Origin of the sequence: Pseudoalteromonas lipolytica (genome assembly GCF_003515105.1) — a bacterium.
Classification (GTDB): Bacteria; Pseudomonadota; Gammaproteobacteria; order Enterobacterales; family Alteromonadaceae; genus Pseudoalteromonas; species Pseudoalteromonas lipolytica.
The window spans coordinates 90,172-147,842 of sequence record NZ_CP032090.1; the positions used below are offsets into that span (position 1 = coordinate 90,172).

The 57,671-nt window shown below is 42.5% G+C and carries 56 protein-coding genes, 4 tRNA genes and 3 rRNA genes (2 of these 63 only partly in view); 29 read left to right on the top strand and 34 right to left on the bottom strand.

Going from position 1 to position 57,671, the window contains the following annotated elements; genetic code table 11:
* Both D0907_RS00370 and D0907_RS00375 read right to left on the bottom strand, forming a co-directional pair.
* Window positions 1-285: the 5' portion of a methyl-accepting chemotaxis protein gene (locus D0907_RS00370; protein ID WP_074989752.1), read on the bottom strand. It extends 1,311 nt beyond the left edge of the window; 285 of the gene's 1,596 nt are visible here — the first part of the coding sequence; its start codon is at window positions 283-285; its stop codon lies beyond the left edge, outside the window.
* A gap of 84 nt (window positions 286-369) precedes the next feature.
* On the bottom strand, window positions 370-801 hold the full coding sequence (locus D0907_RS00375; RefSeq protein ID WP_036973648.1) for a group II truncated hemoglobin: 432 nt from the start codon (window positions 799-801) through the stop codon (window positions 370-372).
* A 41-nt stretch (window positions 802-842) separates the two neighbouring features.
* On the opposite strand from D0907_RS00375, the gene aroE reads away from it, so the two are divergent.
* Both aroE and D0907_RS00385 read left to right on the top strand, forming a co-directional pair.
* On the top strand, window positions 843-1,667 hold the full coding sequence (aroE, locus tag D0907_RS00380; RefSeq protein WP_118843870.1) for a shikimate dehydrogenase: 825 nt from the start codon (window positions 843-845) through the stop codon (window positions 1,665-1,667).
* Window positions 1,664-1,918, top strand: a complete 255-nt coding sequence (locus tag D0907_RS00385) for a DUF1488 family protein (protein WP_036973646.1) — start codon at window positions 1,664-1,666, stop codon at window positions 1,916-1,918. The genes aroE and D0907_RS00385 overlap by 4 nt, the downstream gene beginning before the upstream one ends.
* On the opposite strand, the gene D0907_RS00390 is transcribed toward D0907_RS00385, so the two are convergent.
* A complete protein-coding gene (locus tag D0907_RS00390) occupies window positions 1,915-2,448 on the bottom strand; it encodes a gamma carbonic anhydrase family protein (RefSeq protein ID WP_036973645.1) in 534 nt (177 codons plus the stop codon). The genes D0907_RS00385 and D0907_RS00390 overlap by 4 nt on opposite strands.
* 590 nt (window positions 2,449-3,038) lie before the next feature.
* On the opposite strand from D0907_RS00390, the gene D0907_RS00400 reads away from it, so the two are divergent.
* From D0907_RS00400 to D0907_RS00460, 13 genes are all read left to right on the top strand, one after another.
* Window positions 3,039-4,579, top strand: a 16S ribosomal RNA gene (locus tag D0907_RS00400).
* 73 nt (window positions 4,580-4,652) lie between these two features.
* Window positions 4,653-4,729 (top strand) — tRNA-Ile (locus tag D0907_RS00405).
* Window positions 4,730-4,766: 37 nt separating this feature from the next.
* Window positions 4,767-4,842 (top strand) — tRNA-Ala (locus D0907_RS00410).
* Between the two features lie 287 nt (window positions 4,843-5,129).
* Window positions 5,130-8,015: ribosomal RNA gene (locus tag D0907_RS00415) — 23S ribosomal RNA — on the top strand.
* Window positions 8,016-8,136: 121 nt separating this feature from the next.
* Window positions 8,137-8,251: ribosomal RNA gene (rrf, locus tag D0907_RS00420) — 5S ribosomal RNA — on the top strand.
* The 16S, 23S and 5S rRNA genes sit together here with 2 tRNA genes alongside, the layout of an rRNA operon.
* 607 nt (window positions 8,252-8,858) lie before the next feature.
* Complete coding sequence (locus tag D0907_RS00425; RefSeq protein WP_036974313.1) at window positions 8,859-9,791, top strand: hypothetical protein; 933 nt, start codon at window positions 8,859-8,861, stop codon at window positions 9,789-9,791.
* Between the two features lie 30 nt (window positions 9,792-9,821).
* Window positions 9,822-10,721, top strand: coding sequence for a DUF350 domain-containing protein (locus D0907_RS00430; protein WP_118843872.1), 900 nt, complete (start codon window positions 9,822-9,824; stop codon window positions 10,719-10,721).
* 4 nt (window positions 10,722-10,725) lie between these two features.
* Complete coding sequence (locus D0907_RS00435; RefSeq protein WP_118843873.1) at window positions 10,726-12,447, top strand: polyamine aminopropyltransferase; 1,722 nt, start codon at window positions 10,726-10,728, stop codon at window positions 12,445-12,447.
* Between the two features lie 79 nt (window positions 12,448-12,526).
* Entirely contained in the window at window positions 12,527-12,940 is a 414-nt protein-coding gene (locus tag D0907_RS00440; protein ID WP_036974320.1) for a YjfI family protein, read from the top strand.
* 24 nt (window positions 12,941-12,964) lie between these two features.
* Entirely contained in the window at window positions 12,965-13,657 is a 693-nt protein-coding gene (locus tag D0907_RS00445) for a PspA/IM30 family protein (RefSeq protein WP_074989603.1), read from the top strand.
* 72 nt (window positions 13,658-13,729) lie between these two features.
* A complete protein-coding gene (locus D0907_RS00450) occupies window positions 13,730-14,368 on the top strand; it encodes a hypothetical protein (protein ID WP_036974324.1) in 639 nt (212 codons plus the stop codon).
* A complete protein-coding gene (locus D0907_RS00455) occupies window positions 14,365-14,682 on the top strand; it encodes a hypothetical protein (protein WP_036974326.1) in 318 nt (105 codons plus the stop codon). Before D0907_RS00450 ends, D0907_RS00455 begins: the two co-directional genes overlap by 4 nt.
* A gap of 72 nt (window positions 14,683-14,754) precedes the next feature.
* On the top strand, window positions 14,755-14,940 hold the full coding sequence (locus tag D0907_RS00460; protein ID WP_036974327.1) for a hypothetical protein: 186 nt from the start codon (window positions 14,755-14,757) through the stop codon (window positions 14,938-14,940).
* Here D0907_RS00460 and D0907_RS00465 read toward each other — a convergent pair.
* From D0907_RS00465 to D0907_RS00485, 4 genes are all read right to left on the bottom strand, one after another.
* Window positions 14,933-15,334, bottom strand: coding sequence for a hypothetical protein (locus tag D0907_RS00465; protein ID WP_036974328.1), 402 nt, complete (start codon window positions 15,332-15,334; stop codon window positions 14,933-14,935). The genes D0907_RS00460 and D0907_RS00465 overlap by 8 nt on opposite strands.
* Before the next feature lie 13 nt (window positions 15,335-15,347).
* Window positions 15,348-15,815, bottom strand: coding sequence for a hypothetical protein (locus D0907_RS00470; RefSeq protein WP_036974330.1), 468 nt, complete (start codon window positions 15,813-15,815; stop codon window positions 15,348-15,350).
* A 128-nt stretch (window positions 15,816-15,943) separates the two neighbouring features.
* Window positions 15,944-17,320, bottom strand: coding sequence for a class II fumarate hydratase (locus tag D0907_RS00475; RefSeq protein ID WP_074989604.1), 1,377 nt, complete (start codon window positions 17,318-17,320; stop codon window positions 15,944-15,946).
* 480 nt (window positions 17,321-17,800) lie between these two features.
* A complete protein-coding gene (locus D0907_RS00485; RefSeq protein WP_036974335.1) occupies window positions 17,801-17,995 on the bottom strand; it encodes a hypothetical protein in 195 nt (64 codons plus the stop codon).
* 183 nt (window positions 17,996-18,178) lie between these two features.
* Here D0907_RS00485 and D0907_RS00490 point away from each other — a divergent pair, with 183 nt between their 5' ends.
* Window positions 18,179-18,769 (top strand): DUF938 domain-containing protein, encoded by a 591-nt coding sequence (locus tag D0907_RS00490; RefSeq protein WP_074989605.1) that lies wholly within the window; start codon window positions 18,179-18,181, stop codon window positions 18,767-18,769.
* Here D0907_RS00490 and D0907_RS00495 read toward each other — a convergent pair.
* From D0907_RS00495 to D0907_RS00505, 3 genes are all read right to left on the bottom strand, one after another.
* Window positions 18,746-19,885 (bottom strand): GNAT family N-acetyltransferase, encoded by a 1,140-nt coding sequence (locus D0907_RS00495; protein WP_118843874.1) that lies wholly within the window; start codon window positions 19,883-19,885, stop codon window positions 18,746-18,748. The genes D0907_RS00490 and D0907_RS00495 overlap by 24 nt on opposite strands.
* Entirely contained in the window at window positions 19,882-21,252 is a 1,371-nt protein-coding gene (locus D0907_RS00500) for an alpha/beta hydrolase (RefSeq protein WP_118843875.1), read from the bottom strand. The genes D0907_RS00495 and D0907_RS00500 overlap by 4 nt, the downstream gene beginning before the upstream one ends.
* 63 nt (window positions 21,253-21,315) lie before the next feature.
* Window positions 21,316-21,777 (bottom strand): Lrp/AsnC family transcriptional regulator, encoded by a 462-nt coding sequence (locus D0907_RS00505; protein WP_036974343.1) that lies wholly within the window; start codon window positions 21,775-21,777, stop codon window positions 21,316-21,318.
* A 113-nt stretch (window positions 21,778-21,890) separates the two neighbouring features.
* Here D0907_RS00505 and D0907_RS00510 point away from each other — a divergent pair, with 113 nt between their 5' ends.
* Complete coding sequence (locus D0907_RS00510) at window positions 21,891-23,060, top strand: PrnB family protein (protein WP_036974345.1); 1,170 nt, start codon at window positions 21,891-21,893, stop codon at window positions 23,058-23,060.
* A complete protein-coding gene (locus D0907_RS00515; RefSeq protein WP_075594405.1) occupies window positions 23,060-24,178 on the top strand; it encodes an aminotransferase class V-fold PLP-dependent enzyme in 1,119 nt (372 codons plus the stop codon). The genes D0907_RS00510 and D0907_RS00515 overlap by 1 nt, the downstream gene beginning before the upstream one ends.
* Here the strand turns inward: D0907_RS00515 and D0907_RS00520 are convergent.
* The 5 genes from D0907_RS00520 to D0907_RS20980 all read right to left on the bottom strand — a co-directional run bounded on the left by D0907_RS00520 (window position 24,150) and on the right by D0907_RS20980 (window position 26,164).
* Window positions 24,150-24,914: an MBL fold metallo-hydrolase gene (locus D0907_RS00520; protein WP_075594404.1), complete on the bottom strand. Its 765-nt coding sequence runs from the start codon at window positions 24,912-24,914 to the stop codon at window positions 24,150-24,152. The two genes, D0907_RS00515 and D0907_RS00520, sit on opposite strands and share 29 nt — an antisense overlap.
* Before the next feature lie 63 nt (window positions 24,915-24,977).
* The gene (locus D0907_RS00525; RefSeq protein ID WP_075594403.1) at window positions 24,978-25,454 is read right to left on the bottom strand and encodes a DUF4124 domain-containing protein; all 477 of its coding nucleotides are present in this window, start codon (window positions 25,452-25,454) and stop codon (window positions 24,978-24,980) included.
* Window positions 25,455-25,562: 108 nt separating this feature from the next.
* Window positions 25,563-25,655 (bottom strand) — tRNA-Ser (locus tag D0907_RS00530).
* 53 nt (window positions 25,656-25,708) lie between these two features.
* A tRNA-Ser gene (locus D0907_RS00535) sits at window positions 25,709-25,799 on the bottom strand.
* A gap of 224 nt (window positions 25,800-26,023) precedes the next feature.
* Window positions 26,024-26,164 (bottom strand): hypothetical protein, encoded by a 141-nt coding sequence (locus tag D0907_RS20980; RefSeq protein WP_162898013.1) that lies wholly within the window; start codon window positions 26,162-26,164, stop codon window positions 26,024-26,026.
* A gap of 322 nt (window positions 26,165-26,486) precedes the next feature.
* Between D0907_RS20980 and D0907_RS00545 the strand changes: the two genes are divergently transcribed.
* Entirely contained in the window at window positions 26,487-27,335 is an 849-nt protein-coding gene (locus D0907_RS00545) for a diacylglycerol/lipid kinase family protein (RefSeq protein ID WP_118843876.1), read from the top strand.
* Window positions 27,336-27,390: 55 nt separating this feature from the next.
* On the opposite strand, the gene D0907_RS00550 is transcribed toward D0907_RS00545, so the two are convergent.
* On the bottom strand, window positions 27,391-28,320 hold the full coding sequence (locus tag D0907_RS00550; protein ID WP_036974353.1) for a DMT family transporter: 930 nt from the start codon (window positions 28,318-28,320) through the stop codon (window positions 27,391-27,393).
* Between the two features lie 110 nt (window positions 28,321-28,430).
* On the opposite strand from D0907_RS00550, the gene D0907_RS00555 reads away from it, so the two are divergent.
* Window positions 28,431-29,864 carry an aminotransferase-like domain-containing protein gene (locus tag D0907_RS00555; protein ID WP_075594417.1) on the top strand — a complete coding sequence of 478 codons (1,434 nt, stop codon included), beginning with the start codon at window positions 28,431-28,433 and terminating at the stop codon, window positions 29,862-29,864.
* A 63-nt stretch (window positions 29,865-29,927) separates the two neighbouring features.
* Here D0907_RS00555 and D0907_RS00560 read toward each other — a convergent pair whose 3' ends face one another.
* Window positions 29,928-30,728, bottom strand: a complete 801-nt coding sequence (locus tag D0907_RS00560) for a YggN family protein (RefSeq protein WP_065978869.1) — start codon at window positions 30,726-30,728, stop codon at window positions 29,928-29,930.
* Window positions 30,729-31,119: 391 nt separating this feature from the next.
* Between D0907_RS00560 and D0907_RS00565 the strand changes: the two genes are divergently transcribed.
* Window positions 31,120-31,308, top strand: a complete 189-nt coding sequence (locus D0907_RS00565; protein ID WP_036974357.1) for a PA3496 family putative envelope integrity protein — start codon at window positions 31,120-31,122, stop codon at window positions 31,306-31,308.
* 54 nt (window positions 31,309-31,362) lie between these two features.
* On the opposite strand, the gene D0907_RS00570 is transcribed toward D0907_RS00565, so the two are convergent.
* Together D0907_RS00570 and D0907_RS00575 are read right to left on the bottom strand one after the other, a co-directional pair.
* Window positions 31,363-31,845, bottom strand: coding sequence for a glutathione peroxidase (locus tag D0907_RS00570; RefSeq protein WP_075594400.1), 483 nt, complete (start codon window positions 31,843-31,845; stop codon window positions 31,363-31,365).
* Between the two features lie 67 nt (window positions 31,846-31,912).
* The gene (locus tag D0907_RS00575) at window positions 31,913-32,779 is read right to left on the bottom strand and encodes a LysR family transcriptional regulator (RefSeq protein WP_051501983.1); all 867 of its coding nucleotides are present in this window, start codon (window positions 32,777-32,779) and stop codon (window positions 31,913-31,915) included.
* 157 nt (window positions 32,780-32,936) lie between these two features.
* On the opposite strand from D0907_RS00575, the gene D0907_RS00580 reads away from it, so the two are divergent.
* Entirely contained in the window at window positions 32,937-34,091 is a 1,155-nt protein-coding gene (locus tag D0907_RS00580; RefSeq protein WP_036974363.1) for an iron-containing alcohol dehydrogenase, read from the top strand.
* A 6-nt stretch (window positions 34,092-34,097) separates the two neighbouring features.
* Here the strand turns inward: D0907_RS00580 and D0907_RS00585 are convergent, their stop codons facing one another.
* A complete protein-coding gene (locus D0907_RS00585; RefSeq protein WP_036974365.1) occupies window positions 34,098-34,397 on the bottom strand; it encodes an AzlD domain-containing protein in 300 nt (99 codons plus the stop codon).
* Window positions 34,394-35,101 (bottom strand): AzlC family ABC transporter permease, encoded by a 708-nt coding sequence (locus D0907_RS00590; protein ID WP_036974367.1) that lies wholly within the window; start codon window positions 35,099-35,101, stop codon window positions 34,394-34,396. The genes D0907_RS00585 and D0907_RS00590 overlap by 4 nt, the downstream gene beginning before the upstream one ends.
* 153 nt (window positions 35,102-35,254) lie before the next feature.
* On the opposite strand from D0907_RS00590, the gene D0907_RS00595 reads away from it, so the two are divergent.
* On the top strand, window positions 35,255-35,905 hold the full coding sequence (locus tag D0907_RS00595) for a cytochrome b/b6 domain-containing protein (protein ID WP_036974369.1): 651 nt from the start codon (window positions 35,255-35,257) through the stop codon (window positions 35,903-35,905).
* 61 nt (window positions 35,906-35,966) lie between these two features.
* Here the strand turns inward: D0907_RS00595 and D0907_RS00600 are convergent, their stop codons facing one another.
* Both D0907_RS00600 and D0907_RS00605 read right to left on the bottom strand, forming a co-directional pair.
* The gene (locus D0907_RS00600; RefSeq protein ID WP_036974371.1) at window positions 35,967-36,419 is read right to left on the bottom strand and encodes a c-type cytochrome; all 453 of its coding nucleotides are present in this window, start codon (window positions 36,417-36,419) and stop codon (window positions 35,967-35,969) included.
* 103 nt (window positions 36,420-36,522) lie between these two features.
* The gene (locus D0907_RS00605; protein WP_036974373.1) at window positions 36,523-36,993 is read right to left on the bottom strand and encodes a DUF2721 domain-containing protein; all 471 of its coding nucleotides are present in this window, start codon (window positions 36,991-36,993) and stop codon (window positions 36,523-36,525) included.
* A 238-nt stretch (window positions 36,994-37,231) separates the two neighbouring features.
* Here D0907_RS00605 and D0907_RS00610 point away from each other — a divergent pair, with 238 nt between their 5' ends.
* Both D0907_RS00610 and D0907_RS00615 read left to right on the top strand, forming a co-directional pair.
* On the top strand, window positions 37,232-41,212 hold the full coding sequence (locus D0907_RS00610) for a S8 family serine peptidase (RefSeq protein ID WP_075594399.1): 3,981 nt from the start codon (window positions 37,232-37,234) through the stop codon (window positions 41,210-41,212).
* Window positions 41,213-41,341: 129 nt separating this feature from the next.
* Window positions 41,342-43,516, top strand: a complete 2,175-nt coding sequence (locus D0907_RS00615; RefSeq protein ID WP_118843877.1) for a S9 family peptidase — start codon at window positions 41,342-41,344, stop codon at window positions 43,514-43,516.
* A 32-nt stretch (window positions 43,517-43,548) separates the two neighbouring features.
* Here D0907_RS00615 and D0907_RS00620 read toward each other — a convergent pair whose 3' ends face one another.
* The 5 genes from D0907_RS00620 to D0907_RS00640 form a co-directional block, all read right to left on the bottom strand.
* Entirely contained in the window at window positions 43,549-45,000 is a 1,452-nt protein-coding gene (locus D0907_RS00620; protein ID WP_244223136.1) for a sensor histidine kinase, read from the bottom strand.
* An 8-nt stretch (window positions 45,001-45,008) separates the two neighbouring features.
* A complete protein-coding gene (locus D0907_RS00625) occupies window positions 45,009-45,737 on the bottom strand; it encodes a response regulator transcription factor (RefSeq protein ID WP_074989615.1) in 729 nt (242 codons plus the stop codon).
* A gap of 59 nt (window positions 45,738-45,796) precedes the next feature.
* Window positions 45,797-46,504 (bottom strand): spondin domain-containing protein, encoded by a 708-nt coding sequence (locus tag D0907_RS00630; RefSeq protein ID WP_075594396.1) that lies wholly within the window; start codon window positions 46,502-46,504, stop codon window positions 45,797-45,799.
* Between the two features lie 9 nt (window positions 46,505-46,513).
* On the bottom strand, window positions 46,514-47,215 hold the full coding sequence (locus tag D0907_RS00635; protein ID WP_075594395.1) for a spondin domain-containing protein: 702 nt from the start codon (window positions 47,213-47,215) through the stop codon (window positions 46,514-46,516).
* 81 nt (window positions 47,216-47,296) lie between these two features.
* Complete coding sequence (locus D0907_RS00640) at window positions 47,297-47,812, bottom strand: TlpA family protein disulfide reductase (protein WP_075594415.1); 516 nt, start codon at window positions 47,810-47,812, stop codon at window positions 47,297-47,299.
* An 82-nt stretch (window positions 47,813-47,894) separates the two neighbouring features.
* Between D0907_RS00640 and D0907_RS00645 the strand changes: the two genes are divergently transcribed.
* Both D0907_RS00645 and D0907_RS00650 read left to right on the top strand, forming a co-directional pair.
* Window positions 47,895-48,266: a DUF4870 domain-containing protein gene (locus D0907_RS00645; protein WP_036974384.1), complete on the top strand. Its 372-nt coding sequence runs from the start codon at window positions 47,895-47,897 to the stop codon at window positions 48,264-48,266.
* 62 nt (window positions 48,267-48,328) lie between these two features.
* On the top strand, window positions 48,329-48,763 hold the full coding sequence (locus D0907_RS00650; RefSeq protein WP_036974386.1) for a YqaA family protein: 435 nt from the start codon (window positions 48,329-48,331) through the stop codon (window positions 48,761-48,763).
* Here the strand turns inward: D0907_RS00650 and folX are convergent.
* From folX to folM, 3 genes are read right to left on the bottom strand one after another with little or no spacing between them, the layout of a single operon-like run.
* The gene (folX, locus tag D0907_RS00655; RefSeq protein ID WP_036974387.1) at window positions 48,760-49,119 is read right to left on the bottom strand and encodes a dihydroneopterin triphosphate 2'-epimerase; all 360 of its coding nucleotides are present in this window, start codon (window positions 49,117-49,119) and stop codon (window positions 48,760-48,762) included. The two genes, D0907_RS00650 and folX, sit on opposite strands and share 4 nt — an antisense overlap.
* 2 nt (window positions 49,120-49,121) lie before the next feature.
* Window positions 49,122-49,676 (bottom strand): GTP cyclohydrolase I FolE, encoded by a 555-nt coding sequence (gene folE / locus D0907_RS00660; protein ID WP_036974389.1) that lies wholly within the window; start codon window positions 49,674-49,676, stop codon window positions 49,122-49,124.
* Between the two features lie 18 nt (window positions 49,677-49,694).
* Window positions 49,695-50,414, bottom strand: a complete 720-nt coding sequence (gene folM / locus D0907_RS00665) for a dihydromonapterin reductase (protein ID WP_036974391.1) — start codon at window positions 50,412-50,414, stop codon at window positions 49,695-49,697.
* A 315-nt stretch (window positions 50,415-50,729) separates the two neighbouring features.
* On the opposite strand from folM, the gene D0907_RS00670 reads away from it, so the two are divergent.
* A complete protein-coding gene (locus D0907_RS00670) occupies window positions 50,730-51,524 on the top strand; it encodes a sulfite exporter TauE/SafE family protein (protein ID WP_244223137.1) in 795 nt (264 codons plus the stop codon).
* Here D0907_RS00670 and nadE read toward each other — a convergent pair.
* The 3 genes from nadE to D0907_RS00685 form a co-directional block, all read right to left on the bottom strand.
* Window positions 51,521-52,357 carry an ammonia-dependent NAD(+) synthetase gene (gene nadE, locus D0907_RS00675; RefSeq protein ID WP_118843880.1) on the bottom strand — a complete coding sequence of 279 codons (837 nt, stop codon included), beginning with the start codon at window positions 52,355-52,357 and terminating at the stop codon, window positions 51,521-51,523. The genes D0907_RS00670 and nadE overlap by 4 nt on opposite strands.
* 69 nt (window positions 52,358-52,426) lie before the next feature.
* Window positions 52,427-53,053, bottom strand: a complete 627-nt coding sequence (locus tag D0907_RS00680) for a YceH family protein (RefSeq protein WP_118843881.1) — start codon at window positions 53,051-53,053, stop codon at window positions 52,427-52,429.
* Window positions 53,054-53,057: 4 nt separating this feature from the next.
* Complete coding sequence (locus tag D0907_RS00685) at window positions 53,058-56,432, bottom strand: response regulator (protein WP_118843882.1); 3,375 nt, start codon at window positions 56,430-56,432, stop codon at window positions 53,058-53,060.
* Between the two features lie 175 nt (window positions 56,433-56,607).
* Here D0907_RS00685 and D0907_RS00690 point away from each other — a divergent pair, with 175 nt between their 5' ends.
* On the top strand, window positions 56,608-57,671 hold the 5' end (the start) of the coding sequence (locus D0907_RS00690; protein WP_118843883.1) for a penicillin acylase family protein. The gene runs 1,219 nt beyond the window's last position; 1,064 of the gene's 2,283 nt are visible here — the first part of the coding sequence; its start codon is at window positions 56,608-56,610; its stop codon lies beyond the right edge, outside the window.

The following is a 57,671-nucleotide window of genomic DNA, read 5'->3' on the forward strand; positions in this document are numbered from 1 at the left end:
GCCGTAGAGCTTATTAACAATAGCGCTGCGGATAATGTGCGCGTCTTCAATGTTTTCATGGCTTCTTAATTTATTACTCAGAATTTCTCTGTTTGCCATTGTGCCTGTTAACATCATGGTATTGATAGAGTCAAAGTAGTTATCGGCTAGTAACTTAATATTACTTTCAACGGTATCTTGCGCGAGGGCTTGTTGCTGCTGAGCACTGCTAAATATGCTGGCAAATAAGACCAGCACACCAGTAATTGCAAGCAATGTATAAATTTTAAATTGGATAGACTTCACTTGACGACGCTTCCACTAAACTAAGGAAAGAGTATTATCTTTATTTAGAAAAAGCGTATATTGATATAGCTCAAGCTTAGCTAATTAATGTTGATTGATCATGTGGCTGGCAAGTTGTGAAAGAGACTGTCTTAACCCTTCACGCAATAAAGGATTATCGATTTCGATATCCAGCGTTTTATTCATACAATACATCCATTGATCACGTAGGTCTTGATCAATTGGGAATGGCATGTGACGCTTTCTGAGCATCGGATGACCGTATTTCTCTACGAAGAGATCGGGGCCGCCTAACCAACCGGAAAGAAATTCAAAAAACACTTGGCGAATTCTATCAAGTGGTTGTGGATGCATATCATATAATGGTTTGGCGTATTCATCACAGGCCATTATGTCGTAGAATCGGTTTGCAATGGCACGAGCACCGGCTTCACCACCAATAATTTCGTAAGGTGTTTTTTCTGGCGTGGGTGTTTCAGGCTCTGCTTTCGATTTAGAAAAAAGTCGTTTAATCATAATATTAATAAAGCTCTACAAGGCAAAGAGGTTGCTTCACTATGGATAAATACGCGGTTTTTGGAAATCCAATAAAACACTCGAAATCACCCGCAATACATAAACAGTTTGCGACCTCATTAGGTGAGCAAATTGATTACAGCGCCATTTTAGCACCAACCGATGCATTTGAAAAAACCGTATCACGCTTTTTCGCTGCGGGTGGCAAAGGTGCTAATGTTACTTTGCCTTTTAAAGAGCAAGCGTATGCAATGGTTGATGAGCTAAGTGAACAAGCGAAAGTCGCCGGTGCGGTAAATACGATTAAACGCCTTGACGATGGTCGTTTATTTGGCGACAACACTGACGGTATAGGTTTAGTGAAAGACTTACTGGCCAATAATGTCACGTTAAAAGCAAAACGGATTTTGTTGATTGGTGCCGGCGGTGCAGCACGTGGCGTAATTCAACCTCTCTTAAATGAGCGTATCGCGACGTTGAACATCGCGAATCGCACTGCCGAAAAAGCACATATGTTAGCTTCTATTTTTGCAGAGCAAGGAGATGTTAAAGGGTGCGCTTTAGATGAAATACCGAATGAACACTATGATATCGTGATTAATTCTACTTCGAGCAGTGTTACAGGTGACTTACCCGGTATTGCTCAAGAGCATGTCGCTCACTGCTCATGTGCCTACGATATGTTTTACGCCAATCACGCCACCGCATTTATAAGCTGGGTTAAAGCCGTTAATCCTAGCTGTATTACACTGGATGGCAGTGGCATGTTGGTTGGACAAGCCGCACAAGCTTATTATATATGGCGTAATAAAATGCCAGAAATACTGCCCGTGGTTGCTGCATTAAAAAGTGGAGAACTCGCATGAACCAAGCGATTCAATTTATAGATAGAGTTGAATACAAGGCACAAGACAAACTGCTTGTGTTTTATGCACAAGTCAGTGGAATGATGGTCGAGTGTGTTATCGACACGGATAAATATGATTTTGCTGATCAAAGCGGCGCGATCAATTACTTTGAAACACACCGCTTTGACTATGAAGAACTGGCCGAGCAATTAATAGAAGACGAGCAGTACAACTCGGCAGGACAAATAGTATTAACAGAGGTCTTTTAACTCTCTGCAATATATTCATCTTTAAGTTGCACATAATTGTCAGCAGATAACGTTAAAAAGGCACGCTCTTGCTCAGTGAGAGGGCGAGCCTGTTTGACAGGGCTTCCGACATATAAGTAACCAGACTCTAACCGCTTATTTGGGGGGACTAATGAGCCTCCACCAATAATTACATCGTCTTCAACGATAGCGTTATCCATAACAATGGCACCCATGCCAACAAGGATACGGTTGCCTAGTTGGCAGCCATGTAACATCACTTTATGTCCAACAGTGACATCATCACCAATAATAAGTGGATAACCGTCAGGGTTTGACTTACTTGCTCGGGTAAGATGAAGAACACTGCCATCTTGAATATTAGTACGCTCACCGATGCGTATATAGTTAACATCACCACGTGCTGCAACTAAAGGCCACACACTGCTGTCTTTGCCAAGCGTGATATCACCGACTAAAACGGATGATTCATCAATATAAACACTGTTATCAAATGTAGGAGTGATCCCTTTATAAGAACGGATAGTCATAAATTCACCTTAAATCGTCAAAATGCGCTAGCTCTAGTGTAACAGTGAAGTAAGAAAATTCACTAAAAGGCGCTAAAGTTGATTGTTAAACACTCAGTTTTAGGGCGTTTAGCTCAAAAGCTGAGCGAACAGTGCGTTTTTTTAAATTTTATTGAAAAAAGTGCTTGCGTAAAAAATCCATCTCCCTATAATGCGACCCCACTGAGACGGGAGACAGCAACGAAAGACGCTGAGCAACGTAGCAGAGAGTTAAGTAAAACTTCGGTTTTAAATCTTCGAAAAAAAGTTTAAAATTAAGTGTTGACTCTAAAAAATAAGGATGTATTATACGCATCCCTAGCGACGCAGTCGCACTGTTCTTTAACAATATAAAGCAATCATCTGTGTGGGCACTCGTACAGATTGAGTTCTAACAGTCGAGCTACTTAGGTAGTAAGACAAACAAATTTAGAGTCTCAATTTAAACTGAGTGACCAACGGAAATAAGTTTACTTATTTCAGCACAGTCAATTCAACATCGAAAGATGTTAAATAAATTCAGAATTCATTGAGCATGTCCGCTCCCTTATGGGAAGGACAGAAAAAACTTTTAATTGAAGAGTTTGATCATGGCTCAGATTGAACGCTGGCGGCAGGCCTAACACATGCAAGTCGAGCGGTAACAGAGAGTAGCTTGCTACTCTGCTGACGAGCGGCGGACGGGTGAGTAATGCTTGGGAATGTACCTTATGGTGGGGGACAACAGTTGGAAACGACTGCTAATACCGCATAATGTCTTCGGACCAAAGCGGGGGACCCTCGGGCCTCGCGCCATAAGATCAGCCCAAGTGGGATTAGCTAGTTGGTGAGGTAATGGCTCACCAAGGCGACGATCCCTAGCTGGTTTGAGAGGATGATCAGCCACACTGGGACTGAGACACGGCCCAGACTCCTACGGGAGGCAGCAGTGGGGAATATTGCACAATGGGCGCAAGCCTGATGCAGCCATGCCGCGTGTGTGAAGAAGGCCTTCGGGTTGTAAAGCACTTTCAGTAAGGAGGAAAGGTTGGATGTTAATAGCATTCAGCTGTGACGTTACTTACAGAAGAAGCACCGGCTAACTCCGTGCCAGCAGCCGCGGTAATACGGAGGGTGCGAGCGTTAATCGGAATTACTGGGCGTAAAGCGTACGCAGGCGGTTTGTTAAGCGAGATGTGAAAGCCCCGGGCTCAACCTGGGAACTGCATTTCGAACTGGCAAACTAGAGTGTGATAGAGGGTGGTAGAATTTCAGGTGTAGCGGTGAAATGCGTAGAGATCTGAAGGAATACCGATGGCGAAGGCAGCCACCTGGGTCAACACTGACGCTCATGTACGAAAGCGTGGGGAGCAAACAGGATTAGATACCCTGGTAGTCCACGCCGTAAACTATGTCTACTAGAAGCTCGGTTCCTCGGAACTGTTTTTCAAAGCTAACGCATTAAGTAGACCGCCTGGGGAGTACGGCCGCAAGGTTAAAACTCAAATGAATTGACGGGGGCCCGCACAAGCGGTGGAGCATGTGGTTTAATTCGATGCAACGCGAAGAACCTTACCTACACTTGACATACAGAGAACTTACCAGAGATGGTTTGGTGCCTTCGGGAACTCTGATACAGGTGCTGCATGGCTGTCGTCAGCTCGTGTTGTGAGATGTTGGGTTAAGTCCCGCAACGAGCGCAACCCCTATCCTTAGTTGCCAGCGATTCGGTCGGGAACTCTAAGGAGACTGCCGGTGATAAACCGGAGGAAGGTGGGGACGACGTCAAGTCATCATGGCCCTTACGTGTAGGGCTACACACGTGCTACAATGGCGCATACAGAGTGCTGCGAACTCGCGAGAGTAAGCGAATCACTTAAAGTGCGTCGTAGTCCGGATTGGAGTCTGCAACTCGACTCCATGAAGTCGGAATCGCTAGTAATCGCGTATCAGAATGACGCGGTGAATACGTTCCCGGGCCTTGTACACACCGCCCGTCACACCATGGGAGTGGGTTGCTCCAGAAGTGGATAGTCTAACCTTCGGGAGGACGTTCACCACGGAGTGATTCATGACTGGGGTGAAGTCGTAACAAGGTAGCCCTAGGGGAACCTGGGGCTGGATCACCTCCTTATACGATTTAGAACTTATTTGTTCGTAGTGTCCACACAGATGATTGTTAGTTAGAGAAACAATGCTTATTGTTTGGGTCTGTAGCTCAGTTGGTTAGAGCGCACCCCTGATAAGGGTGAGGTCGGTAGTTCAAATCTACTCAGACCCACCACTTCCATGAAGTGGAAACAGTAAGTACCAGCATATGTGGGGCTATAGCTCAGCTGGGAGAGCGCCTGCCTTGCACGCAGGAGGTCAGCAGTTCGATCCTGCTTAGCTCCACCACTTTTACTCCTTAAAAATAAACATTCTTATCAGGTAATAAACTGCTTGAGAATAGAGTGTGTTTAATTTTGAGAAGTTAATTCTCTTGCTCTTTAAAAATTTGGAAAGCTGATAATAAAATTCTGATGAATAACGATTGTTATTTATCAAGAGTTTTCAAAAGTAAAAATATGCCAATTAATTGAAAAATTAATCGGTATCTACTTTAGTATTCTCATCATTATTTGATGAATTAACTTCTGGCGAAGTTAACAGCTGTCACTAACAAAGACCCGTTTGGGTTGTATGGTTAAGTGACTAAGCGTACACGGTGGATGCCTTGGCAGTTGGAGGCGATGAAGGACGTATTAACTTGCGATAAGCCTAGTCAAGCTAGTAAAAAGCACTTGAGACTAGGATTTCCGAATGGGGAAACCCACCTGCTTGCAGGTATCTTACACTGAATACATAGGTGTAAGAGGCGAACGCGGAGAACTGAAACATCTAAGTACCCGTAGGAACAGAAATCAACCGAGATTCCGGAAGTAGCGGCGAGCGAAACCGGACCAGCCCTTAAGCTTATTATGTGTTAGTGAAACATTCTGGAAAGTATGACGATACAGGGTGATAGTCCCGTACACGAAAATGCATCTTAAGTTAAATCGAGTAGGTCGGAGCACGTGAAACTTTGACTGAATATAGGTGGACCATCATCTAAGGCTAAATACTCCCAACTGACCGATAGTGAACCAGTACCGTGAGGGAAAGGCGAAAAGAACCCCTGTGAGGGGAGTGAAATAGAACCTGAAACCGTGTACGTACAAGCAGTAGGAGCCCACTTGTTGGGTGACTGCGTACCTTTTGTATAATGGGTCAGCGACTTATATTTTGTAGCGAGGTTAACCGATTAGGGTAGCCGTAGGGAAACCGAGTCTTAACTGGGCGTTGAGTTGCAAGGTATAGACCCGAAACCCGGTGATCTAGCCATGGGCAGGTTGAAGGTTGAGTAACATCAACTGGAGGACCGAACCCACTAACGTTGAAAAGTTAGGGGATGACCTGTGGCTAGGAGTGAAAGGCTAATCAAACCGGGAGATAGCTGGTTCTCCCCGAAATCTATTTAGGTAGAGCCTCGGACGAATACTTACGGGGGTAGAGCACTGTTAAGGCTAGGGGGTCATCCCGACTTACCAACCCTTTGCAAACTCCGAATACCGTAAAGTACTATCCGGGAGACACACGGCGGGTGCTAACGTCCGTCGTGAAGAGGGAAACAACCCAGACCGCCAGCTAAGGTCCCAAAGTCATAGTTAAGTGGGAAACGATGTGGAAAGGCCCAGACAGCCAGGAGGTTGGCTTAGAAGCAGCCACCCTTTAAAGAAAGCGTAATAGCTCACTGGTCGAGTCGGTCTGCGCGGAAGATGTAACGGGGCTAAACTATGCACCGAAGCTGCGGATTCAAAATTTATTTTGAGTGGTAGGGGAGCGTTCTGTAAGCCGTTGAAGGTGACCCGGGAGGGTTGCTGGAGGTATCAGAAGTGCGAATGCTGACATGAGTAACGATAATGCGGGTGAAAAACCCGCACGCCGGAAGACCAAGGGTTCCTATCCCATGTTAATCAGGGTAGGGTAAGTCGACCCCTAAGGCGAGGCCGAAAGGCGTAGTCGATGGGAAACGGGTTAATATTCCCGTACTTGGTATAATTGCGATGGGGGGACGGAGCAGGCTAAGCAAGCATGGCGTTGGTTGTCCATGTGAAAGTGAGTAGGTTGAGAGTTTAGGAAAATCCGGACTCTTAAGACTGAGACACGAGACGAGCACCTAAGGGTGTGAAGTTGTTGATGCCATACTTCCAGGAAAAGCCTCTAAGCTTCAGATTATACCGAATCGTACCCCAAACCGACACAGGTGGTCAGGTAGAGAATACTAAGGCGCTTGAGAGAACTCGGGTGAAGGAACTAGGCAAAATCGTACCGTAACTTCGGGAGAAGGTACGCTCCGATTGGTGATGAGACTTGCTCTTTAAGCTGATTGGAGCCGCAGTGACCAGGTGGCTGGGACTGTTTATTAAAAACACAGCACTGTGCAAAATCGCAAGATGACGTATACGGTGTGACACCTGCCCGGTGCCGGAAGGTTAATTGATGGGGTTAGTTTTCGGACGAAGCTCTTGATCGAAGCCCCGGTAAACGGCGGCCGTAACTATAACGGTCCTAAGGTAGCGAAATTCCTTGTCGGGTAAGTTCCGACCTGCACGAATGGTGTAACCATGGCCACGCTGTCTCCACCCGAGACTCAGTGAAATTGAAATCGCAGTGAAGATGCTGTGTACCCGCGGCTAGACGGAAAGACCCCGTGAACCTTTACTACAGCTTGGCACTGAACATTGAACCTACATGTGTAGGATAGGTGGGAGGCTTTGAAGCAGAGACGCTAGTCTTTGTGGAGCCGTCCTTGAAATACCACCCTTGTAGTTTTGATGTTCTAACGTTGGCCCCTAATCGGGGTTACGGACAGTGCCTGGTGGGTAGTTTGACTGGGGCGGTCTCCTCCCAAAGAGTAACGGAGGAGCACGAAGGTTGGCTAAGTACGGTCGGACATCGTACGGTTAGTGTAATGGTAGAAGCCAGCTTAACTGCGAGACAGACACGTCGAGCAGGTACGAAAGTAGGTCATAGTGATCCGGTGGTTCTGAATGGAAGGGCCATCGCTCAACGGATAAAAGGTACTCCGGGGATAACAGGCTGATACCGCCCAAGAGTTCATATCGACGGCGGTGTTTGGCACCTCGATGTCGGCTCATCACATCCTGGGGCTGAAGTCGGTCCCAAGGGTATGGCTGTTCGCCATTTAAAGTGGTACGCGAGCTGGGTTTAGAACGTCGTGAGACAGTTCGGTCCCTATCTGCCGTGGGCGTTTGAGAATTGAGAGGGGTTGCTCCTAGTACGAGAGGACCGGAGTGAACGAACCGCTGGTGTTCGGGTTGTCATGCCAATGGCATTGCCCGGTAGCTACGTTCGGAACTGATAAGCGCTGAAAGCATCTAAGCGCGAAGCAGGCCTCGAGATGAGTTCTCACTAGACTTTTAAAGTCTCTGAAGGGCCGTTGAAGACTACAACGTTGATAGGCAGGATGTGGAAGTGGTGTGAGCCATTAAGCTAACCTGTACTAATTACCCGTGAGGCTTAACCATACAACGCCAAACGCGTTTTATGACAGCGTAACAGACAGAAGTTAGTATACTAAAGTAGATTTACGATTATCAGAATTCCGAATTTTAGTTAATTGCAGATGCGATTAACGACCAGAATATGCTTGGTGACAATAGCGTTTTGGACCCACCTGACCCCATGCCGAACTCAGTAGTGAAACGAAACAGCGCCGATGATAGTGTGGCATTTGCCATGTGAAAGTAGGACATCGCCAGGCTCCTAATTAGAGAAACCCGTTGCAGCAATGCAGCGGGTTTTTTGTTGCCTGTAGAAAAATAAAATACCCAACCAAGACCCCTACGACCTATATCTTTGTAAGCATCGTGTGGCATTGACCATGTGAAAGTAGGACATCCTACTGCGTAGCGCACCATGGCTCCTAATTAGAGAAACCCGTTGCAGCAATGCAGCGGGTTTTTTGCGTTCAGGGCTAAATCGTCCAGTATCATACTGAGATTGCATACAGAGATAAAAGACGCATCAGCGCAAGATGAAGAGACGTAGGAGGCACTTTAGTGCCGAAGTGTCTGATATGCCCTTCACACCTAATCACTGATATTCACTGCTAAAGCCGTTTCCATGCTTTATAATCAGATGTTTAATCACGATGTACAAATCAAAAGTGAATAGAGTAGTGGGCTCAAATCTTTAAAATAGGCCTACTTTATCAAGCATTCATTCTCATCTATTAATAATGAGTCTTCACTTGGCAAGCTGCCTGACGAATTAGTACCCTATTTACCCTTTGTTGCAATTTTCATCTTGGTTTAGTACCTGAGCTATGTAAAACTAATCGGGTTTTTAACCACAATCAGGTGACATGAATGTCTCAAATAAAAGCTTGGAAACTTATTAGCCTGTTTTGTTTGGTAAGCTTGCTTATGGGCTGTGAGTCGAAGGAAGAGCAGCTGAAACAAACAATACAACAATCCATAGAAAAAGCTGAAGTAGAGTTAAATCAGTTGGGTACTGCGCTTGATAATGGCTCTCTTCGTAATGCGACTTTACTTAAACAGTATGCAAAGGTCCTCACGGAGCAGCAACCACAACTTTCTGAAATTGCGCGTGTTATTAGCCTTGATGCAACCCGAGAAGGTGCTATTTACAGTGGGCTTAAACAGCGTTTAGCGGATGTCAAAGCAACGAGCTTAATTCCGCCTTATGAAGACACCCTTCATCAACTTGATTTAATTCGAGACGCCGCAAAACCGTCTTTATTCCAAGACGCTTTAACTGACCCAATAAATATGCTCGCCGATATGTCAAACGGTGCGCTTGCGCGTGTTGGGGCAATTAGTGAGGCTGCAGAAGGTGAAAGCGTAGGAAATCAGCTTGTTGGCAACCCTAATTACGGCCAATGGCAAACCAATAGTAGCGGCACTAGCTTTTGGGTTTGGTATGGTATGTATCGCATGCTCGGTGATGTGTTTGATCGTGTTGAATATGGTCGTTGGAGCCGCAACAGAAAATACAGCTATTACAATGACTATGGCCGTTATCGTTATTCGAGCCCTAAACAAATTAAGGCACAACAAACTGTTGAGACACGAACACGCCAGTCTTATCAACGTCAAGGTAAACAATTCACTAGCCCGTATGCAACCAAGCGAAGCGGTGCATCAGGGTTAAGCCGTAGCAGCTATACGCCGCCACGCACACGTAGTAGCTATGCTTCTAGTAGTAGTTACAGTAAAAGCTCCGGGTCATTACGCAACAGCTCGAGCAGAACATCACGTGGCATTAGCCGCGGTAAGTAGTGAAAAGAATAACCATCGGAGTTACAACACATGTATGAATTTAATGGAATAACAACGTGGTCATTGCAAGCTTTAGCAATCGACTTTGCAATCATTATCGCCTTATTTGTAAGCTTAAAGTTTATTAAAGGCTGGGTATCTAATCTACATGCCAATGATGAGATTACGGAACGTGACAACTTTGCGTTTGGTATTAGTTTTGCAGCAGGGCTTGTTGCGTTAGCCATTGTACTTAGCGGTGTGAGCAGTGGTGCATTTGCAGTCAGTTTACAACAAGAAGCACTACAAATGCTGGTCTATGGTGTAATGGCGATTGCGCTCATTAAGCTTGGTCATTTCTTCCAAGATAAAGTGGCGCTGCGTAAAGTGAGTTTGCATGACGAAATCGTCAAAGGTAATGCAACAGCTGCACTTATTGATTTTGGACATGTTGTTAGTGTTGCCATTGTTATTCGTTCAGCTTTATTTTGGGTTGCTACTGAGGGGTGGCATGGTCTTCCGATAGTAATAGCCGCATTTGTGATTGGCAGTATCGCCATGTTGTTGGTGAGCCAATACCGAGTTCAGCTGTTCAAACGTACAAATCGCAGTGGTGATTGCTTACAGCAAGCGGTGATTGACGGTAATTTAGCAGTGGGAATTCGTTATGCAGGCTTCTTAGTGGGCAGTGCATTAGCACTTACTGCAGCATCAGGCATAGCCCCGTACGCTGCGGATAATATTGGAGCAAGCTTAGGATATTGGGCATTGAGTGCCGCGCTAAGTATCGTAGCCTTTATTTTATTGCACTTACTAACGATTAAAATCATTTTAGCAGGGTGTGATATTTCCGATGAAGTTAATCGCCAGAAGAATGTCGGTGTAGCGGCAATTTCTGCTGCGGTATCATTTGCTATAGGCTCTACCATGGCCACGTTGTTAGGTGCTTAATTAAGTGTCTCATACAGCGGCTTCGCCAAGTAGAGCCTCTCTACTTGGGCATGATTTTTTATTAATTACTGTGATGGCCGTACTCGCTGGGTGCGGCCTAATTTATGAATATCTACTATCGCATTATGCAGGGCGTGTTCTTGGCTCTGTTGAGAGCGCCATTTATGCCATGATAGGCACAATGATCGTGGCAATGGGGATCGGGGCATTTTTAGCGCGTTGGTTTAAAGACGCATTTACTGCATTTGCATGGCTTGAAAGTATCATTGCCTTAGTCGGTATGGGGTGTATTTTAGCAATTGCCAGTGTGATAGCTGTTAGTTATTCATTGCCTCATCTCTTCTCTAGCATCTTTAACTTACCAGCAGATACAGTACTGGATGGCTATGTATTTGAAAAGCTACAAGAGTGGTCGCGTTTTTTACCTTATGTATTTGGTCTGTTGCTTGGGCTTTTAATCGGTATGGAAATCCCGTTAATAGCACGTATTCGTCAGCAAGTTTATGGCCGTTTTTTAGAGAACAACGCGGGTACGATTTACGGTGCTGATTATATTGGCGCTGGGGTCGGTGCTGCAATTTGGGTGAGTATTATGCTGGCAATGCCAATCATGCAGGCTGCTGCTTGGACGGCATTGTTTAATATTATTGCCGGGCTGATCTTTTTATGGCGTTACCATCAACACGTGCGTTTTGCGAAGGTGTTATTAATGTGTCACGTGTTGCTATTAGTATTTTTCGCTTTTGTGTTAGTGCTTGGTACGAGCTGGATGAAAAATCTTAGTAACGTTTTATATAAAGATAAAGTCATCTACTCGCAAGCAACTAAGTATCAGCACTTGGTGTTAACCGAGCGTTTGAGTCGCAATCAGCCAACTGCGATCACAGATTTATACCTCAATGGTCGTTTGCAATTTTCAAGCGTTGATGAGCAAATTTATCATTCGATGCTGGTGTATCCTGCGATGCTAGCTTCAAATCGCCATGACCGTGTGTTAATTATAGGCGGCGGTGATGGGTTGGCGCTTCGCGATGTTTTGAAGTGGCCAGTAAAGCATGTCACCTTGGTTGACTTAGATGGTCAGCTGTTAAACTTATTTGGTAATGATGTGGGCGACTATGATGCGCCAGAGACTATCAGAAAACGCTTAATTGAGCTGAATAATCACTCGATGAGCGATCCTCGAGCACAAATCCTTATTGCAGATGCCTTTTTGGAAGTTGAAGCTATGCTTGCGAAAGGAGAGCGTTTCGACACCATTTTAATTGACTTACCAGACCCTAATCATCCTGACTTAAACAAATTGTACAGTGATTATTTCTATAATCATGTTCGTCAGTTATTAGCCCCAGATGGTGCAATGGCAGTGCAGTCAACGTCTCCTTATCACGCCAAAAAGGCGTTCTTAAGCATTGCCAAAACAGTCAGGGCTGCCGGTTTTAATTACGTAGAGCAATACCAGCAAAATATCCCTTCATTTGGCCAATGGGGATGGACTATTGCTACCACCACAGGCAAGCCTGCGAGTAGCCGAATTCGCGAAACAGACAAATTACCAGTACCTTCTCGCTGGGTAAGTAAAGAGTATTTATTGGCATCTTTTGTTTTTCCGAATCATTATTTTGAACAAGTAAATACAATTGAAGTCAATAGATTAGGTTCTGGAACTCTGTATGATTATTATCGTCAAGCGTGGCAAGTTGAAACCGAATTGTACAAAAATTGATATTTTATAGTTGACATAATATGTCGGCTATGCAAATCTTAACTCAGACATAATATGTCAAAACGTAAAAAGGTGAGACATGGAATTAAATGAACTATCAATCAAACTGGCTTCTTTTGAAACAGAAGGTGTGAGCTTTGAGTCTTTCTTGATTGCCAACCCAGGCGAACAAGATGTATTGCAAGTTATCGTCGATGGGAATGATGAGTTACCTATCTTTGTTACGCAAACCGAGGAGCAGCTACTGTGTATTAGCTACTTGTTTGCAGAGGACGAAGTAAAAGCAGATATGCGTGATGAGTTAAACGAAACCTTATTACGTTTGAACGTGCCTATTCCATTAAGCGCATTTGCAAAGATTGATGATAAGTACGCTATTTTTGGTGCACTGTCGGTTAATTCATCGTTTGATGATATTACCCATGAGCTGGTAACACTCGCTGATAATGCGATTGATGCACTTGAAGCCGTGACGATTTATTTAAACGATTAATTAGCAATTTCCGGAGTTAAGATTATGAGTATTTTAAAGAAACTATTTACAGCTGTACGTGGTGGCGCTCGTGAAGCAGGGCAAGCGATTGTTGATGCAAACGGTATCCGTATCTTCGAACAAGAAATTGCTGATGCACAAAACGCGTTACAACGTGCTAAAAAAAGCCTAACAGAAGTGATGGCAAAAGAGATGCAAACAAAGCGCAAAATTAGTGCGTTAGATGCCTCTATTGCTGAACATGAAGCCTATGCAGGCCAAGCGCTTGAAAAAGGCAATGAAGCATTAGCGCTTGAGATTGCTGAGAAAATCGGTGACTTTGAAACAGAAAAAGCAGAGCATGAAGGCGTGTTAGCCGGTTTTAGTAATCATATTGTGACACTAAAACAGCAAGTAAAAGAAGCTGAAAAGTCGATTAAAGAGAACCAACGTCAATTAACGATGGTTAAGACAACTGAAAGCGTGCAACAAGCAACGATGGCAGTAAACAGCACACTGAATACAAACAGCTCATCAATGACATCAGCGCGTGAGTCGTTAGAGCGCATTAAACAGCGCCAACAAGACCGTCAAGATCAGCTTGGCGCAGCTAAGCAGTTAGAAGCGGATACGAATGGCGATGATTTAAAAGCGAAAATGGCTGAAGCGGGTATTGGTGATACTAGCCCTAAAAGTGCAGACATTTTGGCGCGCATTAAAGCTAAGCAAAACAGCTAATTTTATTAGCGGAAAGACAAAAGGTAACCCATGCACAGGGTTACCTTTTTTGCTTCAACAAGGAGTCAGCCAATGTTTAACTTTTTCAAATCTAAAAAAGCCCCAGAGCGCCAATTAACTGAACCTAGCCAATTACAAGTAGGTGATATGCTGAGCGTGATTGATTCGTTTGCTTATCCAAACTGGTTAAAGGGGCAGACATTACGTGTTATTGATGTACAAACGTATCAGTACCAACGCAGTGCTGAGTATGAGCTCGTTCTTGAGAGTGAATCGGGCCAAGTGGTGTTCTTGCAAATTGAATCTGATGATGGTGAGCAATGGGCAAACTTCGCGATTAAAATTCAACGCGATGATGTAGACGAAATATTTACGCTTGATGAGTTTGCACGTATCTTCGATGAAGATGAGTTAACCACAATTAGCGTGCAAAACACCCCTGAACGTTTTAGCCACTTTTTAGCTAAGAGCTACAAGCAAACTGAAGCGCCTTATGTATGTTATTTCCATAATAAAGATTATCGCAATAAACCATTACCTCGCTACGAAGATGAAGGCGGTGAACCATGCGAAATGATTTGTTTAAGCTCGGATGACGAGAGTTATGGCTTGAACATAGAAATTTGGGAAGGTGGTGAAACCGAGGTATCACTCACGCTAACACGCCCGATTAGTGATATTGTTGATTTATTTCCTGGGGATGCCAAGTGAGTGATGCAAAAGCAAAATGGCAGCGTCAGGAGCAAGCGGTTCGTGCCACGCAAATGGCGTTTGATCTAAGCAGTGAAGTACAAAAATCAATTAAAAAGCAAGCAATTGATCAAGAACTGACCCCATCAGATATGATTCGGAAAATTCTTGAGCTCGACGTTAAGTCTAAAAAAACCAGACAACGCTTATCGTTTAATTTAAATGACGAAGAAATTGCTCTGTTAGCTGCGCGTTTTGGTGTTGATGCAGATGATAAACGTGCGGTAAAGCAGCGAGTTGCAGAGCTATTGATTGCCCACAGCCAACGTAAATAAGGGGTGTAGTTTTGCCTTTGTGACATTAAGCCCTTACACTGAGGGGGAGATGTTTTAAAGAAGTGGCGTGTTGTGGATATTATTTTAATTGCGTATTTAGTTATTTTTGCATTATTTGGCACCGCCGCAAGTTACTTTGTGCGTTACATTTATGCTTACTGGGTGCACAACACGATGCATGTGCACTACATCTATAAGGCCGGAGTGTGTATCATCAGTGTGGTGATTGTATCCGGCCTTATGACATTATTTACTTAATTTCGATTGCTTGGCATTGCTCTGAAATACACAAAGATTGTACAGGCAAAACTGGCGAGCAGTCGTTAACACTTAACGGTTGTTCTGAATCTTTTTCTAATGAAGTGATCTGCTCAGCCAGCTGCTCGGCCTGCTCTTGTGGGGTGTTTAGCGTTGAATAAACCACATAGCGGCTTGGGCCACCACATGCGCGCTCACCTACTTCTAACACCTTACACTGGAAGCTTGCACTGCAACTATTGTTACTTACGATCTCGTCCAGTTGTTCATTTAAATCACTTAAATCAACACCTGTAGAGCCGCCAACAGAGGTGCTCTCACAGCCTGTTAATGCAAGCGCTGCCAACATCGTTGTGGTGATGAAAAGTTTATTGAAAGTCGATGAACGAACCATTATTGCTTATTCCTTAGTATACACTTGCCGCTGAGCCATCGATTTTAACACAAGTATTTGCAGAACACTGTGTGCCTGGTGCCGTTAGATGCTGACAAATACTCATAACGTCATTGGCTGCATTGTATTGGCTTTCAAGGCTCGTGATTTTTTGAGCTATTTTCTCAACTTCACTGCTATTGGCTGTTTTAGTTGAATACACAACATAGCTGCTTGGGCCACCGCATGCACGGCTACCAACAGGAAGTACTTTACACTGGCTACTGTTATCGCAGCTTGGGTCTTGAATGAGTTGTTTGAGCTGTTGATGGGCAGCAGTAATTGTTGTTTTTTCGGGTGCCGACTTGCTGATTTCAACTGCTTGAGGTGCATTTTCAAGTTTACTGGTTGTTGCTTGTAATTCGGTTTGTTTGGTTGTTGCTGCATCAGAGCACGCGGTAAGTAGCGCGGGAAATAATACAGCTAAAAGTGAAAAGCGCATAATGGACCTATAAATCGTTGAATAAGTACTCACCATCATACACTTTGCACTCAGAGGGGCAATAAAAACGTTGTCTTTCAGTAAGTAGCTCTGTCATTACAGAGCTACATTGTGTACAGGTTTAATTGCTATAAGCCACCTTTTGTAAGCTTTGCTGGGTCGAGCAATGTATTCAATTCTTCGCGTGAAATGTCAGTATGCTCAGCGGCAACATCAATAATAGGGCGACCTTCTTGATAGGCCAGTTTGGCAATTTTAGCGGCTTTCGTATAGCCGATCACCGGATTAAGTGCGGTGACTAAAATAGGGTTTTTAGCTAATGCTTTATCAACATTGTCTTGATTAACACTGAAACTGGCAATGGCTTTATCGGCAAGTGCCTCACTACTATTTGCCAACAGCTCAATGCTTTGCAGTATGTTTAATGCAATCACGGGTAACATCACGTTAAGCTCAAAATTACCGGCCTGACCTGCTACTGTAATGGTAGCATCGTTACCAATGACTTGCGCACTGACCATGGCGGCAGCTTCTGGGATCACAGGATTCACTTTACCAGGCATGATCGATGAACCGGGCTGTAAAGCTTCTAATTCAATTTCACCTAGACCAGCAAGTGGACCTGAGTTCATCCAGCGTAAGTCATTGGCTATTTTCATTTGCGCCACAGCTAAGACCTTGAGCTGTCCAGATAATGAAACAATGGCATCTTGTGAGCCAATGTTGTAAAAAAAGTTTTTACTTGGACTGAAACGGATACCTACGTTTTCGCTTAGGTGTTGGCAAAAAGTAGCAGAAAATGCAGGGTCTGCATTGATACCAGTACCAACCGCGGTGCCTCCTTGAGCCAGCTCGCAAACACGCTCAAGTGATTGGCGTATGCCTGTCATTGCGTTATCGATTTGGCATTGCCATGCTGAGAGTGTTTGCGCAAAACTGACGGGCATTGCATCCATTAGGTGAGTACGCCCCGTTTTAATAATATGACCCACTTCAGCTTGTTTACTCTGTAAGCGTTGGCTCAGCTTGTCTAGTTTAGGAAATAACTCGTAAATAATATTAATTGCGCTGCTGACGGCAATTGCAGTGGGGATCACATCATTAGAACTTTGCCCCATGTTGACGTCATCATTCGGGTGTACTGGCTCATTAGCAAGGGTCGTTGCCAGTGTGGCAATAACCTCGTTAGCATTCATGTTCGAGCTGGTGCCGGAGCCGGTTTGGAATACATCGACAGGAAACTGCGAAAAGTGCTTACCATCAATGATGGCTTGGCAGGCTTGTTCAATCGCATTCGCTTTTACTTGGCTCAAATGTCCTAGCGCTGCATTACTCTGCGCCGCTGCTTGCTTAATGTAGGCAAGGGCAGTAATAAATTGCTTTGGCATGGTCAAGCCGCTAATTTTAAAGTTGTTGATAGCACGTTGAGTTTGAGCTTGATACAAGGCATTTACGGGAACGTGTAGCTCACCCATACTATCTGATTCGGTTCTAAATTTGCTCATAAACACTCCTAAATAGGGTTAAACTCTTGACTTAGAACGCAGGCTTCTCGCTCTAAGCAAAAATATTTTTCAATACAGTTATGAGTTTTGTAGTAACGCTTTAACGCGAGCTGCGGTTTGTAGAGTTGAGCTAAACATTGCTTACGAATAGCATTGTGAACTAGAGAATCGCACATTTTCTCAAGTAGTTCATGAAACGTACGCCTTAAATACAATTCTTGTAAAATAAAGCTTTGATGTTTTTCGTAATAGCGTGCGATGTTTAATCCCGCTTCAATATAGCCCGCAACCAACGCTGGAGCATGAAGCCCCGGTCTTTGACAAACACATTTCATTTGCCGCTGATAATTGAGCATAGCATTGTGAGAGTACATAAGAAAACCGATTAGCTGTAATGATAACTATTATCATTACAGCTAATCGGTTTTAGTGCAAGTCTTATATAACGGTGTTAAGACTGAATAGATTAACTGCAGAGGTTTAATTATAACCAAGAATAAAAATCTGGTCTGTTTCATGTTTTTTCGGCGCCTGTACATTTTCTTTATTGCATTGAGAAAGAAGATCAATCACGGTTGCTCTGTCATCACAACTTGTTAAGGCGGCTTTTTCGCTTTCTGCACGCTCGCTCGCGGCAATGGCTGCATCGACAGCAGTGTAAGGTGAGATATACATTATATTGCTCCTATTGGTTTGCTCATTACTGAATTTGCATAAGCTATACCAATCATGTTTATAAAATATAATCCTTTGAATTAAATGAATTTAAATTATTTTTAATGCAATAGAGCGCGACATTATTGTGGATTTTTGCTTTACTGTTGTGCATTAATTACCAAACATGGTGCAAAAACTGGTATGGAAAAACCATTCTCTCAAGCCTGTGAAAATAACAAATCACCCATTCTTCACGTATTAAAAGACTTTTTTGCCGATGTAGAAAATGTACTCGAAATTGGCTCAGGTACAGGGCAACATAGTGTGCACTTTGCCAAGCATTTAACGCATTTGCAGTGGCTATGCAGCGATCGTGAGGTGAATCACTTAGGTATTTTACAATGGCATCAGGAAGCATCGTTAGCTAACTTGCATGCCCCTTTGTCACTAGATTTACAGTATGCTTGGCCTGTTGATAGCGTGAACGCAATCTATACCGCCAATACACTGCATATTATTAGCTGGCCGCTGGTTGAGCGTTTCTTTCAAGGGGTTGAAAAGCATTTAGCCCACCAAGGAAAGTTATGTATTTATGGGCCATTTAAATACCAAGGCAATTATACAAGTGCCAGTAACGCTGAATTTGATACCTTTTTAAAGCAACAAGATGCAAACAGTGCAATACGTGATTTTGAAGCTATTTGCCAACTTGCAGAGCAGGCAGGCTTAACGTTTGTTGAAGATGTACAAATGCCAGCTAACAACCAATTACTGCTGTTTAAACGGCAGTAGGGTATCGCACTGTGCTTTATAGAGTGCCATGTGTTGGCGCTCTCTGGCGATAAAATCGTTGATAGCCGCAGCAAAATCAGGCTGTTGAATATGGTGTACTGAGTAAGTGTAAACGGGCTGAAACCCTCGGCTTATCTTATGCTCACCTTGTGCTCCAGAGTGAAACTGTTTTAGCTTATTGGCAATGCAGTATTCAATCCCTTGGTAATAACACAGCTCAAAATGCAGGCTGTCGATTTCATCATTGGCGCCCCAGTAGCGACCATACAGACACTGTTTATCTTTAAAGCTTAAAGTCGCAGCGATAACTTCATCAGCCTGTTTAGCAAGCATCAATACTAACTGTGTGGGCATTGTATCTCGTAGTCGTTGAAAAAACGCATTATTTAAATAACCTGTGTGACCTGAGCGTTTAATATAAGTTTGGCTATAAAAGTGGCTAAAGAGCTGCATGTCCTGAGCGCTTATAGTGTTACCTTCTCGCCACTCGATGGTTATGTGTTGTTGAGTGATTTTGGCACGCTCTTTTTTTATCGACTTTCGCTTGCGTGCTGTCAGTGAGTCTAAAAAATCATCAAAGTGAGAGTATGCTTGATTAAACCATTGAAACTGGACGCCTTGACGTAGCATAACAGCATCGCTTTTTAGTGATTCAGCCTGTTGCTGGTGGCAAAAGTTGATATGCCAGCCCGACCATTGCCTATCGTGCGCAGTATTTGTTAATACTTGCGTTAAATAATTATAAACACTGTCTGGATTGGGGTGGTTAATGCTCAGTCTTTGACCTTCAATGGGTGTAAAAGGCACGGCAGATAACCATTTGGGGTAGTAATCTAAACCATGTTGTTGATACGCCTCTGCCCATGCCCAGTCAAACACATATTCACCGTAAGAGTGATACTTTATATACCCGGGTAGTAGAGCAACGATATGTTTTTGCTGGTAAATTGCCAGGTGCATTGGTTGCCAACCTGTGTTTTTACTCACGCAGCCAGTGTGCTCAAGCGCAGCTAAAAAAGCATGATCGGTAAAGGGGGTATCATGAAAAAAACGCTGCCAAATTGTCGTATCAATATCCGTTATTTGATTAAACCAACGGTGACTAAATTGGCTCATTGTTCAGAGGCCCTTTCAACGTCTTTAATAAAGTCTGTGATATGTAAGCTGAGCTTATCGAAATATGGATTGAAGGTGAGTCTTGCAAATGGCTTATACTTCGCTAAATTCTCTGCTGTGCGCTCACCAATAACAATTTCAGGCTGATATTTACAGGCTTTGTATAGGGTATCGTCATCTAAATAACTGCCACAATTTCGATAGCGGGCAGTGCGGCCATAGTGTGGATTGCTTGGTTTATTAACGATACCAATATGTGACATGCCTTGAATATTTTTACAGTCTTCGGTGTCGCAGTCATCGCTAATTATCAGGTAATCGGCTGGAAAACTATTGGGTATATTTTTATCATCACCGTAATAAACAAGGCGATTAAGTTGGCTGTTTTTATGAGTTTTGGGATTGTGTAGCTTAGCTAATAATTTAAACGTTACTTGATTATCAATCGTGGTATCAACATCGCTAAAGGTGCTAAAAAAAGCAACATCAGGTAGTGAACGGTGTTTTAGTTTATCTAAGCTGATGCGCTTCATGGCTTCATAACTGGCTGATGCGGCATTAAATGGAAAGGACTCATATTTTGCAAAATCGAGATCGGCATCTTTATCTATCCAGTTTATAAAGGGTATCGCGTTAACCCACTTGGCTAGCCAGCCATTTTTATTATGGGGCTCAGTCGCGGGTGAAAACAGCATCGCGCCGATAATGTGTTTATCAACGGGACCTTGGGTTAAATAATCAATGATCATTGCTGCACCTGTTGAATACCCCCCTAAAATGACCTGATCAAAATCTTTTAACGTGCGTTCAATAGCGTAAGTGCTCGCCTTGTACCAGTCGTCGGCATTAATCTCTTTGAGTGCTCCTGGTGCTGTACCGTGCCCTGGTAATAACAGGGTACGTACCGTATAACCTTGTTGATAATACACTTGAGCTAAATCATGGTAGGTAAAAGGTGAGTCGGTTAAGCCATGGATTAATAGCACTGCCTTACGGCTCTGTTTTTGTGTTAACTCAAAAGGGCTGATTAAATCTGCTACTGTTGCATTTGCAGGGCGTGATCCTTGCGCAACGAGTAGCTTATAGATGTCGGTATAGACTGGGCAAGGCAGCGTTGCGCGGGGATTTTCGCTGCTAATTTCAAGGTAAGCAGCTGTAAGGTAGTCACTATACGCTTGCTCGGTGTTATAACTAAAGGTGCTGTGTGAGCGAGGAAGAGGTTCTCTGAAAAGCCCTTCGCGCTTACTTTTCATCATGAGATTTTCATCTTCCAGTTGGGTTAAACACGTTTCTTGCTGTGCCTGTAATGGGGGGCTGCCGAGTCCAAAAAGAATGAGAATAAAGGCAACTAAGTTGATGAATTTCATTGTATAAGAGTCCTTTTAAGTATTCAGCTTATCGCGTTATTGTCGTATTGCAAGTACGCAGCGTCACGCTAAAGGTAAATGGCGTTTAGTGAATGCTTGCTTTAATACCACCGTCGATTCGATATTGGCAATACAATTGATACTGCCTAATTTATGTTTTACAAAACTTTCGTAGCTTTCTAAATCAGCGGCAATTATTTTTAATAAATAATCATAGCTGCCTGAAATAACCGAGCATTCCAGTACGTGTTCAAGCTTTTCCACTTGCTGTTCAAACTGCTCTGCAGCAGCAACTGAGTTTTGATTTAAGCGTACAAACGCATAAACAGAGACATTTAAGTCAACCGCTTTGGGGTTAATTGCAGCATGATAACCACTAATCACATTACTTGATTCAAGCTTCTTAATTCGGCGCAGGCAAGGAGTATCAGAAAGGCTGACTGATTGAGCAAGCTCAGACACAGATGTACGTGCATTATCTTGTAGTGCGTTGAGCAATTGTTGGTCTTTTTTGTCTAGTTTCATTTCTATTTGAGTGATTTTCACTAATTATCACAAATTCTAGCTTATATTTTAGCGATTAGCACTCAGTGAACTCTGTTAACATTATCGCAATATATTTATTTTGGAGTAAGCCTGTGACTGAGAACACCAAGGCATTTGATAGCTGGCTGCGTACCCGATTTGTTGAGATCAATAGCGAACTAGAAAAACTATATTGGCAACAAGACGATAAAGCGAATGTAGAAGGCGTTGGCGAACACCTTAAGCACCAGTTAGAGCAGGAAGGGAATGAGCATATTCGTGCCTTATTAGCAGAAGGCAATACCGACGAAGGTTTTGATAATGCCTTTGATTTATTAGGCAATGTTGGCTTATTTATGGCTGCATGTCGTCGCCATGAAATTACTGAACCCTCACGCGAAACCACTTCTCCCTTGGTTGATGCGTCGGCACTTGCTATGCACATTGGCGCATCCATTGGTGTTACACCACGCTTTGCGACTGCTCATTTAACCACCCACAATAAAGCGGTTGATGGTCTTTATAAGCGCTTTACAAATCTTGAAGATGAAAAAGTCTTTGTTGATTACAACACCAAAGGAATTTTGGCTTACAAACGTGCGGCAGATGCGTTACTAAAAATTCAACCATTAGGAATTTCGCACCCAATTGCCGCCGATTTATTAGCTGTAGCCAAACATGCATTACTGGATGTCATCGAGTCAAATAATGCGCTGTATAACAAACTCGATACTGATCGTTTCTTTTACTGTGTGCGCCCTTATTACAAACCCTATCGCGTAGGGAAAGAGGTTTATCGTGGTGCAAATGCCGGTGATTTTGCAGGCATTAATGTGATTGATATGTTGCTTGGACTTTGTTTTGCTAACGAGCCAAGCTATTCGCAAATGCTGGTGGATAAATTTTTATACATGATGCCAGAAGATCAGCAAATATTGCGTGAAAGCATGCGGATGACGAGTATCATGGATGACTTTTTAGCCGCAGAAACTGAACGAGATAGTGAATGGCTGCAAACAAACTTAAAGTTATTTATTCAAGTTTGTAAATTGCATGGTGACACAGCAATCGGTCATCATAATCAACTCGTGAGTAAGTACATTGCACAGCCATCACAAAAAATGCAGCAACAACATATGGATAAAGTCACGGCGAGTGGGCCACCGTTACATGTGTTGCTTAACTCTCTTGAGCAATTACGTGATCGCCGAGCCGCAGCAAAGCGCGACGATATCCGCACTCGCTACGATGATTTAACTAAGCTAAAACAGTGGATTAAGTAATGCGTAAACATGACTTTATACTCGCCCCAGGAAGCTATTTATTAAATCATTCTGTGGGCCGCGCTTTAAAATCGGCAGAGCCGTATTTTCATGAGCATTTTTTTGCCGCTTGGCAAAATGAAAATAAAGAGCCTTGGCAGCAATGGTTACATGGCGTTGAGGCATTTACATCAAGCTTAGCGCGGCTGTTTAATTCGGATGCAGAGCTATTTTGCCCACAAGTGAATTTATCGAGTGGCTTAACAAAGTTAGTGATGTCGCATCCGCGTTTGCAACAGACAAACTGCACAGTATTAATGGCAGAAAGTGATTTTCCTAGCATGGGATTTGCGATGCAAAAAGCGCTCCCTGAATGCGCTGAAATTGTGTTTATTGGCGCTGATGAGGATTTAACCGATGCTCAGGTTTGGCAATCATATTTGGCTAAGCAAGCGTTCGATTTAGTGTTTGTGAGTCATGTGTATTCAAATACTGGCCAGCAAGCTCCGATTGCTGAAATCATTCAAATTGCAAAGCAATCCAATACGCTAAGCCTGATAGATATCGCTCAGTCGGCAGGTATTTTAGAGGTGGATTTAACAGCACTTGACCCCGATTTTATGCTTGGCTCGAGTGTTAAGTGGTTGTGCGGTGGCCCAGGTGCTGCTTATTTGTGGGTCAATCGTCATCAACTTGCATTGTGTCAGCCAAAAGATGTTGGTTGGTTCTCTCATCAAAATCCATTTGAGTTTGATATCAAGCATTTTACTTATCATCATACGGCACTGCGTTTTTGGGGAGGAACGCCATCAGTCGCACCGTGTATTTTAGCTGCGCATAGTATTCGCTACTTTGCCGATTTAGGCATTGATAAAGTACGCGCCCATAACTTAGCAATGCTTGCTACGTTGCATGCTGAGCTGAGTGAATATATGCGTTCGCCAAGTGCAGCAGATAAATGCTCCGGCACGGCAATCATGCATTTTGGTCGTAAACAACAGACGGTTAAAGCGGCGTTGCATGAGGCTAATATCGCTGTTGATGAACGTCATTTAGGGCTAAGGGTCTCAGCCCATGTTTATAATGACGGCAATGATATAAATGACTTTATTAAGACTGTGAAAAGCGTTTTAGATTAAGTGCTTGTCGCGCTTTTGCCTTTACAGAACGCCAGTGTGTCATCGGCTTTTTAGGTACCAGCGCTAAAATGTGTTCGAAATCGATGTCATCAATATGCATTTCATTACTGTGCGCAAACATAATGCGTTGAGGTTTAAGGGCTTTTAGCATTAATAAAGAGTTTAAATACAGTTTAGGATAAAACACAGGAAAGGGTGGCATAAGCTGCCCTTTCACTTTTACGAGTAAGTCGGCAATGTAAATTCGCTCTGTGGGAATATGGTACAGGCTAATATCGCGGTCGGTATGACCTGGCGTATGCAGTGCTTGCCAGTCATCAAAATTCGGCAGGGTAGAGTCGGTTGCTAAGTAATAGTCGGCATCTAGATATCGGCTATACCAAAGATTGCGTCTTTCTTTGTTTAGCCGACCTGCAACCCACCATGCAAGAGCGATATCGGTCAAGTGCATTAAAATACCATCAAGGCCCTTATACCATTGCCCCGGTGCATTAGATGTCGCAATTTTTGCACCGCTTAGTTTTCTTAGGGCATGGGCGCCACCGGCATGATCGGGGTGCATATGAGTCACAACAATCAGTTTTAAATCAGTCAGAGGGCGGTTGAGTTGTTCGGTAATATAGTTAAATACGGTGTCGACATCAGCGCGGCAACACCCATCGAGTAGCATTAGTTTGTCGGGATATTCAACTAAGTAAATATTTTGAATATAGCCTTCGATTGTGTGTATGTGCATTACCCTCGCTCCCTTAATTAACCCGTCTCAATTGTTATATCATGCCTGACCAGTTTAGGAAAATTAGGGGGTTTGTGTGCCTTTCAGTTGCTTTTTACGCTCTTCTAATTGTTTTATCTGTTGTGCAAATTGCGTAAGTTGGTTTTCATAGTATGAATTTATGCGCTTACTTTGTTTACTTATTGCATCGTCAATCGAATCTGCACCTAATCTGTTCGCCGCATCTTGAGTCATTAACTTAAGTTTTTCTATTCGTTCGCGCTGTTGTTGCTTTAGGTTTTTACGTTCTAATTCTAGTTGTTGAATTTTGCGATCGATTTCTTGGACTTGTAGGTAGTCATCAACGCTTAGCTCAGGCTGTTTTTTTGTATTATCGGTGAGTTGTTTAGGGGGAAGGTTGATTTTTATGATAGTGGCGTCTTTTCCACAGGGTTGCTCTGAGAAAGTGGCAACACCCTTTATCATGCATTTATAGACAGTTGCTTGGCTGCTATTCGCGCCTAACAGTAATGTTAAAGTTAACAAAGCTGAACTGATCATGGCGTCTCACCGATAATTTAACTGAGACTTAGCATGCATGATTAACAATAAAAGGTGCAAGTTTTTGGGCATAAAAAAACCGCTAAAAAGCGGTTTTTAATAATAAAATGGTGGAGAAGGAGGGATTCGAACCCTCGATAGAGCTACAAACCCTATACTCCCTTAGCAGGGGAGCGCCTTCGGCCACTCGGCCACCTCTCCAACGCATAATTCAGATTGTAACTTGCTGATAATTATCAACAAATAAAAATAAGTGGTGGAGAGATAGGGATTTGAACCCTAGAGGGGCTACAAACCCCTGCCGGTTTTCAAGACCGGTGCATTCGACCACTCTGCCATCTCTCCACAAAGTGTTGAGAGAATAATACTTAGCTGAATCGGTTGTGTAAATAGGAAAAAGTTCGTTTGCTTGTTTTTTGAGCGTAAAGACGGTGTTTTTTGTAAAAAGCTTTAAATTTTTGCTGTTTTAGTGCTTTTAAAAAGAGGGGAGCAGCAAACGAGGAGCTAAAGAAGATGCTTCGTTAGTGGTTGGGTGTTTGCTGCACCTAAAAAGTAACCATGGTTGGGGATTACTTATATTGTACTGCACCGCCAAGCGCTAGCTTTTTGCCGTAGCGATTAAGTTTTGCCAACATTTTTGCTTTGCGGTTAGTTGGTTTTACGGCAACATGAGTTGCAGCATTTTGATTTAAAGTGTTAATTGGGTTCATTACTTTGCTCCAGATTTTGTTTGGTTGAAAACATGGGTATTTTGCAGGCAAAGTGAACAAAAATAAAACGATAAAATTTGAGTCTACCGGATAACTTTTTCTCATCTGAATGTGCCTTGTTAACGGTGGGTTAAGTTACGTGCCTCATTGTTTTTTGAATAATTATGCTAAGGGAGTTCGCTCTAAAACCCTTGTTTATAAGAGTTTTTAGATTTTGAAACTTTGTTTTATGCGTTTTTAAAGTTTCAAATTGAGTATTTATTCAGATTAATTTAATTTGAATAAAAAGAGGTTTCTTGCTAAGAAGATGAAGTGATAGTTGATGTTAATAATAATAAAGCCAAGTGACAAAAAAAATACTAAGCAAAGTGTCGAATGGTTATTAAACGAATGCACATTACGGCACATTGAGCCGCAACTTTTCTTTACCACGGGACACTTTGAAAGTGACCATAAAGCAATTGCGAATCTTGCAAAGCACGTTAATCAGGCTGTTGTTATTGGTGGCGATGGTTCACTGCATTTAGCCATTAATGCACTGTTTGGTTGTGATTGTTCAATTGCCTTATTGCCAGCAGGGACCGGTAATGACTTTGCGCGAGGCTTTGCTTTTAAGCCGCAACAATGGCGAGACGCTGTCTTTTCAGGCCATACTCAGTTAATTGATGTTGGGAAAATTAATCAGCGGTATTTTATTAATGTGGCTGGGGTCGGTTTTGATGCGGATGTTGTTAGTCAATTAAATCAAGTGGGGCGGTTTACTGCGTTTGGTTATCTATGGCAGGGCATTAAACAGTTATTTTCTTTTCAAGCAAAGTCTTTATCTGGGGTATTTGCCGACAAGCATGAAGAGTTCACTAATTTAGTGACTTTATTTGCTAACCATCATTATTTTGGTGGAGGCTTAAAAATTGCGCCTCATGCCATATTGAATGATGGAGAGCTTGAGTGTTATCGCATGCCAGCAGGTAACTTAGTGAAGAATTTACGCAGTTTTTTACATCTCATTTTTGTAAAACATCATAATTTAAAGGAGCTTCAATACTGCCGTTTGTCTCGTGCCGAAATACACACTGCCGGTTTGCTAATAGAGGCTGATGGCGAGTTGGTCGGTGTGACACCTGCAAAAGTTGTCATGTATCACCAAGCATTACGTTTTCATTTACCATAAAAAAGCGCCTGCTATTTTTAGCAGGCGCTTGGTGTTAGAGGTGACATAATCACTTCTAACTGGGGACAGAGCGATTTTGCAGACTATTTCTTGTAGCAAAAAACGCTTTAATTCGTTGTGTGGGCGTTAATACAATGGCATTGCCAAATAGCACTAAACTAAACCCTATAAATGTGTTGGTTTGCCACTCAAACCCTTCAAACAATGTACTCAGTACGACTGCAACCAGAGGAAATAATACAATGACGTAACTGGCGCGCTCGGGACCAATATTTTTCAATAGCGCAAAATAACAAGCAAATGCGATGACAGTGCCAAATATGGCTAAGTAAAGTAGCGATACCCAGTAACTTGCAGGTGCAGTGAATGTCAGTTGCACGTCGCTTATTAATACATACACGGCTAAGCCAATAGCACTGTAAAGCATGCCCCATGCATTCCCCTGCATAACGCCAATATCACGCTGAGAATTGCGGACGCTGATCATATTACCTAATGAAGCCACAAAGGTCCCTGACAGCGCAAGTAGTAACCCGACCAACGTACCATTACTCAAGTCGAACTGCTGAATTTGTGGCCAAAACAAGCTGGCGATACCCAAAACGCCTAACAATGCGCCAACGTAAATTCGCTTGGCGATTGGTTTCGAAAAAAACAGTCGGGTATTAATAATATTCATCACTAATAGCATTGAGAATGCAATGGAGGCCATGGCAGAACTAAGGTAATTTTGTGCCCAATACAGTGTTAGGTAGTTCAAACCAAAGTTAAATAATGCCAGTAGGGTAAAAAAACCATGATCACGCCATGAATAACGCATCGGCAGGTTTTTAAATAACACAAATGCCCACATTAAAATGGCGGCAATCGCAAAACGATAGAACAAAGAAATTTCAACGGCGACATCACCTAGTTGAAACTCAATAGCCAGCCACGTTGATCCCCAGATCAATACAGTTGCAAGGTAAAGAGCGGCGCTTTTCATCTTTATTGCCTAAATAGGGTAAGTGTGTTTATTTTAAGTTGATTCTGTATACTTAACATATACAGAAAACTACAAATGCAACCTATACAGTTTGGTGAGCTATGTCACAAGTGATCAGTCGCAGTAACAGTGAGTTCTTGTATCAGCAAGTGACTCAGTTAGTAAGAGATTTATCGTCACAGGGATCGTTATTACCCGGTGAAAAACTCCCTTCATTGCGAAAAATGGCTGAAAAGCTTAATGTCAGTATTCCTACCGTTAAGCAGGCCTATCAGCTTCTTGAGGGGCAAGGGTTGATTGAAGCGAGAGAGAAGTCGGGATACTTTTTAAAATCATCGCAGTTAAATCAATCAAGACCCAAGCGCGTGAAATTAAGCCGCGAGCCAATGACTGTCAACAAGCAAGCGCTGATAGAGCAAGTTTATAGCGCAATTCACAAAGCCAATGTTGTCCCGTTTGGTATTGCTAATCCAATTGCTGCGGCACCCACCGATAAAGCATTAGCACGAACGATGCGCCGAGTGATGACATTGGCCGGAGCTACGGTAATTAATTATGGGCCGATGGATGGCTTTGCTCCGTTAAAAAAGCAATTGATTCATCGTTATTTAGATTTCGGAATTGGTGTGGCGAGCGATGAATTGGTGATCACCAATGGGGCACAAGAAGCGCTTGCCATTGCACTAAAATGCGTGGCAAAACCTGGTGATGTGATTGCGATTGAATCACCTTGTTACTTTGGCATCATTGAGTTAATTGAAAGTTTAGGATTGAAAGCGCTGGAAATCCCACTATGCCCAGATGAAGGCATTTGGTTAGATGACTTACAGCAGGCGCTAGATGAGCATGATATAAGAGCATGCGTGTTCTCTACCTCATTGAATAACCCCGTGGGGAGTTTTATGCCTGATAGTAAGCGTGAACAGCTGGTCGCTTTACTCGAGGCTCGTGATGTTGTGCTGATAGAGGATGATGTATACGGTGACCTACATTACACCGCAAAACGTGCTACACCAGCGCAGGCTTACTCTAAAAAAGGATTGGTGATCACCTGCGCCTCATTTTCAAAAACGGCTGCACCGAGTTATCGGATTGGTTGGATTATTGCGGGCCAGTTTGCTGAACAAGCCAGACGTTTTAAACGAGCCTTGAGCTGCTCAGCGCCATTGATCAATCAATGGACCTTGTATGAATTTATTGCCAGTGGTGAATACGACAGAAATATTCGTTTATTACGCCAGCGACTAAGTGCCAACAAAGAGCGAATGATTTGGTGCCTGCAGCAATATATGCCAAGTTGTGCACGTATTAGTAACCCGCAGGGAGGGTGTGTTATTTGGGTGGACTTAGGGAGTCAATATGATGCCGTTAAACTATTCCATTTAGCATTAGATGCGGGGATTAGTATTACTCCTGGGCTTATTTTTTCGGCGGGGAAAAAATACCGCAGCTGTTTTCGATTAAGCTATGGTTTGCCTTGGTCAGAGCGTTTGGAAGACGCAGTCAAAACGTTGTCACAACTAACCGTACTTGCAAAAAAATAAAAAAAGCGCAGAGCAAGCTCTGCGCCATAAGACCAAGTAGATTGGTTCAGGGATGTTAATGCATTACAGGGTGTTCTGTTTGAACGTGAACAGTTGGTATTCTTTGAGTTGTGGCACTAAAGCAACGAGCTGTTGCTCTTTGTGAGCAATATCGGCAAAGCTGCCACACAATGCGTCGGCACGTTTTTCAAGTTGCGCTGCTTGTGTTTCTACACGCGCTTCGATTTGTTCACCCATGTTTTCCATGCGCTGTTCAAACGTGTCCATGTCACCACCCGAGCCAAGAAGCTCAGAGCCTAGCGCAACTAAAATACTGCCCATTGATTGCATCATTGCCGATTCAACTGCAGACTCAATTTGTTGGTCGAATTGTTCATCAAAATTTTGACCAAACTTTTCAAAACTTTGCTGACCCATGGTGAATGCACCTTGTTGGTAAAAGGTATTTTGCACTTCTACACTAATCTCATCCATTAATTCCGAGATGTCATCAAAGCCACTAATGTTGAATGCGTTTGCCACTTCTTCAATTGCAACACCGGCAATTTTCACACCCTCTAGAGCAATGTTTGCCACTTCGGGTAGTTGGCTACGTAAGCTATCTGAGTAATTTGCAATAGCTTGTTGTTGAGATGCATTCAGCGAGATGTTTTCGCCATCAATGTATAAGTTATTTTGATCAATGATTTTCATTGTGCGGTTATCAGCAGTGAACACTTCTAATTCGTTTGGCGTGATGCGAACATCGTTCTTGAACTCAACATCACATTGCTCACCACTGAATGAAATATGCGTATCATTATCGTTATGAGCCATAGCGCTGGTTGCGATAAATAAAGAACTTACTAACAATAACTTTTTCATTTTTTTCTTTCCTGTTTGAAATGACGAAAATAAATAATCAAACTTAATGCCAAGGTTTTTATTGTGTTTATTTTCATTGAGTTATGTTGTTTTTGTGGTTTTTTAAAATGAAATCTGTTTGGTTTTTTAACCATTTTTTAGTCAAATTAACTAAAAAACATACGTGGATAAATGTGTTTTATCGAAACGATAAAAAACTCTCACTTTTCAGAAATCAAATTTAGCGCTATTTATTCACAATATTGACATATCGCCACTTTAGCATGGCGGTGTGGCTTTATTTTGGTGGTTTTTTACATACTAAATAACCACTGAGCTTTTTAATCTTTGCCAATTCACAGAGCAAATTTTAATCTCCTGAATTGGTCTCAAACACTTTATGGAGTGGGTTGTGGGTAAGACATTTAGTTATGATGCGCTAGATGACGATTTTGTTGAAGACGAGTACGAAATGGTCGGGCGTAATCAACACGACAAGAAAAAGCAACGCGTTAAGAAGAAGTTGGAAGACTATCTTGAGCAAAAACGCTTGCGCAGAAACTTAGGCGAAGACGACTTTGATGAGTACATGAACGACTAAGCATAAATTTAGATAAAGAGGCTATTGCCTCTTTATTGCTTTTTGATTCGAGGTTTATTTGCTCAGTGCCGTAATAATTGCAGACTCGATGTGTTCTGGTTTAGTGAGGGGCGAGAATCGTTTAATTGCTTTACCATCCCTACCAATCAGAAACTTTGTAAAGTTCCACTTTATTTTACGGGTGATAAAGCCCGGTAGTTCTGATTTTAGGTGCCTAAAGACAGGGTGAGCATGTTCACCATTGACATCCACCTTACTCATCATTAAGAAACTCACGCCATAGTTGATGAGGCAGCCTTCCTTAATTTCTTTTGCGTCACCGGGCTCTTGTTTACCAAACTGATTACACGGAAAGCCGATAATAATGAGGCCTTGATCATGGTATTTTTCGTGCAATTTTTGCAGGCCTTCGTATTGTGGTGTAAAACCACACTTGCTCGCTGTATTGACGACTAAAACGACTTTATTTTCGAAATCAGAAAAGTGAACCGTTTGGCCTTGTAAGTTGGTTGCTGAGAGTTGATAAAATTCGTTCATAATAGTGACTTTTTATTATTATTTGATTGATTCTAACCCGCTTGCCTTATTTCTGAAAGTGTGAATTTTATTCAGCGAATTCATTGGTAAGGTGCTCAATTAGTAAACGTACGCGGTAAGGCAAGAGATCTTTGCGCGGATACACCAACCAAGAGGCGTTGTCGCTGACTTGAAAGTCATCCAGCACTGTTACAAGTTGCCCTTTTGCAATATAGGGCTCAACAATGTCGTGTGCCAAATGTGCGATTCCGATGCCAGCAATAGCTGCACTTAAAATGGCTTGAGGGTGATTGCTGCGCCAATTGCCATTTATACGGACTTCTTTGATGTGTTCATCAATGTTAAAACGCCAACGTTTTCTCATCGCGATTAGGCAATTGTGTTCAGTCAACTCATAAGGGTGCGTTAAGCGTGGATGGTTGGCTAGGTATTCAGGGCTTGCGACAAGCGTCATTATTCGCTTGCAAAGAGGTCTGGCGATAAGATTGGAGTCTTCCATGCGGCCAAAACGAACGGCTAAGTCAAAGCCCTCTTCAACTAAATTGACATTACGGCTATTGAAGTCGATTTCGACTTCGACCTCTGGGTAGCGTTTGACAAATTCGGCAACTTTCGGTGCAACTTGATTGGCAACAAATTCACCGGCACCTGTAATACGAATAAGCCCTTTAGGTTGGCGTTGCTCACCCTGTAACTGGTTATTCGCATCGATAAGCTCTTGCCGGATTGCTTTAAGTTTGATCGCATATTCTTTTCCGGCCTCTGTCAGGCTTATTTTTCGCGTGGTACGCTGAAAAAGGACTGACCCTAAGCGGTTTTCAAGTTGTTGAATTTGCCTACTAATATGTGAAGTAGAGACCTCCATCGCCTTGGCTGCATGGGTAAAGCTCCCTTGCTCAACAACATATAAAAATTCGTCTAAACCTTGCCACATATTCATATCCTAAGATTTCTAGCTAGTGTGAGTTTACGTTAATTATTATTGCATTACTGCAAAAGTGATTATCTATTTTACCGCTTTATCCCTATATAAAAATAACTAAAATGGTTTATTCACTGATAAAAACTCACATCAACGATGAGGAAGCCACATGTTAAATTTTAGTTTTGAAAACCCAACCAAGATTCATTTTGGTGAGCAACAGATTAAAGAGATTCAGTCAGAAATCCCTAAAAATGCCAAAGTACTCGTCACTTATGGTGGTGGCAGCATTAAGAAAAATGGCGTTTATGATCAGGTTAAAGCAGCATTAAGTGAGCATACGTGGTTTGAGTTTGCAGGTATTGAGCCAAACCCAAGTTACCAAACCTGTATGAAAGCCGTAGAGCTTGTTAAAGAAAAGCAGATTGATTTCATTCTGGCTGTAGGTGGGGGTTCTGTGGTTGATGGCAGTAAGTTTATTGCCGCTGCGGCTGAATTCACGGGTGAGCCTTGGGATATTTTAGCAAACGGCGCAGAAGTAAAATCGGCGGTTGCACTCGGTGTGGTACTGACCTTGCCTGCAACGGGGTCTGAGTCGAATACCTTTAGTGTTGTCTCAAACCTTGAAACTCACGATAAACTTCCATTTGCCAGTGAGTATGTGCGCCCTCGTTTTGCGGTACTTGACCCCGCAGTAACGTTTTCATTACCAGAGCGCCAAGTGACTAACGGGATTGTTGACGCATTTGTACATACTATGGAGCAATACCTTACGTATGATGTAGGTGCAAAGTTGCAAGACCGCTTTGCCGAAGGAATTTTAATGACCCTCATTGAAGAAGGGCCTAAAGCATTCTCAGAGCCAGAAAATTATCAGGTGCGCGCTAATATTATGTGGTCAGCAACAATGGCATTAAATGGGTTGATTGGTGCGGGCGTACCTCAAGATTGGGCAACACATATGATAGGGCATGAAATGACAGCAGTGTACGGCCTTGATCATGCGCAAACCCTAGCGATTGTATTACCACGCATGATGGCTGAGCAAAAAGACACTAAGCGCGGTAAGTTACTACAATATGCAGAACGTGTGCTGGGACTGGATATTACCAATGAAGAGGCGGCAATTGAACACGCGATAGCTGCAACGGAAGCTTTCTTCCACAGTGTTAAAATGCCAACACGTTTGAGCGATTATAACTTAGACGACAGTGTGGCAGATAAGCTTGTTGCGCAGTTAGAGCGCCATGGCATGACTGCTCTGGGTGAGCGTGAGCAAGTGACACTTGAGAAAAGCCGCGCTATTTTGCTCGCCAGCGTATAAGTTGCGTTAGCTCAAGATTATAAATAATCCCATCCCTGCCAGTGTTGTGTAGTAAATGTTGTGTGTTTTGTAAGCCACAATAACGGCAAGTACCGCAGCACTTAGGTAGGGATTTTGCCAATCTAAATTAATCCCTTCATCATTAATAAATACAATGGGCACCCAAATAGCAGTGAGCACGGCAGGAGCACTAAAACTCAAAAACTGCTGCATTTTAGGGCCTACCTTAAAAGGCAAAGCGCGGTGTAGAAACAAGTAACGCGTAAAAAAAGTAATACACGCCATTAATACAATCGTGGTCATCATGCACTATGCTCCTCTTTTGCTTGCCAGCGGCTAATTGCGTAACCAACCGACATAGCAATCAATGCTGCTGTTACTAACCATAACTGAAAACCGTGGCTTTTAAGGAGGGTTGCAACGACTCCTGCGGTGACGACGGTGGCAAGTGTTGCGAGGTTTTTCACCCCTGGCACCACTAATGCAATAAAAGTGGCGGCAATAGCAAAATCAAGGCCTAGGTTTGTTAAATCGGGCAATAAGCTGCCAGCAACAATACCAAGCAATGTCCATATGTTCCATGCGATATAAAAACTAAAGCCAGCACTTAAAGCATAAATAAGGCGCAGCTTTGTTTGGTAGGCTTTAGGGTGATGCGAAAAAGCAAATAACTCATCGGTTAAAACAAAGCTGACAGGTAAACGCCAACCAAATGGTTGATCAATGACTTTATGGCGGATGGCTAGGCCATACAAAAAGTGTCTTGAACTTATAATAAGCGTGGTAAATAAAATAGTGAGTAAGGGTGTATTGCCAGCCATTAATTCAATCGCGACTAACTGCGCAGAACCGGCAAATACGAGTAGTGACATTGCTTGTGTTTCAAACGCACTAAAACCATTTTGGATTGCTAAAGAGCCACACAGAATGCCCCATGGGATGACGGCTAAACATAGCGGGAGCATGTCGAAAAAGCCTTTTAATAACGCTTTGAGAATAGGTTTTTGCATTTTATCGCTCTTACTTGTTGTTATGGCTCAGATCAAAACACCTGTAATAGAGGCGTGTCAAAATAACCGAAGTTTGCAATAATGTATACCCCAATGCCTTACCGGTTCTGGTCTTTTTAAGTGCTTTGAGTATATTTCATAGGGAGCGTTATCATGTCTAAAGTGAAAGTATGGGATGGCTTTATAAGAAGCTTTCATTGGTTATTAGTTGTTGCAATTGCAACGCTTTATTTTAGTGCTGAAGAAGGCATGCTGGAGCTACATTTTGCAACCGGGTATTTCACGCTAGCGCTCATAATCACGCGTCTTATATGGGGGGTTATTGGCAGTAAAACGGCCAAGCTGTCCTCATTGATACATTCACCGATTGCGGCAATTAAGTCATTTAAAAATAATGAGCATAAAGCTGGTCACGGGGCTGCCGGCAGCTATATGGTCATTGCGTTTTTTATATTAATTTTGGCGCAACTAGGCTCAGGATTGATGACCAGCGATGACATACTTACCGATGGACCGCTTGTTAAATATGTATCTACGGACACGGTTGAGTTTGCAGGTTGGTTACATCACCTGAACTTTGATATTTTGCTGTATGCTATTGTGCTGCATGTAATTGCGATTGTGATATATCGCATTAAAGGCAAGAACCTCGTTAAACCAATGCTGACGGGCAGTAGTGAGCAAGTTTCTGTGACTGAGCCTGTGACAAAATCACCCTTGCTTGCATTCGTTATTTTTGCGCTGTGTTTAGTGGTACTTTTTACCACATGGGGTGCTGAGCCATTAAGTTATTTGTTTAATTAAGTGAGTTGAGTGAGTTAAGTGTTAAAAAAGGCGCAGACAGCGCCTTTTTTAATGTCGTTGACTAGTCTTTAAATGACTTATGACAGTCTTTACATCCTTTAGCCCACGCACCGAATGCTTTACCAATTACTTTCTGATCACCACTTTTTGCTGCAACCGCAAGTTCATCCGCATATTGCTGGAAAGCGACTGCTTTTTTCATAAAAGTGTCGTTATCGCTCCACACCGCGGGAAGCGCTGATGTTTCGCCTTTGTCTGAACCTGCAACAAATGCTTCCCATGGCATTTTTGATAAAGCGGCAGCATTATTTGCTCGCATTTGGAAGCGCTCAGCATCAAAAGGGACTTTTCCTTTTAACATGTCGCCCATATCACCAATTTGTACACGGATCATAGAAAACGCAGCTTGGCGGTATTCAATCGCGTCGCTAGGTTCTTCGAATACGGTGCTTGCTGTTGCGCCTAGTGCCAGTGTCGATAACATGGTACCTAATACTAAGTGTTTTAATTTCATTCCTTTTGCCCCTTTAGATGTCATAAAGATAAACTGTTTGAGTTGTATCTTAGCTAGGTGTTTTATTCAAGTGTAATGCGGTTAATCTTAACTTAAGTTTAATTTAATCATTAATATCAATGTCAGCGAAGATCATCCCGCGTCGCATGCTACGTGTTGCTAAGAAAACTTCGCCAAGTAACGATAAAAAGCCACAAATGAGCAGTGCCATCGCAGCCACAAAGCAACTGGCAATGGTCACACTTAAGTTGATAGAGTGAATGTGTGATAAAAATAAACACATAACCACGGCGCACACGAGCAAAGCACTTAATACACTTGCACTAAATGCAATATGAATACAGCGAGAACGTTTTAGCAGGGCTCTTAATTCTGTGGTCAGTGACTTATTGAACTCTTCGTCGGTACTGACTTTTAGCTTTCGCTCTAACTGCCTAGCGCGGTCTGTAATACGCGCTAAACGATTTGATAAAACACCTAAGGTTGCCGCAATACCGGTGATTAAAAAGACTGGAGCGACAGCGGTTTGTATAACCTTTGCCATCGTTAGTATGTTAATGACTTCTGAGTTCATTGTGCCTTACTCTACTCTAAAAATACTACTTTCGTTTACAAACGTTTACATCAAATTTATGATGTCAAAGCTCAATTAAAACAATGGGGTAGATTAACATTGGCACCTTTTGTAGGTTGTAATGTAACCATAATGTAATCGAGATGTTGTTCTGGTTTGTGTTTACGTTTTATATTGGTACTGAAACGTAGTTTCAATCACTATTTAGACGATAACATAACATATCCCAGGGGAACCCATGTCTAATAATCTAATAAAAAGAACAGCCGTTGCTTTAGCTGTGACTAGTGCACTATGTGCCAGCGCGCAAGCGAATGATTTTTCAAAATATAATCTAGCAGGTAAAGAATTAATTAAACCGAGTGCGGTAAGTAAAAAAGAACAAAATACTCGCAGTGAAGTGACTAGTTGGTTAGTTAAATTAAATGTGCCAGCAACTATTAATGCAAAAAGTTTAGGGGCAGATGTTGCCTCAGTTCAAGCACAAGCCAAATTAGCACAAGCCAGTGTAGAGCAAGCTATTCAGAGTATGGACTTACCCGTTCAAGTTGTAGCTAAGACATCAACACTTGTAAGCTCGGTTGTACTGAATGGTAACAAACAAGATATCGCAAAATTACTTTCAAACTCGCAAGTTGAAGGTATTTATCCCGTCTATGATTACAAATTACATGTAGCTGATAGTGCTGACTATATTGAAGCGACTCCACTTGTAGCGAATGGCTTAGCGACGGGTCAAGGTGTACGTGTTGCTGTACTAGATACAGGTATTGATTATACGCACACTGCATTTGGTGGTGAAGGCACTGAAGCTGCCTATGAAGCAGCCATTGCAGACCCTACAACTGTTGATTGGCCGCAAGGAAAAGTGCTTGGTGGTTTCGATTACATTAATAATGATGCGGATCCAATAGATGTAACGACAAACCATGGTACGCACGTATCTCACTCTGTGAATGGCATTGCACCAAATGTTGATTTATTTGTTTATTCAGTGTGTGCTGCTAACTGTCCAGGGTTGGCGCAATTACTTGCGTTAGAGAATGCGATGGACCCTGATGGTGATGGTGATATTTCTGATCGTGTAGATGTCATTAATATGTCTTTAGGTGGTGACTATGGTGACATTGCTAACGACGCGGTTGGACTTTTCATTAATGAGGCTGTAAAGCTAGGCACTAACGTGGTTATTTCAGCGGGTAATGATGGTGCATACCCATTTATTGTTGGTGGTCCGAGTACAACAGAGAATGCGTTGTCTGTTGGAGCAATGACTCACCCTACAGAAGAGCAGTCAGTTGCTAGCGGTACAGTTAACGATGAAGAAACTATTGTTCAACCAGCTAGCTTCGGTCCACAAACTGCATTTAGTTACACAAATGACAACATTGAATTAGTTTACCCAGAAGCAAATCAAACAGCGTGTGAAGCATTTGCTGATGACGTTGATTTTACTGGCAAAGGTGTGATTATTGACCGTGGTGCGTGTGCATTCACAGTTAAAGTATTAGCAGCTCAAGCAAAAGGTGCAGAGTTCGTTGTCATTGCAAATAATACAGATGATGGCACGCCAGCACCTATGGGCGGTGCCGATGCAGCAGTCACAATTCCTTCTGTAGGTGTAACATTTACAGCAGGTGCTGCGCTTAAAGCGGGTGGAACATTTAACTTAACTGTTGAGCGTTTAGTATTGTCTGGTGCAATTGCAGACTTTACATCACGTGGTCCATCAATGGGCGGTTTATTAAAACCAGAAATTACCGCGCCGGGCGTGAACATTATGACGGCTCACCCAGGTCTTGGTGATGGTTTAACAGGCGCTACAGGTACTTCGTTCTCTGGTCCTATCACGGCTGGTGCAGTGAGTTTACTGAAAGAAGCATTACCAGAGCGCAATGCACTTGAAATTAAAGCAACGTTAATGAATACCGCTAACTTAAACGTAACAATGGAGCCATTAGCACTTAACCCAGATGCTGAACTTGCGCCAATTAGTTACATCGGTGCGGGTTTAGTTGATGTTAATAAAGCTGCAAACTTACCTGTTGCTGCTTGGGCAGCAGATACCAAACAAGCGGCTCTTTCGTTTGGTTTAGTGAATGCATCAGAAACAGTTAAATTAACAAAAACGGTACAAGTTAAGAACTTCTCGAATGAAGTCAAAGTGTATTCGCTTTCTTTAGAACAGCGTTATCAAAACGATATTGACCGTGGTTCATTCTCATTAGATTACCCAGAGACAATCACTGTTCCTGCAGGTCAAACGCTATCATTTGATGTGACAGCAACGATTGACCCTACTACATTACCAGAATGGACACTGACGGATGATAACATTGGCTCGCAAGCAGTCACTGCTGATTTAACAAACTTAGAGCTTGATGGTGCGTTAGTCTTCTCTGATGGTAGTGAAAGAGCATTCCACCTTGTGTATCACGTATTGCCAAAAGCAAACGCTGCAATGAGCTTTACTCCTGTGATGACAGAAGATGGCCTTGCTCATACGTTAACTAATACTGGTGCAGTGGCACTTGAACCAGTATTTGCACCAACAGTAATGACTGATGAAATAGATGAAGACCAACGCTTTGATTTAGTGGGCGCGTCAATTGAGACGTTTGCTGTGCCAACAGAAGTCTGTGCAAGCGGTTTTGTTACTTTAACTACGGTAGTGATGAATGAAGGTATCACTCACTCTTATGTGGGTGGCTTTATGGCTGACTTCGATATAGACCAAGATGGTACATACGATGTAACAGTTCAAAATGGTAAACTTGAGTGGTTCTATGATGTTGAGCCTGGTACTGCAATTACCTTTACACATGGTTATGGAAGCAGCTCTGGCGCGCTGAATAATATCTATCAAATCATTGGTAATAATCACTTAACAATGCAAAGCTGCTTGGGTGATTTTGGTTTAACTGCTGAAGATATTGGTAAAGTCTCAGCAAATGTTCGCTTCCGTACAGAGGAAGAAACATGGACACCAATCGCTACAGGTGCAGGCGATGTTGCAATGGGAACATATACGTTTACTGATGCTTCTAATGATGTATATGCTGTACTTGTGAATGAAGCTGGTGAAGCAGTAAGCTCAGTTGAGCCTGGTGCATCAGCAACGCTATTAAACGCAGGTGCAGACTTCATGATCCTGTCTGATTCAGGTTCTAAAGCATTTGTAGCAACACCTCGTGATGACGCAAATTCAGCCCCAGTTCTTTCTGATGCAATGTTTAGCGTTGATGAAAATACATCGACAGGTACTGTTATTGGCACACTTGAAGCAACATACAGTGCAGATCTTGCAAACCCTATCTCTGAGTTTATTGTACTCAGTTCCAATTCAACAGCTGTTTCAGTAACTTCTGAAGGTGATGTTGTTGTAATGGATGAAGCAATGCTTGATTTCGACGCAGGACTTGTGTCTATAGAGATAGAAGTTGTGGTAACTGACTCTGCTGGCAATATTTCTGAACCGGCTATGGTTACAGTAATGGTTAATAACTTAGCAGATGAAGCCGCTGAAATGATGCCAGTTGTGGAAGCGGGTCAAATGTTTACTGTTCAAGAAAATGCAGTGTCAGGAACAGTGATTGGTACTGTTTTGGCATCTGATCCAGACGCTGAAACTACGCCAATTGTTTCTTACTCAGTAGAAGGTCATGATGGTATTGCTATTGATGAAATGGGCAGCCTGACTGTTGTAGGTGAAATTGATTTTGATACAACACCAGTTATCGAATTAATGGTTACTGCGATAGACAGTGCTGAAAATATGTCTGAGGCTGTTCTAGTTACTATTGAAGTTACAGAAGACCCAGCAGAATCTAAGCCTGTTATAGCTTCAGGACAACGCTTCTCTGTTGATGAGAATGTTGCTTTAGGTACTGTGATTGGCACGTTAGAGTTCTCTGATCCTGATTCAGATGAAACGCCAGTTGTTGAATTTATCGTATCGGGTAGCAACTTAGTTACTGTTAATACTAATGGTGTTATTAGTGTTGCGAGCGAGCTTGATTATGAATTCCAAAGTGAATTTACATTCTCTGTAATTGCTGTTGATTCTGCCGGCAATATGTCAGACGCAGTAAACGTTGAAGTTGAAGTGAATGACATTCGTAGTAATGACGATGATGATAAAGATGATTCAGGTTCATTAGCATGGTTAACTTTACTAGCTGCACCGTTTGCATTTATGCGCCGTCGCAAGCAAAAGTAATGACTTGATTTGTAATTAATAAAGGGAGCTTCGGCTCCCTTTTTACATTGCTTCACAAAGCATGCTTATATCTTGCTCTGTTTTTACTTATATTGGAGGATGAATAATAAAAAATACAACAGGAATCTCATGAACGTTGGTTACTCTCTCTGCTTTGCAGCACTCTCATTTGCCGTTTTAACGGCGTGTAATAAAGTCCCTGATACCGCACATAATATTGAGCAATCACGTATTACAGAAAATGCAGTTATAGCGGCACCTATTGCAAAAAAAATTCGCCATGAAATGAGTATTCATGGTGATACGCGTGTCGATAACTATTACTGGATGCGTGATGATGCGCGTAAAAATGAGGCGGTAATTGCCCACCTCACTGCTGAAAATACTTACGTAGATCGCACGATGGCGCATACAAAAGCGCTGCAAGATACACTTTTTAATGAGCTTAAAAGTCGTATAGAGAAAGACGATAACTCTGTGGCTACCAAAAAGGGAGACTATTATTACTCATCGCAGACGCGAGGTGATGATGAGTATCCAATTTATGTGCGAAGCAAATCCAGTGATGGTAACAACCAACAAGTCATATTGGATGTTAATGAGCTTGCTAAAGAGCATGACTACTTTGCTGTAACAGGCTTAGAGGTAAGCCCTAATGGGCATTTATTGGCATACGGTGAAGATACTTTAAGTCGGCGTATTTATACCATTAGAGTGAAAGACTTGGTCAGTGGTGAGCGACTGGCAGATACGATAGAAGGGAGTGAGGGAGATGTTGTTTGGGCAAATGACAACCGCACTTTTTACTACATTAAAAAAGATCCACAAACGTTATTAGGTTATCAGGTTTATCGCCATACATTAGGCACCCCACAAGCTGATGATGAACTGGTTTATGAAGAAAAAGATACTCGCTATTACACCAGCATAGGTAAGAGTAAAGACCATCAAAAAATCTATATTTATCATGAAAGTACTAGTGCTTCTGGTGTCTCTGTTATTGATGCAAATGACACAGGTACTTTGCCGAAGCGGTTCATTGAGCGTGAACCAGAACTTGAATATAGTATTAAAAAGCACGGGGATTGGTACTACATAGTCACCAATCTACATGCCGTTAATTTTCAATTAATGAAGGTACATCAATCACAAGCGCATGATAAAGGCCATTGGCAAACGGTGATTGCGGGTAGGGATAACGTTAAACTTGAAGATATCGAGTTATTTAAGAATCATTTGGTATACAAGGAACGTGAAATGGGGCAAACCCGTTTAACTATTCGTGACTTACGAAACCAAAATGAACAAGTGATTGTTTTTAATGATCCAACTTATATGGTTGATAGCTATGGAAATTTTGAGCTGGATAATCCTCGTTTACGTGTTTACTACTCAAGTATGACAACCCCAGATACCCATTACGATATCGACCTTATAAGCGGCGAAAAAACAGTGCTTAAGCAGCGCAACGTTTTGGGTGACTTTACGCCAAGTAACTATGCATCTGAGCGTATCTATGTAACAACCCGTGATGGTGTTGATGTACCGGTCAGCCTTGTTTATCGTAAAGATAAGTTTAAAAAAGATGGCAGTAACCCTCTTTTACAATACGGATATGGTTCGTATGGTGCGACGATGGATCCGCGTTTTTCGAGCTCGCGTTTGAGCTTACTCGACCGCGGTTTTGTGTTTGCGATTGCACATATTCGTGGCTCTCAAATGCTTGGTCGCCCTTGGTATGAAGATGGCAAATTACTTCATAAGAAAAATACGTTTAATGACTTTATTGATGTAACTAAATCTTTAGTTGCACAAAAGTATGGTGACAAAGAACGCATATTTGCCATGGGAGGCAGTGCCGGAGGGTTATTAATGGGGGCGGTCGTTAATCAAGCGCCAGAGCTTTATAGCGGGGTGATTGCTGCAGTGCCATTTGTTGATGTAGTCACCACGATGTTAGACACAAGTTTACCACTAACAACCAACGAATATGACGAGTGGGGTAATCCGAATGAAAAAGTATTTTACGATTATATGCTGTCATATTCACCGTATGATCAAGTAAAAAAACAAGCCTATCCTCATATGTTGGTCACTACAGGGTTACATGATTCGCAGGTGCAATATTTCGAACCTGCAAAGTGGGTTGCTAAACTGCGCGAATACAAAACAGATAACAATTTAGTACTGTTTAAAACAGATATGGAAGCCGGGCATGGAGGGGCGTCGGGACGCTTTAAAAGCTTACAAGACACCGCCTTGTACTATGCCTTTATGCTTGATTTAGCGGGTTATCAACAATAAGCAAAAAGGCATCAATGCGCTTTTATTGATGCCTATTTTGATAAGTTAAAGCGAAACTGGCTGCCTTTCCCTAAGGTACTCTTCACTTCGATATTACTGTCCATTAGGGTTAGTAAGTGCTTGCATATTGCTAACCCTAGCCCTGATGTTCCTCGTTTTATACTGTTTCGTGCTTGATAATGTGGCTCAAAGATCGCGTGTAACTCGTCTTCGTGTATGCCGATACCCGTGTCTGATACTGTGACGTAAAGTTGCTCACTTTGCTGTGACACGCTAATTGAGACAGTGCCCTTTTCCGGAGTATGGCGAATAGCATTTTCGATCAGGTTGGTTAATATACGTTCTAGTTTGGCAATATCCGTGGTCACGGTGAAATCGCAGATTTCAGGGATAACCTGGAGAGTTATGCCGGCTTTTTGTGCAGTTAATGCTAGCTTGGCCAGGCAATCATAAATAAGCTCTCCTAGATTAAAGGTTTCTGTGTTTATTTTTACTTGGCCACTTTCTAAGTGCGCTAGTTCGAAAATTTGTTCTATTAACAGTTTTAACTGCTGGCAGTTATCCATAGCAAGGCTTAAGTAGTGCTGTTTTTCGTGTTCATTCAAATGACTTTTGGGTTTTTTTATTACTTCAATAAATCCGTGCAATGAAGCAAGCGGTGTTCTTAAATCATGCGAAAGGTGAGTGAGTAACTCGCGGCGCTGTTTATCTGCCTGTTGTAACGATTTTAATTGCTCATCAATGCGAGACAACATGCCATGAACTCCTTTGCTTAAGTTACCTATTTCATTGTTACCCGAATAGCGTGGGCTTTGTGTCATTTTTGTTAAGCTGTAATTTGCCGCTCTAATTTGGCAAATCTCGTTATTTAGCTGCGTGAGGGGTAAGGTAAAAAATCGAAAGAGAATAAGCATGATAATAAGTAACGTAATGACTGCAACTACAAACCCTATTGCACCAATCTTAAGAATGTCATTACTTTTAATATTATTAAGTAAAGTATCAAAGGTTTGACCACCAATAATCACGTACAAATAACCTTGCAATTGTTGTTGGTTATAAACCGGCGCGGCAGAGAATATTTTTTGGGTATTACTGCGAGGATCATCACCGTAAATCGGTGTTGTACTCGTTTTATTAATTAGTTCTTTGATAGGGACGAGATTTATTTTTTGTTTAATTACTTGCCCAGGTTTAGCCGAATAGGTCAGTAACTTACCGGTTGAATCAACAAAGTAGAATTCAAAAGCCGGGCCGAGGATCATCAAGGTATGAAATAAGTTCTCCAAAGCTTTATAGTCATAGACACCTTGTTTAATTAATGGATTGTCATTCACTAGGTGCTCAGCTAACTGTAAATGCAGGTTTTGTTGTGCATGATCTTGGGCGCTTTGCTCCAGCTGTTTACTCCAGTTGAATACCAGTGCACACAACAGGCTAAAAATAAATATGAACGACCATGCGAGCTTTTGATATAAGGTCATCGAGTGCATTAATTGGCACTCAACTGACGAGGGTTTAGTTTATAGCCAACACCCCAGACGGTTTCTATAAATGGTGTTTGATGGTATTGCTCAAATTTACTCCGCAGACGGTTGATATGTGAATTCACTGTATGCTCATAACCACTGTGTTGATAACCCCACACTTGGTCGAGTAATTGTTGTCGGCTAAATACGTGGTTCGGGTGCTTGGCAAAATACACCAGTAAATCAAACTCGGTGGCGGTTAAGTTAATTGCTTGGTTAGCTAAAAATGCTTGGTGGCTGGCAAATTCTATGTGCAGTTTGCCTAGTTGTATTATGGGTTGTTTCTCAGTTTGCTCGTTACTTGATTGTGCCATAAGAAGCTGTGCGCGATGGCGTAGTTGGGTTTTTATACGTGCCTGTAACTCTCTGGCGAAAAAAGGTTTGCAAATATAATCATCTGCTCCCATTTCTAACCCTATAACTCTATCCATATCGCTGCTAAGAGCGGTTAGTAAAATGACTGCGATAGTTGGGTAATGTTCCTTAACTTTTCGACATAAACTTAATCCATCCATCTGCGGCAAGTTTATATCTAGTAATACAAGCCCATAGTGATTGCTAGCAAGCTTTTTAATCGCTGATTCAGCACTGCATGCTTCATCAATGTGTAGGTTTAAGCTTTGTAACTGGGTGGCGATCAAGTGTCGTATAGTTCGGTCATCTTCAACAATTAATACTTTTTCTGTGCGCATAGTCATATCCAAATCGCTAAGGCACCTCCCTATGCCCTCAGCGTAAGTGGGTGCTATTATTATTGCGTCCGCGTTATGATTATCTGAGCAACAGGGTTATCAAATTTATGTTGGTTCGTTAGCACTGAACTTCGTAAACCATCATCTTGGCTAACAACACCAGGGTGCATTGCTACACTGTTGATATCATCTCGGCTTTCGTTAAAACCTTCTCCTGAGTCAGCAGGACCTGGGATCGTACCATGTGCTTCTGAGTTGGTCTCTGTACCAGCATCATAAGCATGACTATGGCGAGAAAGTGATTCATTAACAGCTAACGAAGACACGTCTATAGCATTAAGACCGGTAAAAGCGTCATTTGTATTCACCAACATTGTCGCTAAGCTAATCTTTAATGATTCAAGCTGCTCCGTGGTGAGTGTAAGAGTAAGTTGCTCTCCCGGAGGTAGTGGGCTTTCAGCACTCTGAGCGTGTGTTGCAAAATCAACGGTTAATAGTTGGCTGTTATCACCGCCCTCGGCCATTCTTTCTAATGCCTCTGAAGCAGAGTTTCCTATTTGCCATAGCATACCCTCTGTGTGAGCGATAAGGGCAACAGGAGAAAAAGGTTGTGCGGCGGTTAAATTGGTTATTGTCACAGTAAATTCGTAGCTTGTCGGAGTGACAACCACGGGAGGTTTTACTTCCACATCATTGTTATCTGAATCACTGCATGCTGCGAGGCTTACACCCAGCGCGAGTATAATTAAGCTTTTTGAAAAGCGCATAACGGCCTCCTACTTCACGGTTACAGTTAACATCGCAACAGGGTTAAGCCATCTGTGTACTGTATTATTAAGATCACTGATACCCGCTTCGAGGTCGTCATCACCTAAGTTACCTGGATGAATGTGTACCATGGTATTGTTTTCGTTACTTGTTACACCACTTGCTCCACTACCAGCATTCCCACCAGGTGCCGCAGGAATACCTAAAACACCTAACGCACCCGCACCCTCAACAACACGTTCATCATTGGCTTCTGTACCCGCATCATAAGCATTTAAATACACGGTGTAAGTTCCTGCTTGCGATGGAATCATCCAGCTATCTAAGCCGACAAAACCATCATTGGTGGGGAGTAACATTGCAGTTAGCGATAAATAATTGTTGCCATCGCTGGTGGTTAATGTGGCCATAGTGGAACTGGTAGGCGCTAATAAGCCTTCTGCAGGATTCGCAACCATGTCACTACTTGCAGCAGTCGCTTCATTAATTAAAGGCTCTAAATTTCCGCCTTCAGCCATTGTTTGTAATGCCGTTGAGGCAGGCATTGCTACGTTAAATAACTTATGTTCACTGTTGTGGGCTGCAATGAGCACTGGGGTAAAATGTAACCCTTGGGTGAGGTTGGTCAGTTTAATGTCCAGTTCAGCCGCTTGGCCTAAAAAACTAGTCAAAGCGCTGGCTGCTAACATTGATAAAGGTAAAGCTTTCATTGTTCTTTCCTGTTTTTGATGATTTAAAAACAGTATCAAAGCGCAATATCAAGAAAGCCTCACGAAGTTATCACTTTTTTATCACAGCAAATTAAGTAGCCGTTCAAGGGCGTATACATCTTCGCCATTTTCTTCTTGAATCAGTCGGTTATCTTCATCGAGTAGCAATAGGCGAGGAATCCCTTTGTTTGCATAGGCATTATAAATTGTGCGATTTTCATCACTGATAAGCGGATAGTTAAGATGGTAGTCACGTTTAAACTGTGCCAACGACGTGGAATTTTCTTCACGGCCAATCGCAATAATTTGCAGTTCAGAATTATTGACCCATGGACTTGCTTGTAATTGCTCAATAGTACGCTGAGAATCAGCGCACCAGGTGGCAAATAAAATAATTAGTTTTTTCTTATTCTTAAGTTGTACGATATAGTTTTCAATATCAGTAAATTGGCTATGTTTAAATGATCCGCCTGGTTTAATAAACGTGACGTAATCGTTTTGAGGTAACGCTGGGGTCGTAGCTTGCTTTGCTCCGTTTGAAGAACAAGCGGTTGCTAGAAAACTACAGAGTATCAGTGTTATGCGTGTTTTTTTCATTTGCATCGTGAGCGTTTAATTTTTAATCTGCCCTCATAATATAGGCAAATGAAAAACGAAAACAATACAACAAGGAGATAAAATGGAAGATAATCAAAAAGTTGAATTAGTGGAATGTAATAAAGAGCAACGCACTTGGGCGATGTTATGCCACTTAAGCTCGTTTGCAGGGCTGTTGATCCCCTTTGGTTCCGTGATTGGTCCGCTTATAGTGTGGCTTGCTAAAAAGGATGAAATGCCATTAGTCGCCGAGCATGGCCGTAAATCACTTAATTTTCAATTAACCATGATGATCGCCTACATCGTGAGTTTTTTACTTATCTTTGTAGTGATTGGCGTGATTTTACTGCCTGTGATTGCGGTGTTTGCTTTTATCATGGTGGTGGTCAGTGCAATTAAGGCCAATGATGGTAAAGACGTTAACTACCCGTTGAGTATTGAATTTATAAAATAATGGGATTGCAATATACTGTTAAAGCTCAGTAACCGTGCTGAGCTTGTCTTTTTTGGTGTGTAATGGCCTATTTATCACTTTTTTTTACTGCTTTTATTTCAGCCACCTTATTACCGAGTTCCTCAGAATTAGTCATGACAGCGATGGTAGCCAAAGGCAACTACGTTTTATGGTTACTGTGGCTTAGTGCCACCTTAGGCAATGTGTTAGGGAGCTGTGTAAACTATTGGTTAGGAACACAAGTTTTACGTTTTAAAAACCGTAAATGGTTTCCGGTGTCAGAAAAATCAATTAAAAAAGCAGAAACGCAATTTAACAAGTACGGCATATACAGTTTGTTGTTTGCATGGCTGCCTGTTGTGGGCGACCCTCTGACAGTGGTTGGGGGAATATTTAGAGTTAAATTTTCTGTGTTTTTGATATTAGTTGCCCTTGGCAAAGGCGCACGTTATTTAGCCGTGCTTGCCTTCGCGGTTGGGCTAGAAGGGTTGCTTTAGTCTTTTTGCCAGTCAAGTGTGAGTGACACAGAGTCAGCAAAGCGAAGAGCATGAGGTTTATCAACGCGCACTTTAGCGTAATGAACGCTCTGGTGCTCATGGCAAATTGCCAGTATCTCTGCAACGAGTTTTTCTAAGAGTAAAAAATGCCCTTGCTCCACAAGACTGATCACCTCTTTAGTGATGGTTTTATAGTTGAGCGCTTTATCAACGGCATCTGTTTCACATGCTTGGTCAGCCGGGTAGTGAATTTCTAAGTTGATCACCACATCCTGCTTTTTTTCCCGCTCGTCTGGGTTAAAACCAATAAAGGTTCTCAGTCTTAAATTCGTTACATTAATAATTGCATTGGCCATAATTACCCTCTAACTAGTTGTAAAAACTCGTTACGGGTTTTTGGATCAGCCCTAAAGTTGCCAAGCATCACTGAGGTGCGCATGCTTGAGTTTTGTTTTTCAACGCCACGCATCATCATGCACATGTGTTTCGCTTCAACAATCACCCCCACGCCTTTTGCTCCAGTGACTTCTTCAACTGCTTTCGCTATTTGATGAGTAAGTTGCTCTTGGATTTGAAAGCGACGTGCAAACATATCAACAATACGTGCAAACTTTGATAAACCAAGTACTTTACCATTTGGAATATAAGCAATGTGGCAACGACCAACAAAGGGTAGCAAGTGATGCTCACACATTGAGTAAAGTTCAATATCTTGAATTAATACCATGTCATCAGCATCTGAGGTAAACACCGCGTTGTTGGTAATTTCATCTAACGTTTGACGATAGCCTTTTGTTAAATATTCCATCGCCTTTGCGGCACGCTTAGGTGTATCTAGTAAGCCTTCGCGTTGAGGGTCTTCGCCTACAGCGCTAATAATGCCTTGGTAACTCTTTTTTAAATCATCGTGCATAGGTTTCTCAATAATTCGTTATTTTAAATGTCTGCCACCATCAACGGGCATCGAACGGCCTGTGATGTAATGACTGTTAAGTAGTAGCTCTACACTGTTAATAATTTCGGCGCAGCCGGGCTCAATACCCATCAACGATTTTTTCAATGTTTTGGCTTTGTATTCGTCGCTATCGTGTTCATTAAAAATGATGAGTGAAGGGGCGATAGCATTGACCTTGATTGCTGGGGCAAATTTTGCAGCAAATGATTTTGTTAAGTTATCAAGCGCGGCTTTACTCGCAGAATAAGCAAGGTGTTTAGGGCTGCCTTTTTCAACTACGTAATCAGTAAGATGAATAATATCGGCAGGGTGTCCTGTGTTTTTTTGATAATTAAGTAATAAGTCTGCCGAAGCGAGATTTATTAAATAGGGGGCTTTCGCGTGAATGCGCATCATGTTGTCGAACAGGGCAGCATAATCGTGATTATTTGCTTCGCAGTCCCAGCTTGAAGCGTTGTGAATAATTGCTTTAAGCTGGTTTGTGTGACTTTTTAATTGTTCAATAAAGTGCGCAATTGCTTCGTCGTTATTAAAATCTGCATGAATGCAGGTTGCCCCTTTTCCAGCAAGTGTATCAATCGCTTCATGACGTGTGCGATAAGTGACAATGATTGCTTGCCCTTGTGCTAAAAAGTGCTCTGCTAAAGCAAGTCCTATACGTTGACCTGCACCAGTAATTAAAATGGGCGATGACATAAATTAATATAAATCCTTAGACTTTTTAATGCGATAAGGTATGCATTAAGAGTACGTTACTGTAACAACTATAAACCAAATTACAGAACTATTTCATCTTTACTGCAATCATGTAAGCAAAACTTTTACGTATCTAATCTCTATATAGATCATTTGCTGAACTTCAAGAGTCAGGCATAATAATCGCACTCGAGGTTCTTCTAGCTGCTTATGTTTGCTTTTTTAAGGTCATGGCATTGGTTACGGTTTATGCCATGGCTGTTCATTATCAGTGTGTACTGTTCCTTATTATTTTCTCAAGGAGCCACCGGGCTAATGGGTCACTTTATGGCGCAAGTGAGTATTGCCGCCACGATGGCTCTCGGATCCTTTGTTGCCGGAGGTACGGCATTAGGGGGCGGGGCGGTGGCGTTTCCTGTGATGACCAAAGTATTAGCAATAGAGCCTGCAACAGCTAAAGTTTTCTCTCTAGCGATTCAAAGTTTTGGTATGACAGCCGCGGCTTTAACAATTATTTTTGGTCGTATTGCCTATTACAAGCACGTGGTGTTGATTGCTGCGCCTTTGGCAATTGTGGGCGCTATTTTTAGCTTACTGTTTATTGCAGATTACGTGCCTCGCTTAGTCGTGAAAGGGGTATTTAGTTCACTACTGTTGTGTTTTGCGCTCACATTAGCGTGGCGTATTTACCGACGAGCCCAGCATATTTGCAGTCAAACTGATATTACCGTGAATAAAGCGCGAGTGGCGCTGGTGGCTGTTATTGGTGGCATTGCATCGGGGTTAGTTGGTTCAGGGGCTGATATTGCCATATTTGCACTGCTCGTCATTGCATACAATGCGAATATTCAACGTGCGACAGCAACCACGGTGATTATAATGGCGTTGACTTCGGTGGTGGCCAGTTGTGTAAACTATTTCTTTCTTAACGTAGTTACTGCGCAGGTTGAAGCGTATTTATTAGCCGCGATCCCTGTGGTTGTGCTTGGTGCGCCATTGGGGGCGTATGTGTGTGCGCGGGTCAAAAGCGGGCAATTAATAGGCTTTTTATTGCTGTTAATTGCCCTTGAAGTGTCATTTACGGTTTATGAGCTGTTAAATGCAGTTTAAAGCGCGTCGTAAACAGTGGGGATAGCTTGGCGTTTGTGCTGTGTACGCAGGTAAATCGCCGTTAGTTTTTGCTCTACTTCACTGCTCACATCTTTCCCTTCTAAAAAGTCATCAATTTGCTCATACGTTAAGCCGAGCGCCTCTTCGTCGGTTAAACCTGGGCGGTCACATTCTAGGTCGGCTGTTGGTGCTTTGTGTACGAGCAGTGCTGGGGCACCTAAGTGCTCGGCAAGCGCTCTAACTTGACGTTTCGACAGACCAAACAATGGCGCAAGGTCGCATGCACCATCACCAAATTTAGTGTAAAACCCTGTGATATTTTCAGCACTGTGATCTGTGCCTACAACGAGGCCTTGGCAAAAACCAGCAATTTCGTATTGCGCGACCATACGTTGGCGAGCTTTAACGTTACCTTTAATGAAATCGATTTTTGCTTGTACAGGCAATTCACCCCCAGCGCCGATGACAGCCGCCATAGCTTGCTCATGCATGCCATCCACAGCGGCTTTAATATTAACGGTCATGCGCTTGCTGGGTTGAATAAAGTCAACGGCCATTTGCGCTTCGTCTTCATCGGCTTGAATACCGTACGGTAAGCGCACAGCAATAAATTGATACTCGTTGGTGTTATGCTCTTGGTTTAATTCATTCACGGCTAATTGACATAAACGGCCACAGGTTGAAGAGTCCACACCGCCACTAATACCTAATACTAGCGAGCGCGAGTGCGCAGCAAGCAGTCGGGTTTTAAGAAAGTTGACGCGTCGAGTGATCTCCGCTTTTACGTCAATCGTGGGTTGGACTTTCATTTCTGCCAGAATATCGGCACGCATGGTAGAGCTCCTATTTATGTTATTTTTGGCGTTGAATCTAGGGGTATTATGTTACGGGTCTGCTTTTTATTAAAGCCCTAAATGTGCTTTTATAGTGTCTATATGTCGCTTAAGTTCGTCGATCTCAGCCCGTAATTGCTCAACTTCATCGACACGATCGTGTTCAGGCTCTGCTGAATGCGTTATTTCATGTACGCTTTGTGGATCAACAAATAAATGTTGATAACGGCTTTCGCGTTTACCGGGCTCACGCGCTAAGCGAATAACATACTCTTGCTCAATTAGAGAGTTTAAAGCGCTTTCGACCTCATTGACGCTTGCAAACTCAGCAAGGCGATTACTGCGCGTTCTTAATTCGCCCGGCGTCTGTGCCCCGCGCAGTAATAACAAGCAAATAATGGCACGTTGCTGTTCGGTAAATTGCAAGCTGCCGAATTCAGTATTACAAAAACGGTGCGCGTACTTATTCACGCGACCCGACAGCCCCTCATCAACAGTGACAAGGCGTAATGCAATTAACTCATCAAGCGTGTCTTGCACATCGGCTTCAGTAAGAGAGAGCACAGGCTCCCGATTTGACTTTTGATTACAGGCATTGGTTAATGAATTTAAAGACAGTGGATAATGCTCGGGTGTTGTACTTTGTTTTTCGAGTAAACAGCCAATAACGCGTTGTTGATTAGGAGATAATTGCATTGTATTACTCTCTTTCTTGGTGGGTGTCTAACCACACGGATAGTTTTTTATTAAGTGAATCAAAGTTTAGCGGCTTGGTTAAATAATCATTCATACCGGCGTTTAAACAGCGCTCTTTATCGCCTTGCATCGCATTAGCTGTAAGCGCAACAATACTAACTTCGCGATGTGCTGTGCCTGCATCGCCGTTACGAATTGCCCGTGTCGCTTGGTAACCGTCCATTTCAGGCATTTGACAATCCATTAAAATTAATTCGTAGGGCATATGTTCTCGGTTTGCGATTTTTGCAATTGCTTCAAGGCCATTTTCGGCAATGTCAAAGCTAATACCGGCTTGTTTTAGCAGCGCGCCTGCAACCATCTGATTTACTTTATTATCTTCAACTAACAGTATTTGCGATGCCGAATTTACAGTGTACGTTGCTACTTTTTTTACTAAGGTTTCTTTATTGATTTGTTGCTGCTCGATATATTTATCGTTAGCAAGAGAGTTAAACAAATCAGAGGGCGTTAATGGCTTAAAGATAATACTCTCAACTTTCAGTGTTTGTCTTGTTTGTTTTTCTGTCAGACTCATCGGGGCCATTAAAATGCGTTTACAGCGGGTTGCATTAAAATGTGTTTTAAAGGCCTGTTTTTCGGCTGCACTTGCTTGCATATACAGTTGATAATCAACAAAAATGGCGTCGCAACGTTGACCATTTTGTTGTTTGGCGCGATTTAATAAACTGGCCATGTCGTTTATTTCTTCGACTTCTGCGCCCCATAATTGCAGCTGCTTTTTGGCGATATTACTGCTTAGAGTACAGCTGTCGGCAATTAATATCTGTTTTTTATCAATGATATGGCTAGGCTCGAGGGACTGTTTTTTATAATCTAATTTTACCTTAATGGAAAAGTTAAAGGTGCTGCCTTCGCCATAAGAACTAACCACATTGACATCACCCTGCATCAACTTACACAGCTGCTTTACAATAGCAAGACCCAAGCCCGTGCCACCGTATCGGCGCGTGGTTGAAGCATCGGCTTGGGTAAATGAATCAAATAATGTGGCTTGTTTTTCAGGTTTAATACCAACCCCAGAATCAACGACAGAGCAATCTAAATACATCGCATCGTCAATTTGTTTGACCGTCGCAATGACGATTATTTCGCCATCTTTTGTAAATTTAATCGCATTTCCGAGTAGGTTATTAATAATTTGTCGAATACGATTAGGATCGCTAATAATAAATTCATGGGTAATTTGGGTGGCATCAAGCACAAGCTTGGTGTTATTTTGCTCTGCTTTAATCGCAAATGACTCAACGGTGTCACCCAGTAGTTTTGATACATTAAAGCTAATATTTTCAATATCTAATTTGCCTGCTTCAATTTTCGAGAAATCTAAAATATCGTTGATAATATGCAATAACGACTCAGCAGATGATTGTGCTAATTGAATATGATGATTTTGTTGGCTATCTAACTTGGTTTGCTTGATGATATTAAGCATCCCAATTACGCCATTCATGGGCGTGCGTATCTCATGACTCATACTGGCTAAAAACTCACTTTTAGCTTTAACAGCCTGCTCTGCGGCTTCTTTCGCTTGCACCAGTTGTTGCTCGGTTTCTATACGACGTTGGCTTGCATGCAGACTACCAATCAGAGCAGCCACGGCAATTAAAAAGCTTTCTTCGTTTTTACTCCATTGCTGGCGACTATGGCACTTTTCAGCACATACCACCCCCATAGTTTTACTGCCTGTAGGAATAATCACCGTAAGCAGAGAGCGAATATCAAACTTATCAAGGTAATCCGTGTATAAGTCTTTAGTAAAGGGATGTTGTTGAGCATCGCTGGCGTTAATAACGGCATTATTGTTAATGGCATCAAAATAGTTTTGCACCTCAATCTGCTGCAAACAGATGGGGTCACTAAATTGTGGGTTGCTCTGATCATGAATAGCAAAAGTGTTGAGTGACTGCCTATCGTCGCTAAACAACCAAATGCTTGCACGGTCGACATTGAGCGCATGGCAAATTGCTTGCACAATTACATGCTTAGACAGGTTTAAGTTGCCAGTCAGGACTGCATCATTCACGGTTAAAGATGCTAAAATTTCGTTGTGTAGTGCTATTTTCTGGTTTTCAAGTTCAATTAGTTTGCGCGCATCTATATCTTGAATTGAGCCAAATAGCTTGATGCATCGACCATTCTTATGCTCAGCCTCACAGTGGACTAAAACCCAAACCGCATCACCTTTTGCATTAATAATTTGAATTTGTGTTTCAAAACTCTTGCCATGTTTAAGCGCCTGCTCGTAAAGGTGGCGAATTTTGTCGCGGCTAAAGCCCGCTTTAAAGCCGTTAAAATTGGTAGGCCATTCAGGTTGTTTATTTATCGGATAGTTAAATATTTGCTTGGTCATATCTGACCAATACATGCTTTTGGTTTCAAGATTAAAAGACCACGCGCCGATTTTGGCAAGACTGCTCATGGTTTCAAGCATTCGTTCGCTTTTGTATTGTCGTTCTAGCATTTTTAAGAAAAATAGCGATGCGCTAGCAAATAACGCACAAACCAAAATTATGGCTATCCTAAGTGGCCATATTGTTGAACTAGGAGGGCTCCAACCGGCTTTTGGCGCCGCATACATGCGCCATTCACCACCCGGAAATGTAATACTGAAACTGAGTGGCGTGTTTTCTAAAATATGCTTTTGACCATAAAAGAATTCACCGTGTTGGCCTTTGCCGTTTCGCCCTTGTAGCGCTACGTCGTAATGATTACCTAATGAGACCAAGCCAGAGTTGGTATAGATCTTATTAATATCAAGCACCACCGAGAGTAAGCCCCAAAATTTATGGTCAGGTGGCATAAAAACAGGCATTCGGGCGACTAATGCGTGGCCACCTTGCACCAATTCTAATGGGCCCGCCATGACAATGGTATTCTCGTCACGTGCTTTAATGGCATCATCGCGCTGTGCTGCATTCTCTAAAAAGTTAAGGCCAATCGACTTTTCGTTACCTTCTAATGGGTAGGCCATACGAATAACCATATCGGGCGCGCCACCAATATTTCTAAGCTCTGAAGAGGTCTCAAATAGAGGGGCTGCAATTTGTGCAAAGCGTGTTTGATCAAGGTTGGGCTCGGCAGCAACCGCGACCGCAAGGCCACGAACAAGCTGGATATTTGAAATGAGGATTGATTCAAGTTCAGCACGGTAGGCGCTTAATTTAGCCAGTTCTTGAGAGCGAAAGGCGTCTTTTCCGCGGTTGTAATTAATGTGATCTAATACAAAACCAATGAATACAATTAGCGCGAGCGAAAACCAGAAAGCGAGCCTGAGTTTTCTTAGCTTTTTATTGTCGTTTTCAGTCGCTAGCGGCATAAGTCTTATTGCGTATTATACTATCTTCCTACTATAGACAATTTCTGTCGTAATTAACAATGGACAATTGAGCTGTCCACGTTAAATTTAATTATTTGTATCGTAACACTATTTTTTCACAAAGCACGGGTTACTATACCCATGTATTTGTTACTTTCGCGCAAGGAATTTGGGCATGTTTAAGATAATCAAATGGTTACTAATAAGCTTACTTATAGTGGGGCTACTCGCTACGGGGATCACTTATGGTGTGTTGAATTTAAGTTTACCTGCTTTAGATGGTCGGGGAACCAGCTCGGCAATTACCCACTCAGTAAAAATTGAGCGCGATAAGCTGGGGCAAGCCATAATTCATGCTCAAAACCGTTTAGATGCTGCTTATGCACTTGGCTTTGCGCATGGGCAAGATCGCTTTTTTCAAATGGATTTATTGCGTCGAAATGCTGCGGGTGAACTCAGTGAGCTATTTGGAAAAGCAGCTCTAGGCCTTGATAAAAAAATGCGCTTTCATCAATTGCGACAACGCAGCCAAATTATGCTCGCACAGTTACCGGATAAAGATCAGGCTTTATTAAAAGCCTATACAGCGGGAGTCAATGAAGGGCATGCACAAGTTGGTTTCGACAGTTTTGAGTATATTTTAACGGGCGCAGAGGCCAAGCCTTGGCAAAGTGAAGACAGTTTACTGATTATTTTTAGTATGTACTTAGATTTGCAAACGGCAACCTTTGAGCGTGATAAAACACTGATTGAAATTGAACAACGGTACGGTAATGCAATGGTTGAATTTATAACTCAACCGAGTCCCTATCAAGCCGCGCTAGATAATAGTAAATTAGTCCCATATTCAGGCAAGATTCCCGCATTAAATGAGCCGCTGTGGGCGATGACTCACATTGATGAAAACCAAGAAGTAGGCAGTAATAACTGGGCAGTAACAGGCGATTTAACCGCCACAGGGTCGGCCATGTTATCGGATGATATGCATTTGTCGTTTGCTGTGCCAATCATTTGGTATCGCGCGCAATTGAATTACCCATTAAAGGGAGAAATGCAGCAAATTACAGGGGTGTCATTACCGGGAGCGCCCGCTATTGTTGTGGGCACTAATAATAAAATCGCTTGGGGGTTTACCAATGGGTACCTCGACACTGCTGATTGGGTTGCACTGGATGGAAAAGAAAAAATATGGCAAATCGACGAACCCATACTCTTAAATGATGGCAGCACTGAGCATTA

Coding starts and splice junctions, on each gene's coding strand:
- D0907_RS00375 (WP_036973648.1), bottom strand. CDS start 801: ATGATTAAACGACTTTTTTCTAAATCGAAAGCAGAGCCTGAAACACCC.
- aroE (WP_118843870.1), top strand. CDS start 843: ATGGATAAATACGCGGTTTTTGGAAATCCAATAAAACACTCGAAATCA.
- D0907_RS00385 (WP_036973646.1), top strand. CDS start 1,664: ATGAACCAAGCGATTCAATTTATAGATAGAGTTGAATACAAGGCACAA.
- D0907_RS00390 (WP_036973645.1), bottom strand. CDS start 2,448: ATGACTATCCGTTCTTATAAAGGGATCACTCCTACATTTGATAACAGT.
- D0907_RS00425 (WP_036974313.1), top strand. CDS start 8,859: ATGTCTCAAATAAAAGCTTGGAAACTTATTAGCCTGTTTTGTTTGGTA.
- D0907_RS00430 (WP_118843872.1), top strand. CDS start 9,822: ATGTATGAATTTAATGGAATAACAACGTGGTCATTGCAAGCTTTAGCA.
- D0907_RS00440 (WP_036974320.1), top strand. CDS start 12,527: ATGGAATTAAATGAACTATCAATCAAACTGGCTTCTTTTGAAACAGAA.
- D0907_RS00445 (WP_074989603.1), top strand. CDS start 12,965: ATGAGTATTTTAAAGAAACTATTTACAGCTGTACGTGGTGGCGCTCGT.
- D0907_RS00450 (WP_036974324.1), top strand. CDS start 13,730: ATGTTTAACTTTTTCAAATCTAAAAAAGCCCCAGAGCGCCAATTAACT.
- D0907_RS00465 (WP_036974328.1), bottom strand. CDS start 15,334: ATGGTTCGTTCATCGACTTTCAATAAACTTTTCATCACCACAACGATG.
- D0907_RS00470 (WP_036974330.1), bottom strand. CDS start 15,815: ATGCGCTTTTCACTTTTAGCTGTATTATTTCCCGCGCTACTTACCGCG.
- D0907_RS00475 (WP_074989604.1), bottom strand. CDS start 17,320: ATGAGCAAATTTAGAACCGAATCAGATAGTATGGGTGAGCTACACGTT.
- D0907_RS00485 (WP_036974335.1), bottom strand. CDS start 17,995: ATGTATATCTCACCTTACACTGCTGTCGATGCAGCCATTGCCGCGAGC.
- D0907_RS00490 (WP_074989605.1), top strand. CDS start 18,179: ATGGAAAAACCATTCTCTCAAGCCTGTGAAAATAACAAATCACCCATT.
- D0907_RS00495 (WP_118843874.1), bottom strand. CDS start 19,885: ATGAGCCAATTTAGTCACCGTTGGTTTAATCAAATAACGGATATTGAT.
- D0907_RS00500 (WP_118843875.1), bottom strand. CDS start 21,252: ATGAAATTCATCAACTTAGTTGCCTTTATTCTCATTCTTTTTGGACTC.
- D0907_RS00505 (WP_036974343.1), bottom strand. CDS start 21,777: ATGAAACTAGACAAAAAAGACCAACAATTGCTCAACGCACTACAAGAT.
- D0907_RS00515 (WP_075594405.1), top strand. CDS start 23,060: ATGCGTAAACATGACTTTATACTCGCCCCAGGAAGCTATTTATTAAAT.
- D0907_RS00520 (WP_075594404.1), bottom strand. CDS start 24,914: ATGCACATACACACAATCGAAGGCTATATTCAAAATATTTACTTAGTT.
- D0907_RS00525 (WP_075594403.1), bottom strand. CDS start 25,454: ATGATCAGTTCAGCTTTGTTAACTTTAACATTACTGTTAGGCGCGAAT.
- D0907_RS20980 (WP_162898013.1), bottom strand. CDS start 26,164: ATGAACCCAATTAACACTTTAAATCAAAATGCTGCAACTCATGTTGCC.
- D0907_RS00545 (WP_118843876.1), top strand. CDS start 26,487: ATGTTAATAATAATAAAGCCAAGTGACAAAAAAAATACTAAGCAAAGT.
- D0907_RS00550 (WP_036974353.1), bottom strand. CDS start 28,320: ATGAAAAGCGCCGCTCTTTACCTTGCAACTGTATTGATCTGGGGATCA.
- D0907_RS00560 (WP_065978869.1), bottom strand. CDS start 30,728: ATGAAAAAGTTATTGTTAGTAAGTTCTTTATTTATCGCAACCAGCGCT.
- D0907_RS00570 (WP_075594400.1), bottom strand. CDS start 31,845: ATGAACGAATTTTATCAACTCTCAGCAACCAACTTACAAGGCCAAACG.
- D0907_RS00575 (WP_051501983.1), bottom strand. CDS start 32,779: ATGTGGCAAGGTTTAGACGAATTTTTATATGTTGTTGAGCAAGGGAGC.
- D0907_RS00580 (WP_036974363.1), top strand. CDS start 32,937: ATGTTAAATTTTAGTTTTGAAAACCCAACCAAGATTCATTTTGGTGAG.
- D0907_RS00585 (WP_036974365.1), bottom strand. CDS start 34,397: ATGATGACCACGATTGTATTAATGGCGTGTATTACTTTTTTTACGCGT.
- D0907_RS00590 (WP_036974367.1), bottom strand. CDS start 35,101: ATGCAAAAACCTATTCTCAAAGCGTTATTAAAAGGCTTTTTCGACATG.
- D0907_RS00595 (WP_036974369.1), top strand. CDS start 35,255: ATGTCTAAAGTGAAAGTATGGGATGGCTTTATAAGAAGCTTTCATTGG.
- D0907_RS00600 (WP_036974371.1), bottom strand. CDS start 36,419: ATGAAATTAAAACACTTAGTATTAGGTACCATGTTATCGACACTGGCA.
- D0907_RS00605 (WP_036974373.1), bottom strand. CDS start 36,993: ATGAACTCAGAAGTCATTAACATACTAACGATGGCAAAGGTTATACAA.
- D0907_RS00610 (WP_075594399.1), top strand. CDS start 37,232: ATGTCTAATAATCTAATAAAAAGAACAGCCGTTGCTTTAGCTGTGACT.
- D0907_RS00615 (WP_118843877.1), top strand. CDS start 41,342: ATGAACGTTGGTTACTCTCTCTGCTTTGCAGCACTCTCATTTGCCGTT.
- D0907_RS00620 (WP_244223136.1), bottom strand. CDS start 45,000: ATGACCTTATATCAAAAGCTCGCATGGTCGTTCATATTTATTTTTAGC.
- D0907_RS00625 (WP_074989615.1), bottom strand. CDS start 45,737: ATGCGCACAGAAAAAGTATTAATTGTTGAAGATGACCGAACTATACGA.
- D0907_RS00630 (WP_075594396.1), bottom strand. CDS start 46,504: ATGCGCTTTTCAAAAAGCTTAATTATACTCGCGCTGGGTGTAAGCCTC.
- D0907_RS00635 (WP_075594395.1), bottom strand. CDS start 47,215: ATGAAAGCTTTACCTTTATCAATGTTAGCAGCCAGCGCTTTGACTAGT.
- D0907_RS00640 (WP_075594415.1), bottom strand. CDS start 47,812: ATGAAAAAAACACGCATAACACTGATACTCTGTAGTTTTCTAGCAACC.
- D0907_RS00645 (WP_036974384.1), top strand. CDS start 47,895: ATGGAAGATAATCAAAAAGTTGAATTAGTGGAATGTAATAAAGAGCAA.
- D0907_RS00650 (WP_036974386.1), top strand. CDS start 48,329: ATGGCCTATTTATCACTTTTTTTTACTGCTTTTATTTCAGCCACCTTA.
- folX (WP_036974387.1), bottom strand. CDS start 49,119: ATGGCCAATGCAATTATTAATGTAACGAATTTAAGACTGAGAACCTTT.
- folE (WP_036974389.1), bottom strand. CDS start 49,676: ATGCACGATGATTTAAAAAAGAGTTACCAAGGCATTATTAGCGCTGTA.
- folM (WP_036974391.1), bottom strand. CDS start 50,414: ATGTCATCGCCCATTTTAATTACTGGTGCAGGTCAACGTATAGGACTT.
- D0907_RS00670 (WP_244223137.1), top strand. CDS start 50,730: ATGGGTCACTTTATGGCGCAAGTGAGTATTGCCGCCACGATGGCTCTC.
- nadE (WP_118843880.1), bottom strand. CDS start 52,357: ATGCGTGCCGATATTCTGGCAGAAATGAAAGTCCAACCCACGATTGAC.
- D0907_RS00680 (WP_118843881.1), bottom strand. CDS start 53,053: ATGCAATTATCTCCTAATCAACAACGCGTTATTGGCTGTTTACTCGAA.
- D0907_RS00685 (WP_118843882.1), bottom strand. CDS start 56,432: ATGCCGCTAGCGACTGAAAACGACAATAAAAAGCTAAGAAAACTCAGG.